This is a genomic window from Vibrio sp. 10N.286.48.F5, from assembly GCF_041469785.1.
GTDB lineage: Bacteria > Pseudomonadota > Gammaproteobacteria > Enterobacterales > Vibrionaceae > Vibrio > Vibrio crassostreae_C.
In genome coordinates this window covers 16,230-73,900 of sequence record NZ_JBFRLG010000029.1, presented here as the reverse complement: position 1 = coordinate 73,900, position 57,671 = coordinate 16,230, and the positions used below count along the sequence as shown (strand labels likewise).

Below are 57,671 nucleotides of genomic sequence, written 5' to 3'. Positions count from 1 at the left end.
CTACGATAATCGCAAACCCAAATCCTGAATAGCCTCGAACTACTCCTGCAAACAGAATCAATGTCATCGCTAATCCTAATTCCACTCTTGCTCACCTCTTTGCTTTTGATATTGCTGCTGCGTTAATTAGCGTTCGATGAGACCTGTCTCGTCTGCCTTTCAATCTATTCACACCTAAGAGTTTTGAATAGAGCCAGATCGACGATTGGATTGGGTCAGGCTGTTTGTTGGATCGGGGATGAGACTTGGGCTGATGTACTGGCCCAATGTTTTGTTGAAACTGACACTATGACCTCCGCCCTGTTTGGGATGAAGATTATTCCATCCGATAGCGCAGCCTTTTCAATGTCGTGTTTTGTGTCTTTCATTCTCGAAGACGAGCCAAGCACGAGCGGCTGTGAATCTAGTGTTGTTAATGGAGACGATGAAATGGAAGTATCAACAGAACAGCTTGTGAACCAAGATATTATCGACCTCGACAAGAGCGTATTTCATTCTTGGTCGATTCAAGAAGCAGCGGAGCCTATCGCCATTGCGGGTGGGCAAGGATGCAAAATGTGGGACTACGAAGGTAAAGAATACCTTGATTTTAGTAGCCAACTGGTTAACACCAACATTGGTCATCAGCATCCACAAGTGATCAAAGCGATTAAAGATCAGGCTGATTCATTAGTGACCGTTGCCCCTGCGACCGCCAACCTCACTCGTGGTTTGGCGGCTAAGCGTATCTTGTCGAAAGCGCCAAGCTCGTTTAAGAAGGTGTTCTTTACCAATGCAGGGGCAGATGCCAACGAAAATGCGATTCGCATGGCGCGACAATTCACAGGGCGCGACAAGGTGCTATCTGCTTACCGTTCTTACCATGGCAATACAGGTACTGCTATTGCTGCGACGGGGGATTTTCGTCGAATTCCAAACGAGTATAGCCGTGGGCACGTTCACTTCTTCAATCCATTTCTCTATCGAAGCGAATTCAACGCGGCGACTGAGGCAGAAGAGAGTGAGCGTGCCCTGCAGCATTTAGAGCGAGTGATTGAATGCGAAGGACCAACGGCGATTGCGGCGATTATCCTAGAGACGATTCCGGGAACGGCTGGTTTTCTCATTCCGCCCAAAGATTACCTTATCGGCGTGCGTGAGCTGGCAACCAAACATGGCATTCAGTTGATATTCGATGAAGTCATGGTCGGCTTTGGTCGCACGGGTAAGTGGTTTGCGTTTGAGCACTTTAATGTCGTGCCAGATCTGATTACTTTCGCGAAAGGGGTGAACTCGGGTTATGTGCCGGCTGGTGGCGTGGTGGTCAGCGAACCGATCGTTGAGCACTTTAAGTCAAACTTCTTTATGGGCGGCTTAACGTACTCTGGTCACCCTTTGGCGATGGCTTCTATCGTTGCAACGCTCGATGTGATGGAGCAAGAGGGCATTGTCACACATGCTGATAACGTCGGTAACAGCGTTCTAGGGCCGCTCCTACTGAGCCTTCAAGAGTTGCACCCTATGATTGGTGATGTGCGCGGTAAAGGGATGTTCTGGGCGGTTGAGCTGGTGGAAGATCGTGAAAGTAAAACACCTTTAAGCAATGAAAAAATGGGGCAATTGAAAGCGCAATTGACCAAGCGAGGCCTGTTGACCTTCATTGTGAATAACCGCATTCACGTTGCGCCACCTTTGGTTATTCAGCCAAGCGATATAAAGAAAGGCGTTAAGATCATTGATGAAGTGTTGTTTGAACTCGCTTCTTAAGTCTCCAATAAGATAGCCAGCACAGCAACCAAGGCACTTTGACAAAGAAGTCCCCGTTCTTTTCAACGTGCCAAACCTAACCTTCAGAAACGACAAAAGAGCATCGATTGATGCTCTTTTTACGTTTATTCACTAAATCACTTTGCTCAAACCGCTCTTAAGTGATGCTAGATCTTCATCGCCTCAGACAGCTCTTTGATACCGGGTGCGATCAGATCTTTGTCGATGGCGTGAAAGCCCAATCGAAAATAGGAATTGGGGTCATATTCTGACAATGCTTCACAACCCGATTCCGTTTCGGTATTCGTCATAAAGTGTGAATAGCCTGTCTCAATCAAAATCCCTTTTTGTGCGGCTCGTGACGCTAAGCGTTGGCTATTGATGTGACTGGGCGTTTGTAGCCACAGAGAGTTGGCCTGCTCGCTTTGAGCCAGTCGCTTGCAGTCAGGTAGGTACTTCAAGACCGCATCGTTGATCAGCTTCCAGCGCTGGCGTGTGTTTTCCCTAAAGCGCCTCACAAAGCTGTCGTAGTAGCCTTGTTCAATAAAGTGCGCCACTTCCATCTGAACGCGGCTTGGTGCGTGTCGATACATCAAGCGACGCAGTATTCTAAGATCGTAGATCAACTCTTCAGGTGCCACGATGTAGCCTAATCTCAAGCCGGGTGCTAATAGCTTAGAGAAGCTGCTGACGTAGATGACACGTCCTTCTTTGTCACTGGCTTTTAGCGCGGGTTTAGGGTTCCACTCCACGTTACACTCGGCGTCATAGTCATCTTCGATAATTACCGCATCATTGGTTTTGGCCATTTCCAGTAACTGAGTTCGACGCTCGTCACTCATGGTGACGCCGGTTGGAGCTTGATGGCTAGGCGTGACATAGAAGTGATCACACAGTGAAGAGTGCTCATTGAATCTCAATCCTTGTTCATCCACTTGATGCGGGTGTAACTGCGCGCCAGAGAGATTGAAGATGTGATTCGCTTCTTTGTAGCCGGGGTTCTCGACTCCGACTCGACTCTGATGGTTCATGAGCAAAGTCGAAATCAAATACAGCGCATTCTGCGAACCTAAGGTTATGAGGATCTCATCACTTTGGGCATGAATACCGCGCTGTGGGAGCACCCTTGTGCGTATCTGTTCGACCAGCATGTCGACGTCTTTATCGACCTTGTCGCAAAGCCAGCGGTGATCATGTGGGTCTGAGGTGACCTTTCTTGTCGCTTCTCGCCATTGAGCTAATGGGAAGTCATTGATAGAGGGTTGGCCAAAAATAAATGGGTATTGGTAACAACTCCAATGCGAGGGTTTGACGATGCGTGGGTATTGGCCCAATTGCAGCTTAACGCGTTTGCTCCAATCCGGTGCATTGTCGCTGTCGGCTGATTCAAAATGATCCAAACTCGCGTCGATAGTATCACTCGGGTTTTCATACTTTTCTGAAAGGTAATAACCACTGCGAGGCTTACTGATGAGGTAGCCATCGTCGAGCAAACTGTCGTACACCAACGAGACAGTATTGCGTGAAACACCCAATTGGCTAGACAGCTTACGACAAGACGGAAGCGCTTGTTCAGCCGGAAAAATACCATTCAATATCGCCGTCACCAAATAGCTACGTACTTGTTCTTGCAGGCTTCTTTTGGAATCAAACTCGATGAAACAATTGTGATTTATCGCCATGAGATACAGTCCTTATTCTCAGTGAACCTCAGTCCAATTTGTATAAAAGAGCAAGAAATGCGCCAGAGTTCATATTGATGTTTTAAGAGTGTGTTTTGCTCTCTCTCAACCCCGAAAATTACGTTGTCCCAAACTAGAAAATCGTTCTGTCCCAACCTGAAAATTAAATTGGCTCTACGTCTCCGATGCATTCCGTTCATAAAGTAAAGGCAGGCAAATAATCTCGATAAGGAAAGCGTATGAAACAGGGAATGACGATGAAGGCATGGGTTTCAACAGCGGCAGCGACAGTTGTACTGGGTTGTTTTGGAGTCGCACAAGCATCGGAGCTTGCAGCCATCGAAAAGCAAGGCTTCATGAAAGTGGCGACAGAAGACAACTACTCTCCATTCAACTATATCGACCGCGGTAAGCCTGCGGGGATTAACAAAGATTTGCTTGATGAGTTACGTGAATATTCGAAGTTCGATATCGAACAAGAGATCTTACCTTGGACAGGGCTACTCGCTTCGGTATCTGCGGGTCAATATGATGTGGCGTTAACTGGCGCGATCATTACCGATGCTCGCTTGAAGGCCTTTGATTTCACTCCACCTATCGCTTCAGCGCAGCATTACTTCTTAACCAGAGCTGACGCGGAAGATATTAATACGGTAGCCGATTTAGATGGAAAAACAGTGGGCTTACAAGCGGGCAGTGCTTTGCTAGAAAGGCTTCCAGAGCTCGAAGTGATGCTCGAAGCACAAGGCAAATCTTTGGGTAAAGTGGTGCAGTATCAATCCTACCCAGAAGCGTATTCCGACTTGGCAATCGGCCGAATAGACTATGTGATCAACAGTGTGGTTTCAGTTAACGAGGTAGTGAAGTCGAAGTCAAAGGTATTCAAAAAAGGCGAAGCAGTCTCTGGCCCAGGTTTCGTTAGCTGGCCAGTTCCTAAAGATAATCCTGAGCTTTTGGCTTACCTAACGGAATTCTTCCTACACCTTGAGCAAACAGGAAAAATGGCAGAGTTGCAGAAGAAGTGGTTCGGTGAATCGTTCGACCAACTCCCTTCAGAAGCCATCACTTCGGTTGAGCAGTATCACAAGCTAACAGCCGTTCAATAGATGAATAAGCATGCGCCGACACAAACAGTTAGCGGCTGTTTGTGTCCATGCCAATGGGTTCAAAGCGGTTTAACCCATGAGTCTTTGGCGCACAATCTATCGAAAGAAGTCGCTGATCAAAGAGGTCGTTTATGGATTATTACGCTTGGGAACAGTTACTACAGGGCGCGTGGGCAACGGCATGGATATCGGCAGTATCGATTGTATTAGGTGTCGTCATCGGCTTAATGATTGCCTTGGTTAGAATGATGAAAATCCCGTTTGTGGATCAAATGTTGGGCATTTATGTTAGTTGGGCACGAGCAACGCCTTTGGTTACGTTGGCTCTGTTTATTTTCCTTTCTTTTCCGTCATTTGGCATCAATTTAGATAAACACGTTTCTGCCATTTTAGCTCTCACACTCAATACATCGGCATTCAATGCAGAGATTTGGCGCAACGCCTTTCTTAACTTTTCAAAAGGGCAAATGGAAGCGGCTGAAGCCATTGGTATGAGACGCATCACTTACTTTCGCCGCATCATGTTCCCGCAAATGGTGATTATGAGCCTACCAGCGCTAGTCAATGAGATGTCGTTCTTAATCAAAGGCAGCCCAGCGATTGCGGTGATCGGCATCGTCGACCTAACTCGTGTCACCAATCGAATCTCTGCGGTTACCTATGAACCACTTGGGCCGATTCTATGTGCCGGTGCCATTTACATGTTGATTATTGGCGTGTTGGTGAAGTTGCAAGCTGTGGCTGAAAACCGAGCCACTTATCTGCAGCAATAAGTGCATACATCTGTTTACAGTAGCAGCAACAGTTTGGCCGTCATCACTACTTGGTCAGCTACACCATTTACCTGCTTGTGATGCGTTATTGAGCGGGTAAGTTTAAGGAGTAAATATGGAAGAATGGAATATTATCTGGCAACAAAAAGAGCTGTTTGCTTCAGGGTTTGTGACCACATTTTATCTTTTTGTTTCGTCTTCAATCTTGAGTTTCGTCATCGGTATTGGTTTGTTGTATTGCCTCGAAAACTCAAAACTTGGTGTGAAGTACACCATCAATAGTTTGATAGGCATGATGCGCACCTTGCCGTTTCTTATCTTAGCGTACCTGCTCTATTACGGGTTGCCGCAGGTTGGTATTCGACTCGATGCGATTACAGCGGGAATCATCGCGCTAAGTCTCTATCACGGTACCTATTTTTGTGAGATTTTCCGAGGTGTTCGTAAAGGATTAGAGCCAGGTTACATCGAAGCGGCGCACGCTTATGGCTTCTCTAAATTCAAAACATTTACCCGAGTTATTACCCCAAATGTGTTGTTTAAGTCGGTTCCACTGATCACGAACCAACTCATCATCTGCTTAAAAGACACTGCGTTTCTTAGCATCATCACCGTCGCAGAAATTACCGCGGCCGCCAACAGCATTCAATCAACGTACTTCATCCCATTGAATGCGTTCATCATTGCTATCGCGCTCTACTGGGCCGTGAGTATTGCACTTGAAACCATCACCAAACGAATCCAAACCAAAGTTGAACTTAGAGGACTTAGCCATGCTTAAACAATCAGAGATTATTGAAACGGAAGCACCGATTAACCCTTCTTTGGGCGTGAATTTGGAAGTGATTGAGTGCGAGCCACTATTGGAAGAACGAGAGACGATCATCAAGGTTGAAAACCTGTCGAAACAGTTTGATGGCATCGAAGTACTGCGAGACATCAACCTCAACATCAACAAAGGCGATGTGGTGAGTATTCTCGGCTCGTCAGGTTCGGGGAAATCGACGCTACTGCGTTGCATGAACTGGTTAGAGCAGCCAGAGCGCGGCACGATTTTTATGGGTGATGAGCGTATTGGTATCAACTCTGAAACGGGTAAGCCACTCAAATACAAAGAGTTGGCGAAACTTCGAGAGCGTCTTGGAATGGTTTTCCAAAGCTTCAACTTATGGCCGCATCTCACCGTGTTGCAAAACGTCATGGAAGCGCTGGTTCACGTTAAGAAGATAGCGAAATCAGACGCCGAAGAGATGGCACGTAAGCAACTCGATAAGGTTGGGATGTCGCACAAACTAGAGAACTACCCAAGCATGTTATCGGGTGGGCAAAAGCAACGTGTCGCTATTGCCAGAGCTCTCGCGATGGAGCCGGATGTGTTGCTGTTTGATGAACCAACGTCAGCACTCGATCCTGAATTGGTCGAAGAGGTGTTGTTGGTGATGAAGAAACTGTCGCAAGAGGGCTACACCATGGTGGTTGTGACACATGAGATGGAATTCGCGCGTCAGGTGTCGGATCAAGTGGTATTCCTTGAGAAGGGCATCTTGATTGAGAAGTCCAACCCAGAGAAGTTCTTCACTAACCCAGACTCACCAAGGGTAAGGCAGTTCCTCAAGCTTGATTCGTGAACTAGATGATCCACATCACCTTAATGTTTGATCGCTAAATCCAAAACTCCGACCTAATCAGTCGGAGTTTTTGTCTGTGCTCGTTTTTTCTTCCCAAACCCAAACTTAAACCTAAAACTAGGCAAATGGTTATGTGATGCTAACCAATACTGTCAATATGAATGACCACAGAATCGGGTCGCCAGTATTCCAACTCGCAATCCATTAGTTCACCGTCCTGTTTGTAGTTCACCCGGCAGATCTTTAGAACGGGCTGCCCTTCTGCCAAATTTAATGCCTTGGCGACATGCGCAGGGGCAGAGGTGGGTATCACATCAAAACGCGAGCGTTGGGTCTCGTAGCCGTATTTTTCTCGGTAGATGCCTGTTAGTGACATGGTGAGGTTTTCCGACAAGACACCATCAAATAAGGGCGCTTTCAGTACATTTTCAACAAACAGCACTGCTCTACCATCAATAAAACGCAAGCGCTCAATCACGTGTATTGGCGTTATCTGCTCTATCTCTAATGCTTTGGCGTAATCGCCTGTCGCCATCTCTGTACGGGTGCTGAGCAGTCTGGTTTCTGCTATGCGGTGTTGTTCGCGAATCATTTGATGAAAGTGAGAACGTGACAATGGGTTATAGCGAACACGTTCGGGTGACACATACCAGCCACGGCGCTCTTCTCGGTATATCAAACCTTCGGTTTCCAGAGACACCAACGCATCTTTGAGCGTGATTCGTGTGGTGGAAAACAGTTCGCTAAGGTTTCTTTCTGATGGCAGTTTTTGCCCTTCAATGAAGATACCTGATTGAAGCTGCTCTCGAATACTCGCCTTAATTCTTCCTAACTGTGTCCCTGATTGCCCGGTGCCCAATGTTCTCATTACTGATCTAGTCCATAAGTTCGTGTGCTTAATAAGGTAAACCATGGAGTTAACAGGAATGTGACAGTAAACAATGGCTTATTGTCATATGAGTGAAATATAACTGCCACGTAAATGCACTCGAACTGTCAAATAACTTACGGCAAACCGTCACATTCCGGCTATAGCATACAAAACGAACTTACTGACCTAGTCCAGAAGGATAGAGACAATGAAAACTTTGCTTAGCCGTTCAACTGTATCGCCAGCTAAATTAATCGGTTCACCTGCAAAATTGATAGGCACAACCGCTAAATTGATTGGTGTAACAGGACTTACGGCAACACTTTCAATGCCAGCGATGGCGAAGGATGCTGATCTTGAGTCACTGATTGAAGCCGCTCAAAAAGAGGGTGCAGTTTACAGTGTGGGTATGCCAGACAGTTGGGCAAACTGGAAAGGCACATGGACTGACCTGAAAGCAAACTACGGTTTGAAGCATCAGGATACCGATATGAGCTCGGCGCAAGAGATCTCGAAATTTGAAGCAGAGAAGAAAAACGCAACCGCTGATATTGGTGATGTGGGTTTCGCATTCGCACGTGTGGCCGTAAAGAAAAACGTCACTCAGCCATACAAACCAACCACTTGGAATGACATTCCAGACTGGGCAAAAGACAAAGATGGTCACTGGGCTCTGGCTTACACAGGTACTATCTCGTTCATTTCAAACAACAACCTTGTTGAAGATGCGCCGAAAACTTGGAGTGACCTACTAGAAGGCGACTACAAAGTCACAGTGGGCGATGTCGGCGTAGCCGCGCAAGCAAACAACGCGATTTTAGCGGCAGCATTTGCTAACGGTGGTGACGAGTCGAACCTGAAACCAGCGATTAAATTCTTTGGTGAACTAGCGAAGCAAGGCCGTCTATCTTACACAGATCCAAGCATTGCGAACCTTGAAAAAGGCGAAGTGGAAGTAGCAATCATGTGGGACTTCAACGCACTGAACTACCGCGACAAGATTGACCGTGAGCGCTTTACCGTAAGCATCCCGCAAGATGGCTCAGTGATCTCTGGTTACACCACCATCATCAACAAATACGCGAAAAACCCGAATGCGGCGAAGTTGGCTCGTGAATACATCTTCAGTGACCAAGGCCAAATCAACTTAGCAGAAGGTTACGCGCGCCCAATCCGTAGCAGCGTTACGCTACCTCAATCAGTACAAGACAAGCTGATCTCAAACGATGAATACAGCAATGTTCACCCAGTGACTGACTTCTCAGCATGGGAAAAATCAGCACGTCGCCTGCCACGTCAATGGCAAGAAAGCGTATTGATTCACCAGCAATAACCCCGCTTAACACACCACCTTCAATAGGTGGCTTATAGAAACAAGCAATAGAGAATAGACCATGAGCAATAAGGTTATCCTTGTTGTTCTAGATGGACTGAACTATCAGGTAGCCCGTGATTGCATGGGCTACCTGAACGGTCTTCTAGAGCAAAGTGATATGTATGAGAAACAGGGCGATTTGCAGACAAAACAGGGCGATTCGTACAATAACCAAGGCGATTTGCGTAATAAACAGAGCACTTCGCAGAGCACGCAAAAAAAACAAGCTGCGCGCCACGCTTTACCCTGTGCAGTGTGAGCTGCCATCTATGTCACGTCCACTGTATGAGTGCATCCTGACCGGTGTTCGCCCTGTTGAGAGTGGCATCGTCAACAACCAAATCGTGCGTTTGTCGAATCACGAGTCGGTATTTAGCTTGGCGAAGTCGCAGAACAAAGTGACGGCAGCTGCGGCTTACCATTGGGTGAGCGAGTTATATAACCGAGCGCCATTTGATGCAGTACGTGACCGTTTCACCAACGATGAAACCATGAACATCCAACACGGTTGTTTCTACCACTGGGACCACTACCCAGATGAAGCCTTGTTCTTGGATGCTGAGCACCTGCGCGTCACTCATCAGCCTGATTTTTTGCTGATTCACCCAATGAACATTGACGACATGGGACATAAGCATGGGCTGGACTCTCGCCAGTATCGCAATAGTGCACGTGGCGCGGATATCTACCTGTCGAACTACCTTGAGAAATGGGTAGACGATGGTTATCAAGTGATCATCACCAGTGACCATGGCATGAACAATGACCTGTCTCATGGTGGCATTTTTCCTGAAGAGCGCGAAGTACCTTTCTTTGTGATTGGTGATAAGTTCACACACCAAGAATGTTCAGTGAAACAGACCGACATCTGCGGCAGCGTCTGTCAGTTACTCAATCTAGAACACGATAAATCTTACACTCAGGAATTGTTGGCCTTATGAGCAGTTCTGTAATCATGCAGAGCGATGGCTCTGCGCTTAAACCCAAAACCAAATCTTTGTTTCAACGCTTCAAGCCCGCTTTGTGGCTTGCGCCTTTCGCGCTGTTCTTCTACCTGTTCCAACTGGCACCTATGGTTTGGGTGCTGATCAACAGCTTCTTCTATGACGATGAGCTCTCTCTCGAAAACTATTCTGAAATATTCGATTCTGCTTTCATGATGCAGGCTTTTGGCAACAGTTTATGGTTGTCGATTTGGTCGAGCATTGTTGGCTTGGCGATTGCAACTCTGTTGGTCTCTTCATTGCGCCGTGTTGATTCTAAAATCCGCGATGCGGTGATCGCGTTTACCAATATGAGCAGCAACTTCTCTGGTGTGCCTCTGTCGTTCGCATTCATCATCATCTTGGGCACCAATGGTGCGATTACCTTATTGCTCAAGCAGTATGGATTGCTGGGTGATTTCGACCTTTACGGCAAGTGGGGCTTGCTGGCGATTTACATCTACTTCCAGATCCCATTGGCGGTGTTGTTGCTGTATCCAGCGTTTGATGCTCTGAGTGACGACTGGCAAGCCGCTTCGGCACTGCTTGGCGCGAAAACTTGGCAATACTGGACCAAAATAGCACTGCCTGTGTTGTCGCCTGCCTTGTTCGGCACCTTCATCATCTTGATTGCTAATGCGATTGGCGCCTATGCGAGTGTGTATGCGTTGACCTCGGGCAACTACAACGTGATTACGATTCGTATCGCGAGCTTGGTATCGGGCGACTTGTTCTTAGAACCAAACCTAGCTGCGGCAATTTCAGTGATTCTGATGGCGATGCTGGCCTTCATCACCGTGATTAACCAATGGCTGATCAGCAAAAGCTACGCAGGGAAGAGAAAGTAATGAACACCGTCAATACTCGTTTTCATAAAACGGTTGTCTATTCGATTGTCGGCATCATGATGATCCCGATCTTAGCGACCTTTATTTACTCGATCTCCTCGCGTTGGGGCGCCACTATCCTGCCGGATGGCTTCACGTTAGATTGGTACATCAACCTGCTGACGGATCCTCGCTTCTTGCAAGCCTTTGGTCGCTCACTGTTTATCTGTGTGGCAGCGCTGTCATTGAGTGTGGTGTTGGTTCTGCCTGCGATTTTCGTGGTGTTTTACTATTTCCCGAAACTCGACAAGGTGATGAATATCCTGATTTTATTGCCGTTCGCAGTACCGCCAGTAGTTTCGTCAGTCGGCTTACTTCAGTTGTATGCCGATAGTGAGATTTCTTTGATAGGCACACCGTGGATCTTGATTGGTACTTACTTCACCATCGCGTTGCCATTCATGTATCGCGCGATTGCCAACAGCTTTGAAGCGATTAACTTGCATGACTTGATGGACGCGGCACATCTGCTTGGCGCAAGTACCACCAAGGCGTTCTTATTGATTATTCTGCCAAACCTTAAGAAAGGCTTAATGGCGTCACTGTTCTTGTCGTTCTCGTTCCTATTGGGCGAGTTCGTGTTCGCCAACATCTTGGTAGGAACACGCTACGAGACACTGCAAATCTACCTATACAACATGCGTCAAACCAGCGGCCACTTCACATCAGCCCTTGTGATGACGTACTTCCTGTTTATTTTCTTACTGACTTGGTTGGCAAGTCGTTTCAGCCAGGGAACAAAATAATGAGCTATGTAAATGCGAAAAACCTCACTAAGCGTTTTGGTGACAACACGGTATTTGAAGACATTGAATTCTCAATCGAGAAGGGCGAATTCATTACTCTGCTTGGCCCAAGTGGCTGTGGTAAATCGACTCTACTGCGCAGCTTGGCTGGCCTGAATCCTGTCGATGGTGGCGAGATCTGGGTCAACGGCGAAGAGATCACCCACCAAGTGCCGCAACAACGTGGCATCGGCATGGTGTTTCAATCTTATGCCCTGTTCCCTAACATGACGGTTGAAGGAAATATTGCGTTTGGCCTGAAAATGAAAAAGCTTGCTGCTGACGAGATTAAGCACGAAGTCGCGAAAGTGATTGGGTTGGTGGACTTAACGGGCAAAGAGAAGTTCTACCCGCATCAGTTATCGGGCGGTCAACGCCAGCGTGTGGCCTTGGCAAGAGCTTTGGTGGTCAAGCCGCGTATTTTGTTATTAGATGAGCCGCTTTCGGCGTTGGATGCGAAGATCCGAAAGCACCTGCGACAACAGATCCGAGATATTCAAAAAGAGATGAATCTGACCACGATCTTCGTGACTCATGATCAGGAAGAAGCGATGATCATGTCTGACCGTATCTTCTTGATGAACAAAGGCGAGATCGTACAAGCGGGGACACCCGAAGAGATCTACACTCAACCTGCCAATGAATTTGTGGCTGGGTTCATGGGGCACTACAATTTGGTGCAAGCGAACAAGGCTAAACAGCTGTTCAACATTGAAACAGAATGGAAAGTGGCGATTCGACCTGAATCTATCTACGTGAAAGAGCAAGGCCGACAATATGGCGAACATATCTCTGCGCCGAAAACGGGCACGATTCGTAACCACCAGCTTTTGGGCAACGTGATTCGCTACCAAGTGGACGTTGATGAGTGTGAATTAACGGTCGACCTACTTAACCGTTCTTCTGAACGACTGTTGGCAAACGGCAGCCAACTTGAACTCCTGTTTAACCTTAACGAAATTCAACCTGTGAGAGCCTAAGATGTTCAAACCTTTGTATGTATTTGATATGGACGAAACGCTGATCAATGCCGATGCAGCGATGCTCTGGAATGAGTTCTTGGTTGAAAAGGGCATTGCCACTGCGCCCAACTTTATTGAAGAAGATAAGCGCTTAATGGGCCTGTATTCGAAAGGCAAACTGAACATGAAAGATTACCTAACATTTTCCATGCAGCCATTAGCCGACATGCCAACTGAGCAAGTGACGGCATTAGTGGAAGAGTGTGTTGAACAGCATATTTTGCCTAAACAGTTCAAGCAGTCGAAACCTTTGATTGAGCAGCTTGATCGCGACAACATCGATATGTTGATCATCTCTGCTAGCGTGACTTTCTTAGTAGAAGCCGTGGGTCGTAAGGTGGGTATCGAGAATGCGCTCGGTATCGACTTAGTAGAAAACCAAGGTCGTTTCACGTCTCAGATCTCAGGCGTACCAAGCTACCGAGAAGGTAAAGTCACCCGTTTGAAAGAGTGGTTAGACAATCAAGAAACTAATTACTCAGATATCCATTTTTATACGGATTCAATCAATGACTTACCTTTGTGTGAGCATGCTGATTTTGCCTATCTGGTGAATCCATGCCCGCGTTTGAAAGCACTGGCTGATCAACCGAATTGGTCGATTCTTAACTGGGATTAATGCTGATCCCATCTTTGAATTATGTTCGCTTTAGAACGAAAAAAGCCGCTGATGAAAGCGGCTTTTTGATTCGTATTATTCTATTTCTAGTTTGTAACCTATCCCGTAAATGGATTTGATGTAGTCACATTTTTCATTTATCGAGACCATTTTTTTGCGTAAGTTTTTAATATGGCTATCGATAGTGCGATCACAGACCACTCTTCTATCGTCGTAGATTTTATCAATCAATTGATCGCGACTATAAATGCGGCCAACATTTTGATAGAGAAGGTGTAAAAGCCGAAACTCAGCTGGCGTTAAACTTAGCTTAATACCACATAGGACGGCGGTCATACTCAATTCATCAATATCAATGGCGTTCGTTGTTGACGTGGCTTGGGGCTTGTTGGAACGGCGCAAAATATTTTTCACCCTCACAACCACTTCTCTCGGGCTGTACGGCTTACATATATAATCATCTGCACCCAGTTCAAGCCCAACGAGTCGATCAATCTCTTCGACCTTGGCTGTCGCCATAACCACTGGGATGTCACTGAACGTTCTCAGCTCTCGATAAATATCCAACCCGTCTCGATTGGGTAGCATGAGGTCGAGAATAATGAGTTTAGGCGATGCTTGCTTTACCCAGTCAATGACAAGGTTACCATCGATAATATGATGACTTTCAAGGCCAGAGTGCTCTAAGTACTCACACAGTACACTTGCTAATGCAGGCTCATCTTCGACGACTAAAATCACGATTTTATTTCCTTTGGTAACGCTATGATGATTCGTAGTCCACCCAATTCTGAGTGGTCGGCAGTAATGTGTCCTTGGTGCGCTTCAACGATATTTTTACAGATAGATAAGCCAAGCCCAGAACCGCCACTTGATCGACTGCGCGATTTATCAACGCGGTAAAGCCTCTCAAACAAACGCGGAAGTGATGCATCAGGTACACCTGGATCACTGTCTTCAACGTTGATAATAATACTATCACTAATGTCGGTAACATCTATCGATACATGCCCATTATCGCTAGTGTATCGTGCGCTATTTTCCAACAGATTCACAAACAGTTGTGTCAGTAATCTCTCATCACACGAGGTAAACAGTGGGGCTGAATGGTCATAGTGCTTTGTTAATGTGATGTTTTTTTGTTCTAAACGGATCGAGTTTTGAACGATCACAGAATCAATCAGTTTATGTATATCAACGTTGTTTTTAACATTGAGGTTAAATCCGATGTCATACAGGGAGAGTTGGTGAAGATCCTCAACGAGTTGACCCAGTGTGATGATTTGTTGATGTAACGAGTCGATGTATTTTGGTTCAGGTGATCGAATACCGTCTTGTAGCGCCTCTAGTTCACTTCTAAGCACGGTGATAGGCGTTCTAAGTTCATGTGAAATATCTGATAACCACTGTTCTCTAAGTGTTTTCTGTTTTCTTAGTGTCTCGACAACACCGTTGAATATTCCGATGAGATCAGACAATTCATCATTGCCGCTTTTTTTAATGTAGAAATCGAGATCGCCATTTTCGATAGATTTGGCACCTTTCGACAAAGCACGCAATGGTTTCAAAAATCGCCTAACAAGAAACAAAGAGATAAGGAATGAAAGTAACACGGTAATCGATGCGATAGTGCTTACATGCGTCGTTTGTTGTTTGAAAAAGCTTTCTGCTAAAGGCCCTGATATTTCATCCATCTGGACGATAGAGATATACCCAATAACTTGATCATCCCGTGTTATTTCGACTAGTGCTTGATGCTGACCATCTTCAAGGTGATGTAGGTTTTCAGGCGGTCCAATTATGGCTCGCCCGTCTTGATCTAAAATGTTGAGTCGTTGCCAAATAGGTTGAAGGCCTGGCGCTTCCGGCTCTCTTAATGGTGGTGGCGATGGGTGTCTGTCACGAGGATGTGGTCGTGAGGGGCCGCTAATGCTACTGGCGATTAAATGTGGTTCACGCTCTAGCCGCCTCCACTTTTCGGAAGGTGAGTAATATTGCTTTAAGTTATTGGCGAGTTCTTGAGCTAGGGCAATCTCATTATTATTTGTGAAATCTTGGAGCCCTCTTTGAAAACTGGAGTTAATAAAATAGGTCAGTACAAAGAGCATGGTCACGCACACCATTAGTATTGAAACAAACAGTTTGGTGAAAATTGATATGCGCACGTTCTCTCCAGAAATTAAAGTGAATTAAGACGATAGAGTGAGTTAAGACAATAAAATGAGATAAACCAATATTAGCCCTCGATCGTGTGGGAAATATGGACATTGATTTCTTTATTCATCTTAGGCCATGTATAAGCACTCTTTTGTTAGAAATGAATAGCGAGCTGACAGGGTGCTATACCCCATCAGCTCGCATTGAATTATCACTATTTTAGGATAACCCTCTAACCATTATTGACGTCTTGGTGGTGGTGGCGGAACTTCCTCTTCCGATAGACCACCGCTTCCATCTGCGTCTAGTTTATCAAAGTCATCGGCGAGTGGACCTCTGAGCTCTTCTAATTGTAACTCGCCATCACCGTTTGCATCCATTTCTTCAAAACTTGGCATTTCTCTTGGACCTTCACGGCTTTCAGCACACGCTTGAAGCGCGAATGTCGATGTCAGTAAAAGTAATGCTGTCGTGATTTTTTTCATAATTTAATTCCTATTCGTAACCAAATATAAGTGTATTTCTTTGACGCAAATAGGTTAGCGATCAAATTAGCAGAGAAAATGGATAAATCTAGGAGATGAAAGTTAGCGTTTAACTTTAATAGGGCATCAGTTCATCAGTTCATCAGCCCATCAAGTCAGGTTGTTTAAACCTCCATTGTTTCTACATAGTTTCCACATTTTCTATTTTTATCCTAGTCCATTATTGAACTCATGAATTTAATGCCTTTAGCAATAAAGGCAGAAAGCTATCGTTGGTATTGAAATGGATTATTTTTTAGGAGCCTTAGAATGAAGGCAATGGTAAAAAAATCAGTCGTTGTCTCTTCTACGTTGTTGGTTGCTTCTTATAGTAACGCTGCTCTTTATAGGGTGGTTTTGGAGGAATCACCAGTAGAAACGGAATCGGTGTATGGGGTTGCAGTTGAACCAGAGCTTGGTACAACGGATTGCTTTAGTACCAGTTGTGGTGACACCGATTACGCATTCGCAGGGGAAGCTCAAAATGCAGAACCAGGTTTTTCCTTTAAAGAGGAGGTCCCTTTTGGTATCGATAACACGTTCTACTATTTGGATTATGACGATATCTATAGCTACTGCACAAGTGAACTTGGCTACGCGACTTGTGAAGCTTGGAGTTCTTTATTGTGGTATGGCGATGATGATGCGGGCATTGGAGGCTTGAAAAATGAGCGTGATGCGTATTACGGGCTGAGCTATCAGACCAATTCCACGGCTTTTTATGATTCTTCTTCGCTAAGCGAGATCCCAGATGTTGGCAGCAACCCACCTGATGTGAGCAGTTATAGTTATTCCTTTGTTGATGGAACAGAGGAGAAGGTCATCACTAAAGTTGACGAGAATGGTTTTGTTCTTGGTAACACCAGCAGTGGTTACTACAGTTATAACAACCAATATATTCAGTTGTATAGGCAGCGTGGTTACTACGATACAGGCACTGAATTTACGGTTCTCCAACCTGAAGCCGATACCAGCATTACGATCAGCGATGCTGACGGCGAAGCGAATATAATCTCCCAAATGGGAAGAACGATGGCTTTTGACTCTTTCAGTTATGGAGGGGAAAGCTATGTGGTCGGAAGCGCGTCCGTTGCGACTTTTTATTACAGTGATGGATACAAAGATTATGACTCTCCGTACACATCCGACAGTGATGCTGAGGATCTAGATAATTGTATCGATGAAGATATTGAGCCTGCTTTATATCCAGAGTGTCAGAACTTTGCTTTTGCTAATCGAGCTTTTGTCTGGAATATAACCGATGCGAATGGTCCCAATGATGATGGAAACCGTTTTGCAGTATCCGATTGGGAAACCAGTTCGACCTATTACTCTTACAACGATGATGAAGCTTCAGCACAAGCGAGTGTGAGGGCTGCAACGATTTCGTCTAGAGGGACATATAGCTCTTATCCTGTTTTAGTTGGTTACAATACGGAACTAGATGATTCAGATAACTTTCTTATGCAGGCTGCTGTGTTTAGGCCAAGCAGTACGTCAAATTTCAGCGTTTCGGAAAATGCTTGGACGACTACATTTATCGCTAATGCGACGGTAGAAGTGAGTGATTCATACATTCACAGTAATTCTGTCGCAACAGACATTAATGAAAACATGATGGTTATTGGTTATGCAAAAAGAGATGGTGATTATCCGTCGGATCGTGTGTCTGATAATCGTATGTTCGTCGCTGATGCGAATGACACAACGCCAACAGCCACATTCTTCGCAAGTTTAGGTGAAGACATTTTCTTTGACAGTGCAGAGGGAAAAGCAAGTGAGATCAACAGCTACAATGAAATCGTTGGCTATGTTGACGCCGAAACTCACGCTGAAGTAGACGGACATGAAAGAAGGCATCGCGGCTTCATTTTCCCTTATAACGACACTGGTACCGATGCTGATAGACGTGCAAGATATAATGATCAAGCTTGGTGGTTAGACGACCTAACTAACGGTGGTGACGACAGTGATGCCAACAACCACTTTAGAATATTGGACGCAACCGACATTAATGACGCGGGTGTTATCTCAGGGACGGCAATACAATGTTTTGCGAGTGAAAGTAGCTCCTCTTCTATGGCTTATGATTCAACCGCACACTTTGCTTATTGTAATGATGGAGTAGGTGACGAGAGGGTGGTGGCTGTAAAACTTATCCCGATATCTGGAGCAACAAGTGAAGACATTGCTGAAAGAAGTGATGATAGCGCTGAAGATGTTGAACGTAGTGGTGCCGGTACCGGGCTATTGGTGCTTATCAGTTTAATGTCCGTGCTTTCAGTTCGCTTGAAAAAGTCTCGTTCTGTGATTGCCTAAATTGATGACGTGCTCACGAGAGAAACAACCTCTATTTGACCGTCAACCATTAAAGTAATGGGTTAGGTTTGATACTTCGTCCCATAAGAATACCGCTGGGATATGAAGCTTTTTAAAAGAGCATCACCTGTTTTGTGATGCTCTTTTTACGTTCAACATACACTTATCTCTTTCTGCTTTAGCCAAAAAAATCACTTGTAACAATTAAGTAACATCTCTTGCTTTGCTGTAAATCAAACCACCACTCTTCAATCCCTTGATAGCACTCACTTTCCTGTTGTGAGGGTTTGTGTGTAACAATTATTTTACAATTTGACGGGTTTTTAGCGTTATTGCCCATTTCCTTCGATGCATTCCAATCTTTCCGCTTGTGGGCCAAATTTAATTAAGGACAAAAAACACGTAATACAAAACCAATAGGTACAAGGAGAAAGTTCATGGTGGATACATACAACCCGCTTGGTACGGATGGATTCGAGTTTGTTGAATACACAGCTGTCGACCACAAGGGAATCGAGCAACTTAAAGCGCTGTTTGTGTCACTTGGTTTTGCCGAGATCGCTAAGCACCGTTCAAAAGAGGCTTGGCTGTATCGACAAGGTGACATCAACTTTATCGTCAATGAGCAGCCACACAGCCAAGCGGAAGCGTTCGCTAAAGTTCACGGCCCATCGGTGTGTGGCATGGCTTTTCGTGTTAACGATGCAACTGCGGCAATGACACAAGCTTTCAGCGGCGGTGGCGAAGAGTATAAAACAGAAATTGGACCGATGGAGCTGAGCATTCCTGCCATTTACGGCATCGGTGAAAGCCTGCTCTATTTTGTGGATCGCTACGGCAAGCAGAGCATCTACGACGTTGATTTCCGATTCTATGATGACGCGCAAGAGCGCATGGCGAAAGCCGACGTAGGCCTTTATGAGATCGATCACCTCACGCACAACGTGAAACAAGGCAATATGGATCTGTGGTCTGGTTTTTATGAGCGTATCGGTAACTTTCGTGAGATTCGCTACTTCGACATTGAAGGTAAGCTGACAGGCCTTGTGAGCCGTGCCATGACCTCACCATGTGGCAAGATCCGTATTCCAATCAATGAGTCTTCAGATGACAAATCACAAATTGAAGAGTTCATTCGTGAATACAACGGCGAAGGTATCCAACACATCGCGCTTGCTACGGATGACATCTACAAAACGGTGAAAACCCTGCGTGATCGCGGCATGGACTTTATGCCAACCCCAGATACCTACTATGAGAAAGTTGACGATCGTGTAAAAGGCCACCGGGAAGATACCGATCTGTTGCGTGACCTACGCGTTCTGATTGATGGTGCGCCGACCAAAGACGGCATCTTGCTGCAAATTTTCACACAGACGGTAATCGGGCCTGTGTTCTTTGAAATCATTCAGCGTAAAGGCAACGAAGGTTTTGGCGAAGGCAACTTCAAGGCGCTGTTTGAATCGATTGAAGAGGACCAGATTCGTCGAGGAGTATTAGACGATGCATAAATGGATCTCGTTTCCTCATCGGGAGGGGGTGTGTTCTAAACAAGCGCATGCCGACTTCCCTGAAGAGGCAATCTATGAGCGAGAGGCGGGTCGAAGTGGTTTCTTCGGCCCTGCCGCTCACTTCCATCACCAACATGCCCCAACAGGTTGGTCGGAATGGGAAGGTGATTTACGCCCTCGCGCTTTTGATTTTACGCTGGTGGAAAAAGCCAGCCAGATAACCCCTTGGGCGGTGCCTCATCTTTTGCACAACGCTGACTGCAAAATCCGAGTGTGGCGCATGGACGAGAAGATGGATTTCTTGGTGCGTAATTCCGATGGCGATGAGCTGCTGTTCATTCACCAAGGCAGCGCCGACCTCTATTGTGACTATGGTCATCTAGCGGTGAGTGAAGGGGATTACGTGATGATCCCGCGCTCGACCAACTGGCGTTTAGAGCCAAGCGAGCCGATGTTTATCTTGATGATTGAGAATACAGACGCGGCTTACTCTCTGCCAGAGAAAGGCATGGTCGGCAATCATGCGGTGTTTGATCCTGCTGTGCTCGACATCCCTTCTATCAATGATCAATTCCGCGCTCAGTATTCAGAAAACCAGACTCAGGTTCAGGTGAAGCGCCACGACAAAGTCAGCGTGATCACCTATCCGTTCAATCCATTGGATGCAATTGGTTGGCATGGTGATTTGGCTGTGGTGAAAGTGAATTGGCGCGATATCAGACCGCTGATGTCACATCGCTACCACTTGCCACCTTCTGCGCACACGACGTTTGTTGGCGCAGGCTTTGTAGTGTGCACCTTTGTACCACGCCCGATTGAGAGCGACCCAGGTGCATTGAAAGTGCCGTTCTACCACAACAATGATGACTACGACGAAGTGTTGTTCTATCACGCTGGTGACTTTTTTAGCCGCGACAACATTGAAGCGGGCATGGTGACCTTTCACCCGGCGGGGTTTACGCACGGGCCTCATCCAAAGGCTTTTAAAACGGGTCAGGCGCATAAGAAGAAATTCACCGACGAAGTGGCGGTGATGATTGATACTCGCCACGCGCTGCAGTTCTCTGACGAACTCGATAACGTTGAGAACAAAGAATATGTCTACAGTTGGCAAGAGAAGTAAGGGGCAAGGATGAAATTAGCAACCAAGAAAAATGGCACTCGCGACGGTCTATTGATGGTCGTAAGTAAAGATCTTAAACAATGTGTAGCTGCCACCGAAATTTTCCATGCGATGCATCTAGCGCCAACCATGCAGGTAGCATTGGATAACTGGGACAGCGTTGCACCTCAGTTAGAAGAGTTATACACCTCGTTAAACAACGGACATGTCACAGGCAGTGAAGTGTTTGCACCTCAGTATTGTGAATCGCCTCTTCCACGCGCTTATCAATGGGCAGACGGCAGCGCTTATGTAAACCACGTTGAACTGGTGCGTAAGGCTCGTGGTGCTGAAATGCCAGAAAGCTTCTGGGTTGATCCACTCATGTACCAAGGCGGCTCAGATGCGTTTATCGGGCCGCGTGACAATATTGAGTTTGCCAGCGACGAATGGGGTATTGATTTCGAGGGTGAAGTTGCGGTTGTTACCGGAGATGTGCCAATGGGAGCCAGCGCCAAGCAAGCGCATGATTCGATTCGTTTACTGATGTTGGTGAACGATGTGTCACTGCGTGGCTTGATTCCAGCAGAGCTCGCGAAAGGCTTTGGCTTTTTCCAGTCTAAGCCTTCTTCGGCGTTCTCCCCGGTCGCAGTCACACCTGACGAGCTTGGCGAACAGTGGAAAGGCAGCAAGGTACATTTACCGCTGATATCGACCTACAACGACCAGCCTTTTGGTTGTCCGAATGCCGGTATAGATATGACTTTCAATTTTGCAGAGTTGGTTGTGCATGCAGCTAAAACTCGACCATTATCGGCGGGCGCGATCATAGGTTCAGGCACGGTTTCTAATAAACAAGGCACTGACCATGGCACCTCGATTTCTGAAGGTGGTGTGGGATATTCATGTATTGCTGAAGTACGCATGATAGAGACGATTCGTGATGGTAAACCGTCGACTCAATTCATGTCGTTTGGTGACTCGATCAAGCTTGAGATGCTTGATGCGGCGGGTGATTCCATTTTTGGCGCGATAGACCAAAAAGTGAGCCAGTATCGAGCGCTATAATCCACGTAATAGGGTTTCAGTATGAGCGAGAGCATCGTGAACAAGAACATTATACTTTACGGTTACTGGCGCTCTTCGGCTGCCTATCGGGTGCGTATTGGATTAAACCTAAAGCAACTCAACTATGAGTCTAAATCGGTCCATTTGGTGCGTAATGGCGGCGAGCAGCATGATCCACAATATCGCGAACTCAATGCCAGTGAATTAGTGCCGGTGCTGGTGGATGGTGAAGTTAAACTCAATCAGTCGCTGACTATTTTGCAATACTTGGATGAAAGATATTTATGTGAGAGCAGCCCAGACTCCTTGTTGATTCCCGAGCAAACACCATTGCGCTATCAAGCGTTGGCAATGGCTCAGGATATTGCGATAGAAATTCACCCTCTGAACAACCTGCGCGTGTTGCAGTATTTGGAGCGGGAATTGTCGTGCGAGCAAGAGGCGAGAATGGACTGGCTTCATCATTGGATGAACCAAGGTTTCCGTGCTCTAGAAGAGAAACTGGCAAAGCACAGAAAAGCACACGGTGATTCGGTGTATAGCCTCACCGATTCACCATGCATTGTCGATATTTGCTTGGTGCCACAGGTGTATAATGCGCTGCGCTTTGGCGTTGATATGTCGCCTTATCCGCTGATTAACTCAATTGTCGAAGCGTGTAATCAGTTACCCGCTTTTATCGACGCGATGCCAGAGAACCAAGCGGATGCGAATGAGTCCATGTAGATTCACTGATGTAAATGCAAATACTCTTCCCTTGCGCTGCCAAAACCGCTTCTTGAAAGAAGCGGTTTCCAACATTAAATATATTAAATACAGTTAGTGTGTGAATATTTATCTCGTTTAGAACTAATATGGATTTAATAAAAAGCCTTGTTATTAATTAAAAGGCTTTACCCCAAGGTTTTATATTAGTGGTTTTTATCACTCGATAATATTAGTAATAAACAACACCTTCGCCTTTCGTTATCAGAGTGCCAGCTTCATTGGTGATTATTTTATCTAAATCAAATAATGAACCAATCGCCGCATTACCCAAGCCAGCTTCAACGAATTTACAAACGGCATCAATTTTTGGCCCCATAGAACCAGCAGGGAATGAAAACTCTGCTAAACCAGCAGGCGTTGCTTGCTTCATTTCTGCTTGGTCTTCTTTACCATAGTTACGGAAAATCGAACCATCGGTTAAGATAATAAACAAGTCGGCATGGATTTTTTCAGCCAGTAATTCAGCCGTAAGATCTTTGTCAATTACGCACTCTACGCCAGTACTCTTACCCTGTTCAATACTCACGGGAACGCCGCCGCCACAAGCAATAACAAGGTTTTCTGTATCTAGAAGAGTTTCAATTTGCTGAATTTCAACAATGCTTTTTGGCATAGGAGAAGGCACAACGCGACGGTAATACTCGCCATCAGCTTTAAACTGCATTGTGCTTTGAGCCATTAACTCTTTAGCTCGTTGCTCTGTATATACAGGGCCAACAAATTTAGTTGGGTTAGCAAACGCAGGGTCTTTTTTGCATACTTCAGTTTGCGTGACTAGCGTCGCTACGTCTAATTCAGGGTCAATGTTTCTTAGCTCTTGTTGTAACATGTAGCCCACCATGCCACAGGTTTGAGAGCCGAGTACATCCATTGGGTATGGGGTAGTCTCTGGCGAATATTCGCTATAAGCCGCGTTTTGTTCCATCAACAAACCTACTTGTGGGCCATTACCATGAACGATAACAATCTCATGCTCGCGTGCGATTGCAGCAATACTCGCCGCTGATTTGATTATATTTTCACGTTGGTTCTCAGCCGTTAATGCTTGGCCTCTTGCTAAAAGAGCGTTACCGCCTAAAGCTAATACTATGCGCATGATAATGTCTCCGATCATTTAATAATGATTTTATTTATTTTACGTAGGGATTAACCGCTTGTTTCTAATTAAATTCAAGATTATTAATAACAATGACTAGGTTTTTTAATTACTCTTAAGTAATTAACATGCCGAGATAGTATGGGAAAATAACTGTTCTAAATGTGATAGCTATCAAATTATCATTTCACTAGAAATAGAGCTGTGGGAGCGGGAATTATTATAATTCGATTAAATATCCATAAGCTGGGATACAATCCAGTGGTGGACTCTTTTTTTGTATAAATGATTCGTCTTTAGTGAATATTATCTCAGCCCAAAAAATGAATAATTTAACATTTTTGTTTTAAATATGACGTTCAGATCTCATTAAGAACTTTAGAAAAGATACGGAGCCAAATTGAAGCGGGGAGGACACTAGCTTAAATAGTGGCTTTGATTCGGTTTTCAGTCGGCTGCCTTTACTCCAGATGTTATCTGACAGCCAAGTGAAAAGTGGAGATAGCTTGCTACGTTCTAGGCCTAATCGCTAAAGCGAAACAACGCGCTTTATCTCTTCCAAAACCTCGGCGTTAGCGATGGCCCCGAGGTTTTCTACACTCTTGCCATTAATCACCTGTTTTACTGCCAACTCCACCAATTTGCCAGAGCGCGTTTTTGGCACATCGCTGATCGCAAATATCTGGCTTGGCACATGCCTTGGTGAACAAGAAGATTTGAGTTTGCTTTTGATGGCTGCCAGTAGCCCATCATCTAGATCCACACCTTGTTGTAGTTGAACAAACAGCCATATCTGCTCATTTCGGTCGACATCTTTACCGACGGCGATGGAATCGATGATGCCGTCAATGGTGTTCACTTGCTGGTAGATCTCGGCAGTCCCAATTCTTACCCCACCGGGGTTGAGGGTGGTGTCGCCTCGACCGTAGAACAGGTAGCCACCATGCACGCTCTGTGCGACTTCATCACCGTGATGCCACACATTATCGAACCTATCCCAATAGGTGCTGTGATAGCGCTCTCCGGTGTCATTCCAAAAGCCAGCGGGGAAGTTGGGTAGGGAGTTGGTGCATACTAATTCGCCACGTTCGTGATCGACCTTTTGACCAGACGAATTGAACACCTTGATGTCGACGCCGAGCCCGGCCTGTTGGCACTCACCGCGATACACAGGCGAGATTGGGTTACCCAAAACAAAGCAGCCACAAATATCCGTGCCGCCAGAAATCGACGCTAAATGCAGGTCTTGCTTGATGTGCTTGTAAACGTAATCGAACTGCTCTGGGTAAAGCACAGAACCCGTCGAGCACAGTGTTCTTAATTGAGGCAGAGAGTGGCTGTCGATTGGTGAGAGTTCGGCTTTCTCAATCGCTTCTATGTACTTGGCTGAGGTGCCAAATGTCGATACGTCAGCACGCTGCGCTAAATCCCATAGAACGTTAGGTTGCGGGTAAACCGGGCTACCATCAAAGATAACCAAACAAGCACCGCTGGCGAGCGCAGATACGTGCCAGTTCCACATCATCCAACCACAAGTGGTGTAGTAGAACACGCGATCTCTTGGTTTAATATCGCAATGAAGCTGATGCTCTTTTAGGTGGTTGATGGTAGTGCCACCGACAGAATGCACTATACATTTGGGTTTGCCTGTGGTGCCGGAAGAGTAGAGTACAAACAACGGTTCATTGAAGCCGACACGAGTAAATCGAAGAGGTTTTGTCTGATAGTGATTAATGATGCTGTGCCAGCTTAGAATCGACACATCATGTTCAACTTTTTTCTTCTCTAAATCGCTCTTCTCTAAGTCATTACTCGGTTTCAAATAACCGATCTCACACACCTGTTTTAATTCGTTTAAGTGTTCGATGATTTCACGGTTCTTGCCCGCCATATCGAACATTTTGCCATTGAAGGTGTAACCGTCACAGGTGAACAGCACCTTAGGTTTCACCTGTCCGAATCGCTCAATCACACTCTCTACTCCAAAATCAGGCGAGGTCGATGTCCAAATCGCGCCTAAGCTGGTGGCGGCTAGCATGGCTATCACGGTTTGTGGCAGATAGGGAGTATACGCAGCAACTATATCACCTTGTTTCACTCCGCTATCGACAAGCCATTGCTGAACACTAGAGACAGCTTCACACAGGGTTTCCCATGTATAACTCTGTTGTTCGCCACGTTCATTCTCAAACCAAATCGCAAGCTCATCAGGCATGGTGTGTGCCAAACGCAGCAAGTTCTCGGCGTAGTTTACTTGTGCATTGGGAAACCAAACCGCATCACGGTTCGATTTAGGCTGCTGCCAGCGGCTCCCACCTTGAGCTTTGATGGTCTCGCTTTCTGCCTTGTTAATAGAGTCTTGTGAGCCGACTACTCCACAAAACTGCCACACGTTTTGCCAAAACGATTCCGGCTGAACTACAGACCATTGGTGGAGTTCGGCATAGTTTTTTACGTCCCTATCTAGGTTTAACCAAGACTGTTCAAGGCTATCGATGAATCGGGTTAAGTTGGCATTGGCGATACGCTGCTCGCTTGGCTGCCAAATGGGCTTATTGCTTTCGTGCATTCCTTTACCTTTAACAAAAAGTTAACGTTTTCAGTCTGGTATTTAGGTTTTACAAAGTCAAAAGTTCAGCAAAATAAGCGCTTGGTGGAATTGTGTAAATAAAATGTTACACGATCGCTTGTTTCGAAAAATCGCGCAAATTGGCGCTTATAAGGAGTGGAGATAGGCTTAAAGTGAGACATTCGAAAGGAGGTGTGTAATGACTCAATATCATTCTAAGCCCGTGAGCCAAGAGGGATGGGTTGAGTGGAGCCTCGAAGAAGACGCTATTTGGCACGACTTAGTGAAAAGGCAACTGGACGTGATTAATGACCGCGCATGCGATGCTTATTTGCACGGTTTGACCTTGCTGGATCTACCATTAGACAGAGTTCCCCAGCTGCCAGAGATAAATAAAGTGCTAATGGAAACAACCGGTTGGCAAGTTCAGCCTGTGCCTGCATTGATCGATTTCGACCGATTCTTTGATTTGCTCGCCAATAAGAAATTCCCAGTTGCGACATTTCTGAGAACGCGAGACGAGTTCGATTACTTACAAGAACCTGATTTCTTTCATGAAATTTTCGGCCATTGTGCCATGCTCACTAATGCCGATTTCGCGGCTTTCACTGAGCATTATGGAAAACTAGGCCAAGCCGCCACATCTAAACAGCGCGCTTATCTTGCCCGTTTGTATTGGTTTACGGTTGAGTTCGGTTTAGTAAAAGAAGGCCAACAACTGAAAATCTATGGCGGTGGCATTCTTTCGTCTCCAGCGGAAACTATGTATGCGTTGGGAGGGGATTTGGCCGTTCGCGAGCGGTTCGATCTGCAAACGGTTTTAAGAACGCCTTATCGTATCGACATCATGCAGCCGAAATATTACGTGATCGACGAGCTATCTGAGCTCTTTAAAATCAGTCAGGAAAACCTATTACAGCAAGCTGATCTCGCCATCGATGCGGGGTTACTACCACCACTTTTTGAACCCAAGGAACCAACACATGTTGAATGAACAAAAATGCGAAGCCTGCAGTATCGACGCGATTGCCCTAAGTGAAGATGAACAACAATCTTTACTGTTGGAGTTGTCAGACTGGCAGATCATCGAAAGAGACGGCATCCCGCAGCTTGAGAAGGTGTTCAAGTTTAAGAACTACAAGCAAGCATGGGCATTCAGCAACATAGTGTCAGAACTGGCAGAAGAAGAGTTCCACCATCCTTCGATCTTATTGGAGTGGGGCAAAGTCACCGTCACTTGGTGGAGCCACTCAATCAAAGGCCTGCACAAAAATGACTTCATCTGCGCCTCACGCTGCGATGTGTTCGCGGTGAGTGAATAGTTTTGTAGGTTAGGAGTTACTCTTGCAACCTCTGTGATGCGATTAACTCATTATTCGGCTCATAATGTGAGTTGAATAATTGCCTTAAACAGCTCATAGTATGAGTTGAATAAGTGATACTTTCGCATCATGGGGTGTAATATGTGGATTTGGCAGCAAGATAATTGGCCAAACTTTGTTTGGGATAATCAGAAAATAGGCGTGAGGTTAAGAGAAGTACGGCTTAATCAGGGCATTCTATTGGGCAAGATTACCTCACAGTCGGCAGATCAATCCCAAACCATGCTCGACACCTTATTAGCGAACATAGTCCATTCCAGTGCGATTGAGGGAGAAAAGCTTAATGCTTTCTCGGTCCGGTCTTCTTTAGCCAATAAACTCGGTGTCAGTGAAGATCGACCTTTTCCAACGACAGAACAAACCGATGGCCTAGCTGAAATTATGTTGGATGCGGTGCAGAACCTAACAGAGCCACTAGCGCTTGATAGGATCTTACATTGGCACGATAGACTGTTTCCTCAAGGCTACACCATGTTTAATCCTGTAGTCGGAGGTCAGCTACGAGGTGAAGCTCCGATGCAAGTGGTATCAGGAAGAATTGATCGTCCAACCGTGCACTTTGAAGCACCTAGCCGATACATTCTTGATGCTGAGCTAGATACATTTATCACATGGTTTAATGATTCACTTACCGACGCCACACTCGATCCTCTATTGCGAGCCGCAATCACTCACCTTTGGTTTATCACCTTACACCCGTTAGATGATGGTAATGGTCGTATTACTCGATTGTTGACCGACTTGGCATTAGCACAGGCCGAGCAGCAGTCGGTACGCTTCTATGCGATGTCGGTGGGAATTCTCGCTAACCGCAAGCATTACTACGAGATATTGGAGCGAACCCAGAAAGGGGGACTCGATATTAGCGAATGGTTGATGTGGTTCTTAGATACGTTAGACGAGACGTTTACAGGGGTTTTCGCTGAGGTCGACCAAACTGTATATAAGACCAACTATTGGCGCAGCATCGACCAAACCAAGCTTACAGCAGAGCAAGTAAAAGTGCTGAATAGGATGCTCGATGGTGATTTTTCAGAAGGTATCAATGCCAGCCAATATCAGAAAGTAGCAAAGGTGAGTAGTGCCACAGCAACACGTCATTTGAACGCTTTGATTGAGCATGGCTGCTTAGTTAAATCTGGTTCTGGTGGTAGAAGCACGCGCTATCTGTTGCCGGAATAGGGTTCACTTCAATTTATATACTTAAAGGTGCTGAGAATGTTGGCAGTTCTTTAGCCACAGAAGGTTGTTAAACGAGCCAACTTATAGGTTAAATCTCGCTCCTTCTTTCTACTACTATTAAAATGTGCAAATACAATGACAAATGAAGAAATACAATTATATAACGATATAGTTAAGTCTGGGTTTCCTGTATTAGGGACATTATGTGGTGGTTTAGTTGGTGCAGCATCAACTTATCTTTTAACAAAGTTGAATAACGACAATGACGAAAAGAAAGACGCTCAAAAGCTGCGGAATGATCTGTTAATGAAAACTGCAAATGATGTAGCAGAATTTGAGCATTTAATGGCGATTTATACGACTACATTAGCGAATTATCTAAGAGATCAAGTCGATGACGGCTCTTTGAAAACAGCTTACCTAAATTCATTCAATAGTAATCTAACTTTGCGTAAGGCTAGAATGAATCTCCATATTCTCGGAATGGAAGCATCGTTAGAGTTATTAGAAGGGTATGTTGAGGCTACAAGAGAAGTGCTAGCTTATGGAAAGCGGTTAGATATAAAAAGAGCTATTGAACTAAATCAGAAGATATCTAAGGGTCCAATTTTATTCTATCAATCATTATCGATCGATCCTTAACGCCTTTTTGTTGTTTAGTAAGCTAACTTTCAAAACTCTGCTTTTCACTTTTTAGTTGCTCTTCACCAAACGCACTTTCCCAAACTAGCTTGACCTACATCAGCACTTGCTTGGTTTCTTGTCTCATAAATCCTTTCTACTACTCATAGTATTGGTTTTATGAGGCTGCTCTATGATATATTTCTCGGCCAAGTGTATTACAGACGAAGGCTAGCAATGTCTATCAACCTTTCACTCCTTCCACCCAGCGAGAAAAATAAAATCGAACTGGATAAGCAAGCATCGTTTCTTGTATGGAAACTGAAGCAAGCGAAATGTGGCCCTGAAGCCATTGTTGAAGAAGCAATGAAGCTAGGTGACCCAGAAGAAAAGGCTTGGTTTGATCAGTCTGTAGAAAAATACAAACGGGTAATGGGTGTCGCATAAACGCAGACAAACCTTGCCCAGCAGTGCTGTAGAATTGAAATGACACAGTAATTTGCTAGAATTTGCACCGTTAATTGAATCAGAGAGAAGATCCCGATGGGAAGAAGTTTTGAAGTGCGCAAGGCCTCAATGGCGAAAACTGCAGGCGCAAAAATTAAAGTTTATTCTAAATACGGTAAAGAGATTTACGTACTGGCTAAGAACGGCAGCTCTGACCCAGACATGAACCTACCTCTTAAGCACCTGATTGCTAAAGCGAAGAAAGACCAAGTACCAGCACACGTTATCGAAAAAGCGATCGATAAAGCGAACGGCGGCGGCGGTGAAGACTTCCAACCAGCTCGCTACGAAGGTTTTGGCCCAGGTGGCACAAGCGTAATCGTTGACTGTCTAACTGACAACGGCAACCGTACTTTCCAAGACGTTCGCCAATGTTTCGTTAAGACTGGCGCGAAAATCGGTGTTGAAGGTACTGTTTCTCACATGTTCGCTCACCAAGCTGTATTCCAGTTCAAAGGCGAAGATGACGAGATCATCCTAGAAACGCTTATGATGGAAGACGTAGACGTGACTGACGTTGAGCTAGAAGACGGTGTAATCACTGTATTCGCTCCAACGACTGAGTTCTTCAAAACGAAGACTGCACTAAACACTGCGTTCCCAGAGCTAACGCTAGACGTTGAGGAAATCACTTTCGTTCCTCAAACAACTACGCCAGTAGCTGAAGAAGATTCTGAGAAATTCCAGAAGTTCTTAGACATGCTTGACGACTGTGATGACGTTCAGCAGGTTTACCACAACGCTGAGCTGTAATATCAATCTATAATTGATAGCTTTGCTCTTGTGAGTAAATGTAGAATACAAAAAACCGAGCCTAGTGCTCGGTTTTTTTATGAACGTTATACCTGATTTTCCTTGATCATCGTTCCATAATGTACGGCTGACAAAGCGTTCTCTGGTCGCGATTTATCGCTGAACTTCATTATATTGTTCGTCTTATCCCGACATGAATCTGATTTAAGTACTCCCTGAGTATCATCGGGGTGATCGCCAAGCGTATTTAGTGTACAAAGAAAGAAAATATCAGCCAAAGGCTTTGACCCTGCTTATTGATGCATTGATTGAGAGTGTTCGATCTTTTCATAGCGATGGTTTGGTCAAATAAAAGGAGAAAGAAATGAAAGTAAGTTTTATCGGGCTAGGCGTTATGGGTTTCCCAATGGCAGGCCATCTAGTCAAAGCCGGTTTTGAAGTAACGGTATTTAACCGCACTCACAGCAAAGCGCTAGGCTGGGCTGATAAACACCAAGGTAAAGCGGCTGAATCTGTGGCTGAGTGTGTAGCGGAAGCTGACGTGGTATTGGTTTGTGTGGGTAACGATGACGACGTACGCAGCATGACAACCAGCGAAACAGGCGCATTGGCAGCGATGAAGCCAAACGCGATTCTTGTCGATCACACTACAACGTCTGCAGTTCTGTCTGAAGAGCTTGAAGTGGCAGCGAAGCAAGCCGGTATTCGCTTTATGGATGCACCTGTATCTGGTGGCCAAGCGGGCGCAGAAAATGGCGTGCTAACCATCATGTGTGGTGGCGAACAAGCGCTTTTCAACGACCTTCAACCTGTGTTCGAAGCTTACGGTAAGTCGTCAGTTCTTATGGGTAAAGTCGGCCAAGGCCAACGCGCGAAAATGGTTAACCAGATCTGCATTGCAGGAGTGTTGAATGGCTTATCTGAAGGCTTAGTGCTTGCTGAAAAATCAGGTTTGGATATCCCAACTCTGGTTGATTGCCTTAAAAACGGCGCTGCTGGCTCATGGCAGATGGAAAACCGTGCTACCACAATGGCACAAGACAAGTTCGATTTTGGCTTTGCAATTGATTGGATGATCAAAGACTTAGGTTTCTGTCTAGATGAAGCTGAGCGCCAAGGCATCCAGCTTCCACTGACTGAAAAGACCAACAACGCCTACAAGGCACTGTCTGCCGAAGGACGAGGCCGCATGGATACATCAGTATTGATGAAAGCCGTGGTTGAAGAGACAAAGAAGTAGAAAGATCGAAGTAATAGGAACTTCGTTTAGATAACTAAAAATAGCCGCGGATTAGCGGCTATTTTTTTGGTTTGAGCTCTGCCGAGTGCGTTAATCCAAAATAAATCCCCTCCTAGCCTCCCCTTGATTCATATGTAGATCCCTTGCTGATCGTGGAGAGGGGAGGAATAGAACATCGATCGTTAAAAGTGTCGATGTATGTTCAGTGCTAAAGAAAGTTCTCCCCCTCTGCTAAAGATCTAGAGATATTGATGAACCCAGATTGAGGGGGAGTTAGAGGGGGAGGTAACTATGGCTAATTATGCGAATAGTGTTCGTCTAGTTCCTATAAGGTTGAGACCCCACTCACACCGCCTCTCAACCATTCACTCCTTATAATTACCATTCGTCGCATTGGTAAAACTGCACGACAAATTCTAGTTAACCTTTCAACGTCAACATTTGAAAGGGATTAGAAATCATGACTACTTCACACTCATTTAATTCAGGCTCTACAACTTCTGTGCTTAAGCGTTCATTGCTGATTGCTCTTGTTTCGTTTGCACCGTCGTTAGCTTTAGCGAACCCGAGTTCAGACGTGCTCGATATCTACAACCAAGCGGCGCAAGGCAATGAAGACTTGGTTGAGGTGGCTTATGAACGCCTTAACGACACGCTACAACAAGAAGGTGCGACACCACTGACTTTGGTTTACCTAGGTAGCACAGAAACCCTGATGGGGCGTGATGCGTTCTTGCCTTGGAATAAGATGAAGTATGTGGAGAAAGGCTTAGCAACCATTGATAAATCACTGGTGCTGCTTAAAGGCGAAGACCAACCCATTCATGAGCAACCTCGTGTTCAAGGGCTGCCAGATTCTTACCTAACTCGCGCAATGGCTGCGGTGACTTACACCTCTCTGCCAGACATGTTTAACCACTTTGACCGTGGTTACGACCTGTTCCTCTCGTTACTCGCGGAAGATGATTTCCAACAACAACATTTCGCTGCGACCTCGTGGATTTACCGTTACGCCATTACCGCATCGATTCGTGCTGAAGACTTCGAGCAAGCACAGGTGTGGCTTGAAAAAATGGAAAACACCGATGCTGGCAACATCGAGACCATGACGGCGAAAGCCCTAATAGCGAAAGCCAAATAGCGGTTTACTAAAGCTCATTAACAACTGCGAACGCTTAAGAATGATGGGTCAGTGGAGGACAAAGGAATGATTGAATTTAAAGATATCGGCAAAGCGTATGTCACGGGCGGTCAACGTGTTGATGCATTAAGCGGGGTCGATGGCCATATCCAGCGCGGTGAAATGGTAGCGTTATGTGGCCCGTCGGGTTCTGGGAAAAGCACACTTTTGAATATTCTTGGTTTGTTGGATATGGATTACCGAGGCGAGATCAATATTGATGGCCAACCGTATCCGACAGAGCAAATCGCCGCTGCACGCTTTCGTCGTCAGTCGTTGGGTTTTGTGTTTCAGCGCTTCAATCTGGTTCCTGTAATGACAGCGTTAGAAAACGTCGCTTACCCATTGATGTTGAACCAATACTCTAAGCAAGAACAGCAGAGCAGAGCGCAAGACATGTTAGAGCGTGTTGGGCTAGGGGATTACGTTCATCATCGACCAGACAACCTTTCAGGTGGCCAGCAGCAACGTGTCGCGATAGCCAGAGCGCTGATCCACAACCCAAGCTTAGTGATTGCCGATGAGCCGACCGCAAGCCTAGATAGTCACACCGCCAACCTTGTGATCGACATTATGAAAGAGCTCGGCCATGAAATGGGCACCACCTTTATCGTCGCAACGCATGACCCAAGAATGGCGCAGCGTTGTGACCGAGTCATTGAACTTATCGATGGTCAACTGGCACTACAAGCCACAGCAATGGAGGCAATCTCATGGGCAAGTTAACACAAAGAATGAGCACTTTTTTGCTTCCTACCTCGGTGCGTTTGGCGTGGCTTAATTTATTGAGAAACGGTCGCCGTAGTCTGCTTTCGGTATTGATCATCGCAATTGCCGTATTTGCGCTGACCTCGGCTGGAGGTTATGGGCTTTATACCTATGAATCTCTGCGTGAATCGACCGCGCGCGATACTGGTCATCTTACTTTGAGTACGCCGGGATATTTTGAGCAAGATGAAGACATGCCGCTGAGCAATGGTCTAGACAATGTTCAAGCCCTAACCAAGAGCATTATTGGCGACAGCAATGTGCGTGGGGTGCAGCCGCGAGTCTATTTTAGTGGTTTGGTGTCTAACGGAAGCAAGTCGAGCATCTTTATGGGAACAGGCGTTAATGAGCGCGAGTTCGACATGAAAGGACCTTTCCTTGACGTGCGCAGCGGTCAAACTCTCTCAGATGTGAAATCTCCCAGATACGACAGCCAAGAGCCACAAGTGATGCTGGGAACTGACCTTGCTCGCAACCTCAAAGTTGCGGTTGGTGATTGGGTGACACTGCTCGCGACTACCAGTGACGGCGCATTGAACGCTTTTGATTTTAAGGTGCAGGGTATTTACTCGACAGGAGTGCCTGAGCTGGATAAGCGTCAGCTTTACGTTCATATCACGACCGCTCAAGAGCTTTTGGCTTCAGACAAAGTCAGTACCTTGTCGGTGTTCTTATTTGAGACAAGCAAGACCTCGACCGTTCAACAGCGTATCCAAACAGCTTTAGATCGAAATAGTGCGAGCCAAAGCGATCAAGGCACAGAGATCGAGATCACCCCGTGGCAAGATCGCGCGTTCTTCTACACCAAGGTGAAAGATCTTTACGACCGTATCTTCGGCATCATGGGCGCGGTGATGGCATTGGTAGTGTTTGTGTCGTTGTTTAACACCATGACCATGTCGGTGACCGAGCGTACTCGTGAAATTGGCACCTTGTCGGCACTAGGCAGTTACCCGTCTGAAATCGTCGCAGGTTTCTTAAAAGAGGCGGGATTGTTGGCTGTGATTGGCAGCGCGATCGGCGCGTTAGTGAGTGGCTTCGTGTCGGTGTTATTGCTGGTGGTGGATATCCAAATGCCACCACCTCCCGGCAGAACCGAAGGTTACCCACTCAATATTTACTTCTCATTGGAATTGGTTGGTTACGCCACCTTGGGTGTACTGACGATCTGTTTGCTAGCCGCTTATTTCTCTGCTCGCAAAGGCGTAAATAAGCCAATCACGGAGGCGCTGGTTTATGTATAAATTTACTCGTTCACTCACTATTTTTGGTTCTGCGTTGGCTCTAGCATCGGCACCAAGCTGGGCTATCGATTCACAGCAAGTTACCGAGATGATTGCTAAGGCAGACAGCTACCGTTTGAACAGCGAACAGGCATCAAAAGTGGTATCTCTGGTCGCGCTATATCAAGACGAGCAACTAGACAAAACCCGCGAATACAACGTCTACACAAGACCAAACCGAGAGTCGCTGGTCGTGTTCAAGTCGGCGGTCGAGGCGGGTCAAAAGATGCTGATGATAGAGGACAACTATTGGTTACTGATGCCGAAATCGCGCCGACCTATCCGAATCACACCAATGCAGAAACTCTTGGGTGAAGCTTCGGTAGGGGACATTTCGACGCTCACTTGGAGCGAAGATTACCAAGGTAAGTGGGTTGCCGAGCAACAGGTTGAGAGGTCGACTGGCGAGACACTCGATACTTATCATCTAAAGCTAACGGCGAAAACCAAGGGTGCCAGCTATCAATCGATTGATCTGTGGTTAACGGCAGACCGAGCGTTTCCTGTTAAAGCGGATCTGTATCTGCGTTCAGGTAAGTTAGCCAAGCAAGCTTGGTTTACTGAAGGCGTGCGAGATGGCTTGCCAAGTGTAGTTTCGATGACTTTGCTCGATAAGATTCAACCAAGTAAGAAAACCGTGATTGAGTACCGCGAGGTAAGCGAACAAGCTTTAGCGGACAAATACTACAACCCTGCTTACTTATCACGTAATAGCGTGTCTGGGCTTTAGGTGGGTGCCATGAAAGCTTCTAGTCGTCGATTCCACATCAAGCCTTTAATCGTTACTTTCCTTGTGCTGCCTTGTATGAGTAATACGACTCAAGCGGACGATCTGAACCTAGCCTGGGACTGGCAACTCAGCGCTGAGTCGGTTGAATCACGAGAGTCGCCATTCAGCCCTTTAGCATCTGATAATCGTCAGTCATTCAATGGCTTGCTGGATCTTGAGGTTGGATATGATAATTGGCTTGGTCTGTTCGCAGTGAAAGCCAACGATATTCTAAGCAACAACCCTCAAGAACAGGACGCGAGCTTTGAGTCTGAATTTATTGTGCGTGAGTTGTTTTGGCAAGGTGGTGTTGAGCTGTCGAATTCCGTAATCGGTGACCATTATTTTGATGTCACGCTTGGCAAGGTTCTTTTGGATTGGGGCGTGGGTTATGGCTACCGACCGTTAGACATCATCAAGCCGTATCGTCAGAACCCAGTAGGTATTGTCGCAGAGGAGGGCGCGGGTGTGGCATCGGTGTCACTGTTCGATATGACGGGCGAATGGACACTGCTTTACAGCGATTCATCATGGGCTTCGCAAGATGTGAATGAATTCGAAAAGCAGAATCAGCAACAAGGCTTTGGCTTACGTCGTTACAATCTTGTAGGTGATCACGAGTATCAATGGGTCGCTTATTATGACGATGTACGCCACGGCTTGCTTGGGGCGAGTTTAGTGTCGGTGTTGAACCTCGCTTGGGAGTTTCATGGTTCGATGGTTTATCAGCGACAAAGCCTTGGCTACAGCCAGCCTGATTCAATACTTAAACCTGTTTACCTCGAAGAGCAGGGCGAGGCCTATCAAGCGTTAGCAGGACTCACATGGGCCAATGACACTGGCCACAATGTGGTGTTGGAATACTGGTTTGATAGCCGAGCGTGGAGTGATTCTGAGTGGCAAAGCGCAATAGAAAGTGCCGAGTCTTTGTCAGTTAATCCGATGACAGCATCACTGGCTAGTTCTTACGCTCAAGGGTACCAACACGCCAATTTGGTTCAGCACAACATCATGTTTCACTGGTCTCTGGATTCGACACATGGCTGGCTTGAAGATATCACGCCAACGTTTGATATCATGTTGTCTCCACAAGATGGCGGTTTTATTGCAACCCAGTGGCTCAACTATCAGGCTTTAGATAATGGCAATTCATCGTTGGATTTGGAACTTGCTGCACGCTTTCTAGGTGGTAAAAGTGATTCTGCTTACGCCAACTTACCCGATAGTCATATGATTCTTTTAAATATCAAAGGACGATTTTAATGAACACTTCTCCAAACCGTCAGGCTTCATGGATCAAAAGCTTTACGCTGACCACTCTGTTTTGTTTCGTTATTGCCGTCACTACACAAACGATTTGGGGCGGCGACTTTGTGGTCAATCTCGCGATAAGTTTTGGTTTTGGTTATAGCGCAGTAGGTTCCTCTTTTATTCTGGTTAAGTTGTTTAAAACAGAATCCAGGGTATTTGAGGTGGGTATCTCAATGGTGACCGCGATGACCTTTGGTACCTTGAATGCGCACTACTGGTTAAACGGATATTTCGGAACCAATATTTCTGACCTTAAATCCGTAGTCTTGCTCGGTGTGATCTTCTGTTCGGTTTGTTATTACTATTTCTATACCCGAGAGCAACAACTGCGCGCTGATAACGAATTGGAAGTGGCCAAGCGTCGTCAGGCCGATCAAGAAAAGGTGGTGGTGCTGAGTCAGCTTAAGCAACTGCAAAGCCAAATTGAACCGCACTTCTTGTTCAACACACTTGCGACCATCAATGTGTTGATAGAGAGTGATAGCGCGAAAGCCAAGTTGATGCTCGAAAAACTCACCGACTTGTTGCGTGTGACTTTGAAAAACAGCCGCACTGAGCAATCGACCATCGCACAAGAGGTCGACTTGTTAGACGCTTATCTTAATATCCAAAAGATACGTTTGGGTGAGCGCTTAGCGTTCTCGATTGAAACACACGAGATTAGGGATTTGCAGGTGATTCCCCCGTTCTTGATTCAACCCTTGGTCGAGAATGCACTCACGCACGGTATCGAACCCAAAGCGGCGGGTGGCCAAGTGAATATCCGTATTACTCAACAAGCCGAGCAGTTGAAGATTGAAGTGTCAGACAGTGGTGCAGGGTTGAAAACACCTTCTGCGAATACGGGGCATGGTGTTGGGTTGAGCAATATTCGTCAAAGAATCGAAACCCTGTATGGTGATCAGGCAAGCCTAACGATTACTGAACACGCTGAAGGCGGGGTAGTCTCTACGATCTTGTTACCGCTGACTGACGCAGTCGCCTAGAATTACAGATCAGAAAGCACAGAACAGTGATGAAAAGTAGACGATTTACAGTGTGAATTTAAAGGACTAACCATGAGCAACCCAGCAATACAGCCGAGCGTAACGGCGATTATCGCAGACGATGAAGCACTGTTAAGGCACCACCTAGACAAGAGTTTGGCTGAGGTTTGGCCGGAGTTAGAGATCGTCGGTAAGGCACAAAACGGTTTGGAGGCGATGCAGAGTATTCAGCAGCTTAAGCCCGACGTGGCTTTTCTCGATATTCGTATGCCTGAGCTGGATGGAATATCACTAGCGAAACAACTCAACAAGCTAGATTCGCCGCCATTGATTGTGTTTATTACGGCATATGACGAATACGCAGTTAAAGCCTTTGAACACAATGCGATGGATTACCTGCTGAAGCCAATCAACGAAGAGCGTCTACTCGCTACCTGTCAGAAGGTGCAAGCACGTCTGTCGAGCAATCAAACACAATCCGGTATTACGCCTGAGCAGCCTGATATTGCGGCGCTAATGAACCAGCTTCAACAGTTATCCCAGTCAACCTCGCAGCAACCTCAATATCTCACATGGCTCAAAGCCAGTATCGGGGAAGATATCCACCTGATTGCCGTCGATGATGTCGCTTACTTCAAAGCAGAAGACAAGTACGTCTCGATATTCAAAAAAGGCCAAGGCAGTTCTCTAGAGGAGTTTATTCTTCGTGTGTCACTAAAAGAGTTGATAGCGCAGCTCAATCCTGATGAATTTTGGCAGATCCACCGCTCGGTGGTGGTGAAAGTCTCGGCCATTGATAAGGTGAAGAAAGGGCTCTCAGGCCAGATGTCGGCGTATGTGTCAGGGGAAAAGCTACCGATCAGCCGTGCCTCGCAAGCGTTGTTTAAGGGTATGTAGCGTACGAGCAAAAGGCGCGACATATCACCTTTATAATTGATTCGTGTAATTTATAAATTAAACACTTTCATATTTATATCGAGTGACTCTAAAATTTTAGTCGTTTGATTTAATGGCGAATTATTACACTTTGGCGATCGGATATATTGAAGCAAAGCCCTTCAAAGAGATCGTTATGAAAGCATACTATTTAGTCGTCGTATTGAGCTCCACATTGCTAGGTTGCAGTTCTACTCCTCATCAACAAACGTTATTGAAATCCGATCCATATTGGGTCACAGGTGAATTAGATAACGGTTTAACCTACCACGTTTACCCTGACCGAGAACAACCAGTATCGGTACGCTTACTTGTGCATGCCGGCTCTTTTCAAGAGAGCGATCAACAAAAAGGTTATGCCCATTTTGTTGAGCACATGGCGTTTAATGGCAGCAACAATTTTTCAGGGAATGATGTAGTAGAGTTATTTGAGCAATCTGGTGCTAGCTTTGGCGCTGACTTAAATGCTTATACCTCTTATCAAGAAACCCTCTATAAGTTAGATCTACCCGACAACAAGAATCTAGATAAAGCGTTGGCATGGTTTAGAGATATTGGCGATGGTTTACTGCTGTCCGGCGCTGAGATCGAAAAAGAGAAAGGGGTGATATTAGGAGAATTTCGACACACACGAGTTGAAAATAAGCCTCTCTCATTTAAATTCTACGATCATATGGTTGAAGGCACGAATTACCAAACCAACGATCCCATTGGCAATAAAGAATCCGTTTCTAATGCGAATGTTCAAGAGTTAAATAACTATTACCAAACCTGGTATCAACCTCAGTTAGCCGAGGTGATTGTCTCTGGTGATATCACTCTGGCAGAAGTGATCCCTTTGATTGAAGAAACTTTCTCTGATTGGCAAAGAGGCACAACACCGGTTCCCGTGAAGAACACGTCAGCGGATTACAATACTCAAGATTTTGTGGCGTATGGAGCTGGGAGCGAGCCACCGAGCATCGGGATAGTGATTGAGCGTGGGCAAAGAGTGACACAGAGCCATGAGCAACAACATCAGCTTTGGCTAGATGATATTGCTCAACAACTCATCCAACAAAGGTTGAATTCAGATTTTGTTGACGCTGCATTGCCAGTGCAATGGGTTGCTTCGACTCCCTATTTCTTAGAGTACCAAAGGTATTCCATTACTACGGTTGGCTTTCCTATCGATAGTCGAGAGCAAAGCCAGCAGCAGTTTATTTCTACTCTCGCCTCATTGCGTGATTATGGTGTGAGCGAATATGAATTCACGAGTGTGATACAGCAATACCAAGCTAACCTTGATGACATTCAAGCTAACTGGGAGAGAATGGACGCAGTAGCTCATGCTGACGGTAAGTCGACGGCGCTGGTGATTAACCAAACGGTTCAATCACAGCTTGATTATAAGTCGAGCTTGAAAGAGTTTCTTTCGAGTACGGATCTAGAAGCCGTAAATGATAATTTAGATGATTTACTTTCTAGTCCATATATTTTGGGATTAGGTTTATCGTCTAAAGAAGACTTGCAGGCAATGAATAACGAGCTAAAAGATGTCAGAAAAGCCTATAAAAAGACAGGTAACAGACCATTGCTCGTTACTGCAAGCTCGGCGTTTAGTGTACCAGCGTCTCAAGGTGAAATTGTAAAACAAGTTCAGGTGAGTGACGATCCTAATTTGAAGCAATGGACACTAAGCAACGGCATTGAAGTTTTGTATCTCCGTAACTCTGAGGCTGGTAATAGTGTTGGGGTTTACTATGCAAGTGAGGGGGGAAAAGCGGCGCTGAGTCCTTCGCTGTTTCCTGCTGTAGAGATTGCTCTGCCAGCTTCGATTCGTAGTGGTGTTGGTAAATTTAGTGGTTCGGAGTTCACCGCTCACTTGAGACGCGAAGACATTGAAATCTACCCCTTTATCAACTTTACTCATCATGGTTTAGAAATAAGCGCCAAGAAAAAGACGCTTGCAGAGGGTTTAGCTGCGCTCCATACCATTGTAACCGAACCTAAAATAGACAGTGCCCAGCTTGAGGCTGTGAAGTCTGAATTTGCTCAAGATCGTACAGCATATTTAGAAACACCAGTTGGTCAGTTTATTCAGATGGTTAATCGCAATAGCTATCAAACAAGCAGCCGTCACATGATGCTTGAAAGTGACGATATTAAAGCTGTCACGTCGCAAGATATACTAGACGTACAGCATCAACTCTTTCAAAAATTAAGAGACAATACATTGGTTATTGTTGCTGATATTAACCCCGCTGAAATTAAGCCTCTTGTGCGTCAATACGTTGCATCGTTGCCATTAGAAGCCGCTGTGTCTCCTGATTATCAGGTGGCTTATAGTCCTGATTCGAAAGAACGAATGGATATATCCGTCAATAATGAAGACAGCAGTCAGTATTTATTGCGTGTGATTTCCCAGCAAGCTCGGGATCAAACCGCAAAAGATGTGTTTATGGACGATATGCTTCAGCGCGTGTTGTCGAGCCGTTTAACGGCTTATGTTCGTGAAGAGTTAGGTTTGGATTATGCGCCTTATGTGTACTCGGTTGCACAAGACAGTGAGCCGAGTCATGACTGGTTAATCGGCTCTTTAACGGCTCCAGAAAACTCAGATAAAATTGAACAGGCGATTGATAAGGTCATTGCTGAAGCGGCAAAAGGGATTTCTGAAGATGAGACTCGGACGGCCGCTAAGCAGCTTGTAGCGGACCTTACTCCACTTAAATATAAGCCTACCGAACAAGCTTGGTTTATTTCTCGTTATTTGATTCATGACTATGGTTTTGAGGTGTTGTTCGACCTGCAGGGGACGGCAGACTCAATTTCTAGTCAAGACATGACAGAGTATGCGAAAGAAATTTTTGGTGATAACAGCTATCAGCTGAAGAATTTGTTAAGCCCACAAGGTTAGGTCTAGTTAGGTGAGTGGTTTTCTTGAAAGCCGCTTCTACTTTTTATATGTGGATTCACTTACAAGCCAAATGTTCAAGCATTTGGCTTTTTTTTATTGCACTGACAAGCGAGTCTAAAATCGATGTATTAGGCTCTTATCAAAACACCACTTTAAATGAGCACAGCGATCTTACATAACGATTTATGATTTATAAAATAAAGATCTAGATCACAAAGATACTCATCAGGTTCAATATTAAATAATAATCGTTAGCTCAATCTGTATATTGTCGATGAATGACATTAAGAGGTTGTTATGAAAACATATTATTTAGCGATGGCTCTATGCCTCACCTTAGTTGGCTGTAGCTCAACATCAAAAACTACCGAAACGCCAATCCAGCCGGATCCGGCATGGACTTCAGGCCAACTAGAAAATGGCCTTACTTATCATGTTTATCCAGATCATGAAGAATCCGTATCTGTTCGTTTAGTCGTGCACGCCGGTTCGATTCAAGAGACTTCTCAACAAGAAGGCTACGCGCACTTCTTGGAACACATGGCATTCAATGGCAGTAAAAACTTCTCTCAGAACGATGTGATTCGTCTATTCGAAGACGCAGGCGCTAGCTTTGGTGCTGATATTAATGCCTACACCTCTTATGAAGAGACGGTCTACCAGTTAGATTTGCCAGATAACATCCAATTGCAGTCTGCTTTGACGTGGATGCGTGACATTGGTGATGGCCTGGATCTATCAAGTTCAGAAGTCGAAAAAGAAAAAGGCGTGGTTCTTGGCGAGTTTCGTATGGCTCGCCTCGATGATAAGTCATTCGGAGATATATATTATGATCACTTCATTGAAGGCGGCCCTTACGAATCGCAAGATGCACTAGGGACTAAATCGTCTATTGTGAATGCCACTCCTCAAGGTATCACCAACTTTTATCAGACTTGGTATCAACCTCAAATAGTTGAGCTGGTCGTTTCTGGTGATGTGGACATCAAAACCGTGATTCCACTCATTGAAGAAAAGTTTTCTAGCTGGGAACGTGGCGACACGCCGAGACCAGAGAAACAGAAAGTGACCTCATTCAATGAAGATGATTATGTTGAGTACGCAGGAAGAGAAGCGCCAAGTATCACTCTGACGTTTAACCGAGGTTTAAATAGAGTTGAAAATCATGCTCAGCAGAACCAACGCAGGTTAGATGAAACCTCTCAACAATTGATTCGACAGCGATTAGAAGCGGTGTTCAATGATGCCGCGCTGCCGACTCAATGGATAGCGTCTGATAGCTATCGAATGGGTTCTCTGTACTATTCGTCAATAAGTGTTGGGTTTCCGACTGGAGGCCGCGAAGTTATCCAAAAAGATCTGCTTTCTACATTGGCATCACTGCGTGATTTTGGTGTTTCGGAAACGGATATTGTTGGTGAACTGCACTACTACCAAGACTTGCTGGATAACATTGAGCATGACTGGGATAAAATGGACAGCGTTGAACACGCGAATTACAAAGTGAGCAGGTTAGTCACTGATCGAATTGTCCAATCACAGAAAGACTATCAAGTCAGCTTGGAAGCTTTCATTGATAACTTGAGCCTTGAAGTGATTAACGACAACATCAAGAATCTACTTTCTGATGATTACTTTATTGTTATTGGGATGGATGACTCCGAAGACAGAACCGCGATCATCAACTCTCTCGATAGTTTAAAAGCCACGTATAGCGAGGCGGGAGTTGCGCCGCTTGCGATTGGAACAGCCAGCGCTTTTGCTGTACCTAGCTCGCAAGGCGAGGTTGTACTTGCTGAACAAATGTCTATTGACCCATACATCCAAAAGTGGACGTTAAGCAATGGCATCGACATGTGGTACCTGCGTGATTATGAGGCAGGTGATGATGTTGGGGTGATGTACATGAGCCTCGGCGGAAAAGCCGCTTTGGATCCGAGCTTGTACCCAGCTGTTGAGGTTGCGTTACCTACCTTCGCTCGAAGTGGTGTCGGTGAGTTTACGGGCTCTGAGCTTTTAGCGTACTTTGATCGTGAAAATATTAGCGCCGATTCTTTCATTGGTAATACTCGTCATGGTATTGAATTTAATATCAATAAAGACGGACTTAAAGATACGTTTGCTGCGCTTTATACCTTCATAACTGCGCCTAAAATTGTTCCCGAGCAGTTAGAGGCAGTGAAACAGGAGTTTGTACAAGGTCAAGAATCTTTCTTGAGCAGCCCTGTCGGTCAGTTTGAGCGCGCAAGAAACCAGAATATCTATCGTCAAGACAGTGGCCACCTCTTTGTTGATAAAGAACGTGTTGAAGCGGTTTCTGTGGAAGACGTCGCTAATCTTCATCAGCAATTGTTTGGTCAAATGAGGCATAACCAATTGGTGATCGTGGGTGACATCGACCCAAGTGAATTAAAGCCTTTGGTTGAGCAATACTTGGCTTCGATTCCATTAGAAAAAGCTGAGGTTCCTGAATTTAAGGTGGCTTACAAGCAGCCATCTGAATCACGCATTGATTTAGCGATCAACAATGTGAATAGTGCAGAGTACATCCTACGAGTTATCTCTGAGCCTAGCGTTGAAGTTAAAATGTCGGCAAAAGATGTTTTCATGGAAGACTTGCTGCAGCGCTTGCTGGCGACTCGTTTAGATACCTATATTCGTGAAGAGTTGAGCTTAGATTACTCGCCATATGCGTATTCAGCATCCGCAGATAGTGAGCTGAGTGGTGAGTGGGTTATCGGGGCGATGGTAGCGCCGGAGAACGTTGACCAAGTTGAAGTGGCGATCGATAAAGTGATTGCAGACCTTTTACAAGGCGTCTCTGAAAAGGAAATGCACGCAGTCGTGAAACAGTTTGAAGCGGACTTCACGCCTCTCGAGACGAGCTCTATTGACCAAGCATGGTATCTGTCTCGTTATTTACTTCATGGTTACGATATCGAAGCTTTGTCTCAAGTTGAGCGAGTGGCGAGGTCGATTACTGCGGAAGACATGAATCAACTTGTCCAACGCATCTTTGGTGAAGATAGCCGTAAGGTTAAGAACATCATGCGTCCTAAAGCCTAAAGCCTAAAGCCTAAAGCTTGAAACCAACAGAAAGAGACAACTCAAAGCCAAGCGAGCACCGCTTGGCTTTCTTGTTTTCCCACCATTCATAACGTCTATGCCTCACCTGTTGTTAAGCCGTTTTAGATCTATGTAAATCTAAATTTTGAGATCGCTTAATCGGTTGCATCGTATCATTTTCTAAAAAAATGTTTTAAATCAAGACAGCGTTTCATTTGTATTGTAGATTGACGATCTACGAGAATGTTGTTTGGATATTAGATTGCTTAAACTGGGTACCCGATTAGTCTTAATGTTGTTTTTACTGAGCTTTGGCTTAGTGAATTCTAACGGCTATTCGTTTCCTTCTAAGCCATTTCAAATATACTCGGCTCAAGAGCAATCTTCACAGAATGATCTTTGTAAACAAGCTGATACGGATAATCCGTCGAGCTACTTAGAGTGCGATAAGGCTCAGTTTGGCACCGTGCCTTCTGGTGACAGTTCTAACTATCACGACACCGAATCAAGCCTTCAAGCAGCAAACTTCAGACGTATGCTCAGTAACGAGCAAGAAAGCGTGGCCGATCTTGAGCCTGCTTATCATCTACTGATTGACTTCTCTCCCCCCTCAATACTGGCTTCCCTGCTCTTCAACACGCCGTTGTTGGATTCCAAGCTGCACTGGACCAGTATTGTGAGTTCTCCGTCTTCCCGGCTTTCGGGGTGGAAAGAGGGCAACATCCAATACTCGCATTTCCGAGAACTTCTTAGCTAATCGTTTGACCCTAAATTGGTCGTATCGATGGTCGCCTAGTGCCCATTGAACTCGCCAGTTAACCAAGACAAACATAGCGACATCAGCTTTAGCATCACTATCTTTCAATCAGCTTGTTCTGGTCGTGATTAGCCATCGCTCGTGTTCGCAAAATATTAGACATACCAATCGTAGTAAATAACTGGTCACCCTAGCTGGTTAAAATGCTCGATCACTGCTTTTTTCTGGTGCTATTTTTGAGCACGTATTTACGGTGATTGGTAGAAAGAAGAGATCTTGACTGTGAAAAAACGCATTCAAAGAAAACAAATTAACCACTACTCAAAGTGGAAATACGCGGTGCTTATCGCCACCATTATCATCATGGTTCTGAGTGCTTTACCTTCTTGGTATGGCGAGAATGCGTCGGTTCAAATTAACAACCGTTCTGAACAGACCATCGATGCTAGCCAAATTACCCAATACCTTGCGAGCGAAGGCATTCAAGCCAAATCGGCATTTCAAAAAGACCAACGTTTAGTCGTAATCTTGGAAGACGCAGAACAACAAGCGAAGGCTAAAGAGGTGCTGAATGAGCGCCTATTGGACAACGCGACGGTTGCGCTAGCGATGGAGCCAGCAGCTCCGAAATGGCTGACTGACATGGGCTTCGCACCGATTCAGCTAGGCCTTGATTTACGTGGTGGTGTGCAGTTCCTGTTAGAAGTAGACATGGAACCGGTTTACCACGCACAAGCGCAATCTGTAGTCGATGAAATCACCAGCCAAGTGCGTTATGCACGCGGTAAAGTGGTGAACAACCAAGTTGAGTTTAACTTCCGTACTGATGCCGATTTCGAGAAAGCACAGAAACTGATTCGCGAAGAGTTCCCACAATGGCAACGTGACCGTTCAGATAAATCGCTAACGTTAACTCAGTCTGAAGAAGAGCAAAGAACGCTACGTAATCTAACGGTTCAACAAAACCTGCAGATCATGCGCAGCCGTATTGAAGAGCTAGGCATCACTGAGGCATCGATTCAACGCCAAGGTGAAAGCCGTATCCGTATCGAATTACCGGGTGTACAAGACCCTGCAGCTGCGAAAGACGTGATTGGTGCTACGGCTTCATTAGCGTTCTACTCTGTGTACGACAACGCAACGCGCAATACTCAAACTCTGAAAGATTCAGATGGTAATCGCGTAGTGGTTGCTCGCAAAGCAGTGCTGAGCGGTGAATACATTATCGATGCACGCAGTGGCATTGGTGAAATGGGCAGTGCAGAAGTAAACATCACGCTTGATTCTTCTGGTGGTAAGAAAATGTCTGAGTTTTCTCGCCATAACATCGGCAAGCCAATGGCGACCGTTTACAGCGAATACAGCCGTGACAGAGCCGGTAACAGCGAAAAAACCAGCGAAGTAATCAGTGTGGCGAACATCCAATCTCAACTGGGTAGCCGCTTCAGAATCACTGGTGCAGGCAGCATGGCAGAAGCACAAGAGCTTGCTCTATTGCTACGTGCCGGTTCATTAACAGCGCCTGTTACCATCATTGAAGAGCGTACTATTGGCCCATCTCTGGGTGCTGAAAACGTAACGAATGGCTTTGCTGCTTTGGCACTTGGTCTTGGCCTTACGCTAACGTTTATGGCGCTATGGTACCGCCGCCTTGGTTGGGTCGCGAACTGTGCATTGGTGGTTAACATGACCACATTATTTGGTTTGATTGCGCTGCTACCGGGTGCGGTGTTAACTCTGCCGGGTATTGCGGGTCTAGTACTGACCGTCGGTATGGCGGTAGACACTAACGTGCTGATCTTCGAGCGTATTCGAGACAAGATGAAAGAAGGGCGCAGCTTTGCTAGCTCTATCGACCGTGGTTTCGATAGCGCATTCTCGTCAATTTTCGATGCTAACGTCACTACCATGATCGTTGCTGTGGCTCTATATACCATTGGTAATGGACCGATTCAGGGCTTCGCTCTGACACTGGGCTTAGGTCTTCTAACCAGTATGTTTACGGGCATTTTTGCTTCACGAGCGATCATCAATTTGGTTTGGGGGCGTGACCAACGCCACGATGTAAGGATTTAAGCATGAGTACTTCAAAAATGACTATTTCAGACCGCTATTTTTCAAATAGCTATATTTCGGATAAGAATATGACTCGCCTTCGTAAGGTGATGTCTGCGATATCTATTGTGCTGTTCATGAGCTCTGTGATGCTGGTGGCGGTGAAAGGTTTTAACTGGGGCTTGGACTTCACAGGTGGTGTGGTTGCCGAGGTTCAGCTCTCTGATCAAGTCACCAAAGATGCGTTAAAAACAAAACTTGATACAGCTTTCCAACAAGACGTGCAAGTGGTTGGTATGGCAGAACAGGATCGCTGGACAATCCGTTATAGCCAACTGACAGATGCTCCACAGCCAAACTTAGTGGATGCTTTGTCTTCTGTCAGCGACCAAGTAAAAGTGCTTAACAGCAGCGTGGTTGGCCCTCAAGTTGGTCAAGACATGGTTGACCAAGGTGGCTTAGCGGTATTGGTGTGTTTCCTAATGATCATGCTGTACCTGAGTGTACGTTTTGAATGGCGTTTAGCACTCGGCGCCCTTGCCGCGATCATCTATGACGTGACGCTTATCTTGGGTCTGTTCGCTTTTACTCAGTTCGAGTTCAACCTGACTGTGTTAGCGGCTGTGTTGGCGATTTTGGGTTATTCATTGAATGACTCGATCATCATTGCCGACCGTGTCCGTGAGATGCTGCGTGGTAATCCAAATGGTGACACTGACAACCTGCTTAACGAATCGGTTAAAGCGACCTTCTCACGCACCATGGTGACCTCAGGTACAACGCTAATCACCGTATCTGCACTTTGGCTACTTGGTGGCGCTGCGCTGCAAGGTTTCGCGATTGCACTGGTTGTAGGTATTGTCAGTGGTACGTGGTCTTCAGTTTCAGTAGGTATCACACTGCCTAAGTTACTTGGTCTACAGCCTTGTCACTACCAAGTGAAAGCGCCGGTAGAAGTTGAGGGTGAGTACCCTTAGGTTATCTATTGGTTAACAGTACAACTTAGTCAGTAACGTCAACAAAGCCCTTCGTTTATAGTAAAACGAGGGGCTTTATTTTTTATAAGAGTCAAACAGTTACAGAAAAGAGAGCCTATTTCAAAAAACGATGGATTGAGCAGGCAAGCCCTCATGATATGAAGTATGTTTAGATGACGTTCGTAGAAATGAGGCAAGGGAATGGAATATCGACATCAATGTCATGTAGGCGACCATGGTGATGCGCTAAAGCATCCAGTATTGAGTGCACTTGTTCGGTCATTAATGCAGCAACATTCACGCCTCAATGTTATCGACACGCACTCTGGTACAGGGTGTTATGACCTCAACACTGCACCAAGTAATCATGCTGGTGAGTTTGCTGAAGGGGTTGGGTACTTGTGGCGCAATAAGGCTTATCTTCCTCCGGCATTCGCTTCTTTTATGTCGGTGCTGGAATACTACAATCCGAATCAACTTATCTCTCTCTATCCGGGCTCAGCAGCCATCACTTACCAACAAGGTCGCAGCCAAGATAGCTTCTATTTTTCAGACATTCAGCAAGATGAAGCTGATTTACTGCAAACCAATATTGAGAAGTTACAGTGTGACTTGGGTATTTCAAGCAAGCTTACGATTAGCGCAGGTGATGGGCTTAAAGCGTTACCTGATGACGTAGCTAAACATGACAATCATCATCTGATTGTTATCGACCCACCCTATGAAACCGATTCAGAATATCTCGCGGTGATTGATGCCTTGGTTAAGGCGTATCAGCAATCTGAGAAGGTATCTGCACTAATTTGGTACCCGCTCTACACGGATGATAAGAGCTCACTGATTCTGAATCACTGTATAACTGCAGTGAAAGATGGTTTGCTGCCAAGCCCGATTAAGTCGGAACTTCGCCTTCGTGATCCTAAGGGGGATGATCGCCTGATCGGCAGTGGTTTACTGTTGTTCAATCCTCCACAAGGCATTGCGGGAACGGTCGCGGATACGCTTGATTATTTACACAGCCAACTCGCCACTAATGGTGAAGGCTACTGGCAAATGAGAAGCTTATAGATCTGATTTTTATGGGTTTTATGATGGTTTTCTAGACATCACTCACTAAACCACTGTTATCTATGTGGTTTAAATTGACCAAACGCTAACTTTTATCGATTGATTAATTGCAGTGAATCATTTAAAAATAGAATATCAATGCGCACAAGTGCATAATGGCTCATAAGTTAAATAATTACCCCTAATTAATATCAGATTGTGGTTTACCCCCTAAACTGCATAAGGCTCGCACTAGTCACGCGAGCCTTTCTTTTGCCTGAAGGAAAATCTAAGGCAGTTCTATCAATTTAAGATTCACTACAACACTGGATAATCGATGTAGCCTTTTTCGTTGCCGCCGAACAGAGTGGCGCCATCAAGTTCTGATAGTTCGCTGCCGTTTTGTAGGCGTGAAACTAGATCTGGGTTAGCAACGAATGGGCGACCAAATGCGACGAGATCGGCGTAGCCTTTGCTTAGTACTTCTTCGGCGCGTTGTGGTGTGTAGCTGCCGGCAACGATGATGGTGTTAGAGAACAAGGCTCTTAGTTCGACACGGAAGCTTTCAGGGATAACTGGAGCATCATCCCAGTCGGCTTCTGATAGGTGCAGGTAAGCGATGTCTCGATCTTGAAGTGCCTTCGATGCCTCTAAAATCGTTGGTACGATATCTGGGCAGTTCATGTCTTTGAAGGTGATGAACGGCGCCAAGCGCACACCTACTTTATCGGCACCTATCTCTTCAATCACAGCATCAACCACTTCGATTAGGAAGCGAAGTCGGTTCTCGCGGCTACCGCCGTAGTTGTCGGTGCGTTTGTTTGAGTTGGTTCTTAGGAACTGATCAATCAGGTAGCCATTGCCACCGTGTATTTCCACGCCATTGAACCCTGCCTCGACTGCTTTTTTCGCTGAGTTAGCAAAATCTTGAACAACACGATCGATATCGGCTTGGGTCATCTCTCTTGGTTGGATGCAATCCACCATGTTGCCGTTACCATTCTCATCAGAGATCCAAACCTGCGTTTCTATTGGAGCTAATGCAGAAGGTGCGATTGGTAGTTCACCTTTTTGGAAGGTTGGATGAGACACGCGACCCACATGCCATAGTTGGCAGAATATCGCAGCACCTTGTTCTTTAGCAGCAGAGGTGACACCTTGCCAGCCTGTTACTTGTTCACTTGTGTAAACGCCGGGTGTGAATGAGTACCCTTGAGAGTCGTCTGAGATTTGTGTCGCTTCAGTGATGATTAGCCCAGCACTGGCACGTTGTTGGTAGTAAGTTGCCATCATTTCATTTGGCACGTTTCCAGGTTGGCTTGTACGAGCGCGTGTCATGGGGGCCATAACCACACGGTTTTGTAGTTCTAGGCCTTTCAGTTCTGCTGTTTCGAATAATTTGCTCATGGTATTTACCTTGTTTTAATGCTGTGATCTTTCGTTTTTTATTGGGGCGATAAGTCGCGTTATTTGCTTTCTGCTGGGCTGAAAATAGAGTTGCTCTGTGGCTTTTCAGATCGGTTGGCTTTTGCAATAAGCAACAAACCAATCACTGGGACAACAACGGCTGCGAACGGAATCATTCCTGCGCCTAGTTGGCTGTCGAGTACCATGCCGCCAAGGAATCCACCAAAGGCATTGGCTAAGTTAAACGCTGAGATATTCGCAGTTGCTGCTAGCTCTTGCCCTTCGCCACCGTGGTTCATTACTCGAAGTTGCATGGCAGGGACGTTCGCAAATGATGCAATACCAAAGACAAATGCAGCTGCAACGAAGAGGATTTTGTTGTCTACCACAAGGCCAACCACCACCAATGACACGATCATTGCGACAGCCCAAAACATTGAAGCTTTGCCTAGGTTTTTATCTGAAGAGCGTCCGCCCAAGGTGTTACCGATGATTAAGCCAACACCTACAATCACTAAGATCCAAGTCACTGATTCTTGACTGTAACCCGTGATGTGCATGGCGATTGGCGCAAGGTAACCGTAAAGCGTCATGAAGCCAGACCAAGCAAAAGCGGTGATCGCCAAGCTGATGAGAAGCATTGGATTTTTGAATGCCAACAGCTGAGTTTTGATGTCTTTCGCTTCGCTGTGACCTGAAGATTTTATTGACGTTAAGATTGAAATCATGGCGATGGTGCCAAGTGCTGCCACGGTAAAGAAAGTGGTGTGCCAACCGAATTGCAAGCTCACCCAAGTTCCTGCGGGAACCCCAAGAACGTTAGCGAGCGTTAAGCCAGCGAACATCTGACCAACAGCACGACCTGCCATTTTCTCAGACACTAAATTGGTCGCGACAACTGCACCTATGCCATAGAAAGGACCTTGCACTAAACCTGCGATAACGCGGCTTGCAAGTAGAAGTGGGTAGCTAGGAGCTAAGGCTGACAAGATATTGCCGATGATGAACAAAGCCATTAAGCCAATCAGTACCATCTTCTTGTTAAAACGTGCGAGGTAGATGGTTAAGATCGGGCCACCAATAACGATAGCCAATGCGTAAGCACTAATTAGGTAGCCGGCTTGACCTTCGGTGATCGAAAGGGATGTGGCAATTTGTGGAAGGATGCCTGCGATAACAAACTCAGCGGTGCCGATGGCAAAAGCTGCGAGTGTCAGTATCCAAACTTGGAATGGGATCTTTTCTTTATGGATCGCTTCTGATTTCATAGTGAAGTACCTGTGTTAATTCTTGTTTGTTAGGACGTGAGATACACGCCCTAACGATTGTTCTTTATGTCTTTGCTTCTTTGCGGAGTGTTAGCCGAGTAGAGCGCCGCCATCGATATCGATGATTGACCCAGTGACGTATGGGTTATTAATTGCGAACAGGTAACCCATGGCTATCTCTGAAGGCTCGCCAACCTTACCTGCGGGTAGGTTGTTTTTGGCGTTGTCGTACATGTTTGCACGAGCGGAATCGTCCATGTTTTTGTAGGCTTCCGTCATGGTTAAACCCGGGCTAACGGCATTGACTCGAATGGGTGATAGCTCTTTCGCCAGTATTTTGGTTACGCTTTCTAGTGCGGCGTTGATGGCGGTTTTTACGTAAGTACCAGCAACAACTTTGCGTGACAACATACCAGTTGTGAAGGTGATAGAGCCGTTTGGCGTCATGTAGCGTGCGGCATGTTTGGCTACGTTTAAGCTGCCCCAAAACTTAGTGTCAAAAGCTGTCTTAGCGTTTGCGGTTGCTACGTCTGTTACTTTTCCTGCGGGAGCGGATGAGCCAGCCGTTACGATTAAGTGGTCAAACACGCCAATCGATTCGAAGTATTCACAAATCGACTTTTCATCGGTGATATCAACGCCTGTGTGTCGGCTGGCAATATGTACCGTGTTGTTCTCGTTTCTTAGTTGCATCGCTAGTGCTTTGCCGATACCTGATGTGCCACCAATGATGACGAAAGTGCGTTGCTCTTGTTTAGTCGATTCGTTAGTCATTCTCTGAATTCCTGCGTTGTTCTGTTGATGTTTGCCATTATATTTATTCGACTAAATTTGATAATTGGTTAAAATATAAATTCATTATTCGGTTAAGCTGAATAGTGTGACTGAGTATTCAAATCGAGCATTAAGATCGAGAAGTAAGACGAAGAGGTGGAAGCGAGAATCGTATGGATAAGTTTTCAGATATGGCGATGTTCGTCAGTATTGTTAAGCATCACGGGTTAGCGGCGGCGGGGCGCGAACTGGGTTTATCGCCTGCGACCATGACAGCAAGGCTGCAGGCGCTTGAAGAACGATATGGTGTGAAGTTGTTGAATCGAAGTACGCGTCATGTGTCTTTGACCGACTCTGGAGATCTGTATCACAAGGCATGTTTGGAGATTTTAGACAACGTCAGTGAGGCCGAAAACCTGATTCAAAATGGCGTAAAAGAAGTCAAAGGCTCGCTAAAAATCGCCGCGCCAAAAGACATCGGAAAGCAGTACATTCTTCCTATTTTGTCGGAGTTTTGCCAGCAGTATCCGGACGTTATTCCTTACCTGTATTTGAACGATAACCTCTCGAACATTGCTGAATCTGGCATGGATATCGTGGTCCGTTATGGTGAACTGGTCGACAGCAGTTTGATATCCAGACGCTTATCGCCAAGCCGACGTGTGTTGTGCGCTTCTCCTGAATACCTCGCTAAACACGGGACGCCGTTGACGCCGCAAGACTTGGTTGAACACGACTGTTTGGCGATGCTGCGGAGTAATGAAGAGCTCAAGACATGGCACTTCCAAGATCATGATATGAAGAAGGCTGTGACGGTTGTGCCGAAGCGATTTTCAGATGATGGTGAAGTGATTCGGTACTGGGCATTAAAAGGTGAGGGCATTGCGCTTAAATCGGTGCTGGATGTGCAAGACGACATCAATAACCAACGCCTTGTGACTCTGCTTAATGGCTACATGAAAAACTTCAATACCGCGATGTCGGTGTCGAGCGCCGATTTGAATGTGGTGTACATCAGCAAGAAATATCAGCCCAAGCGTATCCGGTTGTTTCTTGATTTCTTGTTTGAGCGGTTTGGCGATTTGGTTGAAAAGTCTAGTTAGATTAGCCGAGAAGCAGCGCATGACAGATCTCTCGAACTCAACACCCGGGTACGGACAGAGAACATTGAACTGGTTATGATACGACCAACATAAGGATGTGATTGGAGAGAAAAATGAAAGTCGTCGGAGATACGGTTATCCAACCTTTTCACAAGGCAACCTGCCATTGCGGTGCGGTTGAACTAGAGTTCAGCTTACCTAACGGGATAGAAAAACCACGTCGCTGCGATTGCTCTATCTGTCGTCGAAAAGGCGCGATTGTTGGTTCTGTTGCGTTGGATGGTATCAAGATCCTCAAAGGTGCCGAGCATCTCAAGTTATATCAATTCAATACCAACACCGCGAAGCACTACTTTTGCTCAAACTGCGGTATCTATACCCACCATCAACGTCGCTCTAGCCCAAATGAATACGGGTTCAATATTGGTTGTTTGGAAGGGGTGAACCCTTTTGATATTGGTGATGTGGTGACCAACGATGGTGTCAATCATCCAGCTGATCGTTAATTTATTGAGCATAAAAAAGGAAGGAATTATGTCTGAATACGGAGCGATCATTCGCTGGAAAAAAGCAGAAGATGAAGTCTTTAGCGACAATCAATACAGTCGAGGTCATACGTGGGAGTTCGATGGTGGTGTCACTGTGCCTGCTTCGTCCTCTCCACATGTTGTGCCACTGCCGTTTTCGGTGGAAGCGAATGTTGATCCAGAAGAAGCGTTTATCGCGGCACTTTCTAGCTGCCATATGCTGACGTTTTTGGGCATTGCCGCAAAGCAGAAGTACGTGATCGACTCCTATGTCGATGATGCGATTGGTGTGCTGGAAGAAGATGAATCTGGCCGCTCATCGGTCACTAAGGTGACTCTGCGCCCTAAAATTGTGTTTTTAGGTACCAAAAAGCCCACCGCCAAGCAGCTCGACAAACTGCACCACTTGGCGCACAAAAACTGCTTTATCGCGAACTCGGTAAAAACGGACATTGTGGTAGAAACTAAAGCGTAAACCACACACGTTAACATCCAAAAACCGCGAGGTTGCTTAGTGCATCACTGGCGGTTTTTTTGTGTCTGTGTAATCCTACGTACGGTTTTAATTGAGTGACAGTTAGAAAGTTTTGAGAGATAGGTAGAGAGCTCTTGAATGGTAGGAATAGATTGATTAGCAGAGAGTTATGTTTAGCGTCCCATTGAATAGTTTTGTACATCGTGTGAGTGATAAAAGCCAAGTGATGGTGAATGCTGCGGAATGTGGATGTCAGTTGAAACGAGTTCGTCGTTCGCGTAATTGGCTGTTGGTCGCTCAAGAGTATCAACTCGTTGAATTTAAAACGATGTTAACCCATGAAAAAGACGGTTGGATAGCAATTGCAATCGACAAAGTGCTGCCTAAACCCGTGGTGTGTTTGGCATCTCTGTTGACCGCTACACCTTCAATGACTGTGGCTCAGCTGGTGATGGAATCTGGATGTTCAATGGCCGAAGCAAGACGTGCTATTGATGAACATGAAGGTCTGTAGGCGTATTCAAATCGTGTGAAAAGAGAATTGCGAGCAGCAAAAAGCCCGTAACGATATTGCGCTGGAAAACGTCATATCGTTACGGGCTTTATCATCTGTGCTGCTGTTAAGCTAAGCCATGCGGCTTATGAAGCATTGAATCGATTAAGAGTTCGCTACTTTTACACGAATCGTGTTTTTGCCAAGCTTTGACAAGTTCAGCTTGTTTAGTGCCGCTTTAGCTTCTTCTTGCTCTGGCATTTCAACAAAAGCGAAGCCTTTTGAGTCGCCAGTTTCTTGGTCTAAAACTAGGCTGCACTCTTTTACTGAGCCAAACTCAGAAAATAGCACACGGATGTCTTGCTCAGAGGTAGAGCGCGATAGGTTACGAACTAGAAGTTTCATAATAAACCTTGAATATGAATTTACGCCGAGCATTGTCGCACACTTTCATGCTCACCCTCACAAATAATTACTCTAATCATTTCTTTGGTAATGTGTCGCTCTATTTACCGATTAAGCGAGCTGTTTACCTGCTAGCCGCGGTTTATCGTGATATCTGACACGAATCCATGCTCTGTGCTGGTCAACGCCTGTTGTAGCATCTGAGCGGCTTCTTGCGCGGTCATAAAGCTCGAGGTATCCATGCCTTTACCGCTTGTATTCCAAAACTCGGTCGCCATTCCTCCAGGGTAAACCGCCACGATTTTCATCGGGTGACCTTTTAGCTCCAACCTCACCGATTCGATAAAGCCTTTCACGGCCCATTTTGCCGCGCAGTAGGTGGACTCTTCCGCTTTAGCACCTTGTGCCGCCGTCGACATCACCACAGCGATGGTGACCGATTGATCTTTGTAGCGCTGTACAAGCTCGCGAATCAAAAAGATCGAAGACTCAATATTGTTCTTCAGCATGTCGCTGATGATGGTTGGATCTTGCTGTTCTATCTTACCGAAGTACCCACTGCCAGCGCTGTGGATCACCAGCTTCGGCATTTCAGGTAACGCATCCAATAACTCGCTCACTGAGTGCGGGTCACAGAGATCACACGCTTGGCTAATGGTATTCGCAGGTAGGCCTTGCGCCACTTCTGCTAAACGTTGTGCATTGCGACCTGTAATGGCTACGCGCTGAGCGTCGGCGTTAGCATATTGTTTCGCGAGAGCTGCGCCTAAACCGCTGCTTGATCCGGTAATTAAAATCATACTGTCTTCAATTTGTAGAGTTGATTCGAGATAGTAAGGGGCTAGGCTAAGATTTTCTGAGATCTATGGCTAAAGTTGATCGATAGCCTGGTTGATAGGTTGATAGGTT

Annotated in this window: 52 protein-coding genes and 2 pseudogenes (1 of these 54 only partly in view); 41 read left to right on the top strand and 13 right to left on the bottom strand. The window is 45.7% G+C overall.

Annotation, left to right across the window (positions count from 1 at the left end; translation table 11 throughout):
* Positions 1–67, bottom strand: partial view of a sulfite exporter TauE/SafE family protein gene (locus AB4185_RS15915; RefSeq protein ID WP_017061223.1) — the 5' portion only. Its footprint begins 629 nt before the window's first position; the window shows 67 of its 696 coding nt (coding positions 1–67); the start codon lies at positions 65–67; its stop codon lies off the left edge, out of view.
* 362 nt (positions 68–429) lie between these two features.
* On the opposite strand from AB4185_RS15915, the gene AB4185_RS15910 reads away from it, so the two are divergent.
* Entirely contained in the window at positions 430–1,746 is a 1,317-nt protein-coding gene (locus AB4185_RS15910) for an aspartate aminotransferase family protein (RefSeq protein ID WP_017066353.1), read from the top strand.
* A gap of 167 nt (positions 1,747–1,913) precedes the next feature.
* On the opposite strand, the gene AB4185_RS15905 is transcribed toward AB4185_RS15910, so the two are convergent.
* Entirely contained in the window at positions 1,914–3,428 is a 1,515-nt protein-coding gene (locus tag AB4185_RS15905; RefSeq protein WP_372135650.1) for a PLP-dependent aminotransferase family protein, read from the bottom strand.
* A 239-nt stretch (positions 3,429–3,667) separates the two neighbouring features.
* Here AB4185_RS15905 and AB4185_RS15900 point away from each other — a divergent pair, with 239 nt between their 5' ends.
* From AB4185_RS15900 to AB4185_RS15885, 4 genes are all read left to right on the top strand, one after another.
* A complete protein-coding gene (locus AB4185_RS15900) occupies positions 3,668–4,534 on the top strand; it encodes a transporter substrate-binding domain-containing protein (RefSeq protein ID WP_065584482.1) in 867 nt (288 codons plus the stop codon).
* A 131-nt stretch (positions 4,535–4,665) separates the two neighbouring features.
* Positions 4,666–5,307 (top strand): amino acid ABC transporter permease, encoded by a 642-nt coding sequence (locus tag AB4185_RS15895; RefSeq protein ID WP_017066356.1) that lies wholly within the window; start codon positions 4,666–4,668, stop codon positions 5,305–5,307.
* 115 nt (positions 5,308–5,422) lie between these two features.
* On the top strand, positions 5,423–6,088 hold the full coding sequence (locus AB4185_RS15890) for an amino acid ABC transporter permease (RefSeq protein ID WP_372135649.1): 666 nt from the start codon (positions 5,423–5,425) through the stop codon (positions 6,086–6,088).
* Positions 6,081–6,935 carry an amino acid ABC transporter ATP-binding protein gene (locus AB4185_RS15885; protein WP_065584483.1) on the top strand — a complete coding sequence of 285 codons (855 nt, stop codon included), beginning with the start codon at positions 6,081–6,083 and terminating at the stop codon, positions 6,933–6,935. The genes AB4185_RS15890 and AB4185_RS15885 overlap by 8 nt, the downstream gene beginning before the upstream one ends.
* 139 nt (positions 6,936–7,074) lie before the next feature.
* Here the strand turns inward: AB4185_RS15885 and AB4185_RS15880 are convergent, their stop codons facing one another.
* Positions 7,075–7,803, bottom strand: coding sequence for a UTRA domain-containing protein (locus AB4185_RS15880; RefSeq protein ID WP_372135648.1), 729 nt, complete (start codon positions 7,801–7,803; stop codon positions 7,075–7,077).
* A gap of 211 nt (positions 7,804–8,014) precedes the next feature.
* Here AB4185_RS15880 and AB4185_RS15875 point away from each other — a divergent pair, with 211 nt between their 5' ends.
* From AB4185_RS15875 to AB4185_RS15850, 6 genes and pseudogenes are all read left to right on the top strand, one after another.
* Positions 8,015–9,139, top strand: a complete 1,125-nt coding sequence (locus AB4185_RS15875; RefSeq protein ID WP_137001616.1) for an ABC transporter substrate-binding protein — start codon at positions 8,015–8,017, stop codon at positions 9,137–9,139.
* Between the two features lie 61 nt (positions 9,140–9,200).
* Positions 9,201–10,122, top strand: a pseudogene (locus AB4185_RS15870) (alkaline phosphatase family protein).
* On the top strand, positions 10,119–11,012 hold the full coding sequence (locus AB4185_RS15865) for an ABC transporter permease (protein WP_372102643.1): 894 nt from the start codon (positions 10,119–10,121) through the stop codon (positions 11,010–11,012). The pseudogene AB4185_RS15870 and the gene AB4185_RS15865 overlap by 4 nt, the downstream one beginning before the upstream one ends.
* Complete coding sequence (locus tag AB4185_RS15860; RefSeq protein ID WP_004732591.1) at positions 11,012–11,797, top strand: ABC transporter permease; 786 nt, start codon at positions 11,012–11,014, stop codon at positions 11,795–11,797. Before AB4185_RS15865 ends, AB4185_RS15860 begins: the two co-directional genes overlap by 1 nt.
* Complete coding sequence (locus tag AB4185_RS15855; protein WP_017091955.1) at positions 11,797–12,816, top strand: ABC transporter ATP-binding protein; 1,020 nt, start codon at positions 11,797–11,799, stop codon at positions 12,814–12,816. Before AB4185_RS15860 ends, AB4185_RS15855 begins: the two co-directional genes overlap by 1 nt.
* Position 12,817: 1 nt before the next feature.
* Positions 12,818–13,477: an HAD family hydrolase gene (locus AB4185_RS15850; RefSeq protein ID WP_372135647.1), complete on the top strand. Its 660-nt coding sequence runs from the start codon at positions 12,818–12,820 to the stop codon at positions 13,475–13,477.
* 75 nt (positions 13,478–13,552) lie between these two features.
* Here AB4185_RS15850 and AB4185_RS15845 read toward each other — a convergent pair whose 3' ends face one another.
* The 3 genes from AB4185_RS15845 to AB4185_RS15835 form a co-directional block, all read right to left on the bottom strand.
* Positions 13,553–14,218: a response regulator gene (locus tag AB4185_RS15845; protein WP_372135646.1), complete on the bottom strand. Its 666-nt coding sequence runs from the start codon at positions 14,216–14,218 to the stop codon at positions 13,553–13,555.
* Complete coding sequence (locus AB4185_RS15840) at positions 14,215–15,585, bottom strand: ATP-binding protein (RefSeq protein ID WP_372135657.1); 1,371 nt, start codon at positions 15,583–15,585, stop codon at positions 14,215–14,217. The genes AB4185_RS15845 and AB4185_RS15840 overlap by 4 nt, the downstream gene beginning before the upstream one ends.
* A gap of 288 nt (positions 15,586–15,873) precedes the next feature.
* The gene (locus AB4185_RS15835; protein WP_010432281.1) at positions 15,874–16,119 is read right to left on the bottom strand and encodes a hypothetical protein; all 246 of its coding nucleotides are present in this window, start codon (positions 16,117–16,119) and stop codon (positions 15,874–15,876) included.
* Between the two features lie 309 nt (positions 16,120–16,428).
* Between AB4185_RS15835 and AB4185_RS15830 the strand changes: the two genes are divergently transcribed.
* The 5 genes from AB4185_RS15830 to maiA all read left to right on the top strand — a co-directional run bounded on the left by AB4185_RS15830 (position 16,429) and on the right by maiA (position 22,884).
* Entirely contained in the window at positions 16,429–18,477 is a 2,049-nt protein-coding gene (locus AB4185_RS15830; RefSeq protein ID WP_065584491.1) for a DUF3466 family protein, read from the top strand.
* Positions 18,478–18,914: 437 nt separating this feature from the next.
* Positions 18,915–19,988, top strand: a complete 1,074-nt coding sequence (gene hppD / locus AB4185_RS15825; protein WP_372135645.1) for a 4-hydroxyphenylpyruvate dioxygenase — start codon at positions 18,915–18,917, stop codon at positions 19,986–19,988.
* The gene (locus AB4185_RS15820; protein WP_372135644.1) at positions 19,981–21,111 is read left to right on the top strand and encodes a homogentisate 1,2-dioxygenase; all 1,131 of its coding nucleotides are present in this window, start codon (positions 19,981–19,983) and stop codon (positions 21,109–21,111) included. Before hppD ends, AB4185_RS15820 begins: the two co-directional genes overlap by 8 nt.
* A gap of 9 nt (positions 21,112–21,120) precedes the next feature.
* On the top strand, positions 21,121–22,158 hold the full coding sequence (locus AB4185_RS15815; RefSeq protein ID WP_102332322.1) for a fumarylacetoacetate hydrolase family protein: 1,038 nt from the start codon (positions 21,121–21,123) through the stop codon (positions 22,156–22,158).
* 21 nt (positions 22,159–22,179) lie between these two features.
* Entirely contained in the window at positions 22,180–22,884 is a 705-nt protein-coding gene (maiA, locus tag AB4185_RS15810) for a maleylacetoacetate isomerase (RefSeq protein WP_102332321.1), read from the top strand.
* A 211-nt stretch (positions 22,885–23,095) separates the two neighbouring features.
* On the opposite strand, the gene AB4185_RS15805 is transcribed toward maiA, so the two are convergent.
* Together AB4185_RS15805 and AB4185_RS15800 are read right to left on the bottom strand one after the other, a co-directional pair.
* The gene (locus tag AB4185_RS15805; protein ID WP_372106695.1) at positions 23,096–24,022 is read right to left on the bottom strand and encodes a carbamate kinase; all 927 of its coding nucleotides are present in this window, start codon (positions 24,020–24,022) and stop codon (positions 23,096–23,098) included.
* Positions 24,023–24,551: 529 nt separating this feature from the next.
* Positions 24,552–26,591 carry an acetoacetate--CoA ligase gene (locus AB4185_RS15800; protein ID WP_372135643.1) on the bottom strand — a complete coding sequence of 680 codons (2,040 nt, stop codon included), beginning with the start codon at positions 26,589–26,591 and terminating at the stop codon, positions 24,552–24,554.
* A 199-nt stretch (positions 26,592–26,790) separates the two neighbouring features.
* On the opposite strand from AB4185_RS15800, the gene phhA reads away from it, so the two are divergent.
* The 21 genes and pseudogenes from phhA to rlmJ all read left to right on the top strand — a co-directional run bounded on the left by phhA (position 26,791) and on the right by rlmJ (position 50,331).
* On the top strand, positions 26,791–27,585 hold the full coding sequence (gene phhA, locus AB4185_RS15795; RefSeq protein WP_017065113.1) for a phenylalanine 4-monooxygenase: 795 nt from the start codon (positions 26,791–26,793) through the stop codon (positions 27,583–27,585).
* Positions 27,575–27,913, top strand: coding sequence for a 4a-hydroxytetrahydrobiopterin dehydratase (locus AB4185_RS15790; RefSeq protein ID WP_017065112.1), 339 nt, complete (start codon positions 27,575–27,577; stop codon positions 27,911–27,913). The genes phhA and AB4185_RS15790 overlap by 11 nt, the downstream gene beginning before the upstream one ends.
* Positions 27,914–28,054: 141 nt before the next feature.
* A complete protein-coding gene (locus AB4185_RS15785) occupies positions 28,055–29,155 on the top strand; it encodes a Fic family protein (protein ID WP_372116801.1) in 1,101 nt (366 codons plus the stop codon).
* A gap of 135 nt (positions 29,156–29,290) precedes the next feature.
* Positions 29,291–29,797 (top strand): hypothetical protein, encoded by a 507-nt coding sequence (locus AB4185_RS15780; RefSeq protein ID WP_017066729.1) that lies wholly within the window; start codon positions 29,291–29,293, stop codon positions 29,795–29,797.
* Positions 29,798–30,013: 216 nt separating this feature from the next.
* Positions 30,014–30,223 (top strand): DUF3283 family protein, encoded by a 210-nt coding sequence (locus tag AB4185_RS15775; RefSeq protein WP_004732615.1) that lies wholly within the window; start codon positions 30,014–30,016, stop codon positions 30,221–30,223.
* A gap of 96 nt (positions 30,224–30,319) precedes the next feature.
* Positions 30,320–31,036 carry a YebC/PmpR family DNA-binding transcriptional regulator gene (locus tag AB4185_RS15770; protein WP_010432326.1) on the top strand — a complete coding sequence of 239 codons (717 nt, stop codon included), beginning with the start codon at positions 30,320–30,322 and terminating at the stop codon, positions 31,034–31,036.
* Positions 31,037–31,223: 187 nt separating this feature from the next.
* A pseudogene (locus AB4185_RS15765) lies at positions 31,224–31,388 on the top strand (LysR family transcriptional regulator); the annotation flags it as partial.
* A 12-nt stretch (positions 31,389–31,400) separates the two neighbouring features.
* Entirely contained in the window at positions 31,401–32,276 is an 876-nt protein-coding gene (locus AB4185_RS15760; protein WP_372135642.1) for an NAD(P)-dependent oxidoreductase, read from the top strand.
* Positions 32,277–32,736: 460 nt separating this feature from the next.
* Positions 32,737–33,417 (top strand): hypothetical protein, encoded by a 681-nt coding sequence (locus AB4185_RS15755; RefSeq protein WP_372135641.1) that lies wholly within the window; start codon positions 32,737–32,739, stop codon positions 33,415–33,417.
* Between the two features lie 66 nt (positions 33,418–33,483).
* On the top strand, positions 33,484–34,182 hold the full coding sequence (locus tag AB4185_RS15750) for an ABC transporter ATP-binding protein (protein ID WP_372135640.1): 699 nt from the start codon (positions 33,484–33,486) through the stop codon (positions 34,180–34,182).
* Positions 34,170–35,468: an ABC transporter permease gene (locus AB4185_RS15745; protein WP_372106704.1), complete on the top strand. Its 1,299-nt coding sequence runs from the start codon at positions 34,170–34,172 to the stop codon at positions 35,466–35,468. The genes AB4185_RS15750 and AB4185_RS15745 overlap by 13 nt, the downstream gene beginning before the upstream one ends.
* The gene (locus AB4185_RS15740) at positions 35,461–36,237 is read left to right on the top strand and encodes an outer membrane lipoprotein-sorting protein (RefSeq protein WP_372135639.1); all 777 of its coding nucleotides are present in this window, start codon (positions 35,461–35,463) and stop codon (positions 36,235–36,237) included. The genes AB4185_RS15745 and AB4185_RS15740 overlap by 8 nt, the downstream gene beginning before the upstream one ends.
* Positions 36,238–36,246: 9 nt before the next feature.
* On the top strand, positions 36,247–37,539 hold the full coding sequence (locus AB4185_RS15735; protein ID WP_372103047.1) for a hypothetical protein: 1,293 nt from the start codon (positions 36,247–36,249) through the stop codon (positions 37,537–37,539).
* A complete protein-coding gene (locus AB4185_RS15730) occupies positions 37,539–38,573 on the top strand; it encodes a sensor histidine kinase (protein ID WP_372103045.1) in 1,035 nt (344 codons plus the stop codon). Before AB4185_RS15735 ends, AB4185_RS15730 begins: the two co-directional genes overlap by 1 nt.
* A gap of 72 nt (positions 38,574–38,645) precedes the next feature.
* Positions 38,646–39,470: a LytR/AlgR family response regulator transcription factor gene (locus AB4185_RS15725; protein ID WP_372103043.1), complete on the top strand. Its 825-nt coding sequence runs from the start codon at positions 38,646–38,648 to the stop codon at positions 39,468–39,470.
* A gap of 175 nt (positions 39,471–39,645) precedes the next feature.
* On the top strand, positions 39,646–42,408 hold the full coding sequence (locus AB4185_RS15720) for a pitrilysin family protein (protein ID WP_017066906.1): 2,763 nt from the start codon (positions 39,646–39,648) through the stop codon (positions 42,406–42,408).
* A 297-nt stretch (positions 42,409–42,705) separates the two neighbouring features.
* Complete coding sequence (locus tag AB4185_RS15715) at positions 42,706–45,474, top strand: M16 family metallopeptidase (protein ID WP_372103041.1); 2,769 nt, start codon at positions 42,706–42,708, stop codon at positions 45,472–45,474.
* A 292-nt stretch (positions 45,475–45,766) separates the two neighbouring features.
* Positions 45,767–46,231, top strand: a complete 465-nt coding sequence (locus AB4185_RS15710; protein WP_017072340.1) for a hypothetical protein — start codon at positions 45,767–45,769, stop codon at positions 46,229–46,231.
* A 276-nt stretch (positions 46,232–46,507) separates the two neighbouring features.
* Complete coding sequence (gene secD, locus AB4185_RS15705) at positions 46,508–48,307, top strand: protein translocase subunit SecD (protein ID WP_372103039.1); 1,800 nt, start codon at positions 46,508–46,510, stop codon at positions 48,305–48,307.
* A gap of 2 nt (positions 48,308–48,309) precedes the next feature.
* Positions 48,310–49,263 (top strand): protein translocase subunit SecF, encoded by a 954-nt coding sequence (gene secF, locus AB4185_RS15700; RefSeq protein WP_017061264.1) that lies wholly within the window; start codon positions 48,310–48,312, stop codon positions 49,261–49,263.
* Between the two features lie 201 nt (positions 49,264–49,464).
* Positions 49,465–50,331, top strand: coding sequence for a 23S rRNA (adenine(2030)-N(6))-methyltransferase RlmJ (rlmJ, locus tag AB4185_RS15695; protein WP_372135638.1), 867 nt, complete (start codon positions 49,465–49,467; stop codon positions 50,329–50,331).
* 297 nt (positions 50,332–50,628) lie between these two features.
* Here rlmJ and AB4185_RS15690 read toward each other — a convergent pair whose 3' ends face one another.
* The 3 genes from AB4185_RS15690 to AB4185_RS15680 all read right to left on the bottom strand — a co-directional run bounded on the left by AB4185_RS15690 (position 50,629) and on the right by AB4185_RS15680 (position 53,759).
* Positions 50,629–51,717, bottom strand: a complete 1,089-nt coding sequence (locus tag AB4185_RS15690) for an alkene reductase (RefSeq protein ID WP_372135637.1) — start codon at positions 51,715–51,717, stop codon at positions 50,629–50,631.
* Between the two features lie 59 nt (positions 51,718–51,776).
* Positions 51,777–52,985: an MFS transporter gene (locus tag AB4185_RS15685; protein ID WP_372135636.1), complete on the bottom strand. Its 1,209-nt coding sequence runs from the start codon at positions 52,983–52,985 to the stop codon at positions 51,777–51,779.
* A 90-nt stretch (positions 52,986–53,075) separates the two neighbouring features.
* On the bottom strand, positions 53,076–53,759 hold the full coding sequence (locus AB4185_RS15680; protein WP_065583949.1) for an SDR family oxidoreductase: 684 nt from the start codon (positions 53,757–53,759) through the stop codon (positions 53,076–53,078).
* 173 nt (positions 53,760–53,932) lie between these two features.
* Here AB4185_RS15680 and AB4185_RS15675 point away from each other — a divergent pair, with 173 nt between their 5' ends.
* The 4 genes from AB4185_RS15675 to AB4185_RS15660 all read left to right on the top strand — a co-directional run bounded on the left by AB4185_RS15675 (position 53,933) and on the right by AB4185_RS15660 (position 56,378).
* Positions 53,933–54,862 carry a LysR family transcriptional regulator gene (locus AB4185_RS15675; RefSeq protein WP_372103032.1) on the top strand — a complete coding sequence of 310 codons (930 nt, stop codon included), beginning with the start codon at positions 53,933–53,935 and terminating at the stop codon, positions 54,860–54,862.
* Positions 54,863–54,975: 113 nt separating this feature from the next.
* The gene (locus tag AB4185_RS15670) at positions 54,976–55,368 is read left to right on the top strand and encodes a GFA family protein (RefSeq protein ID WP_102320400.1); all 393 of its coding nucleotides are present in this window, start codon (positions 54,976–54,978) and stop codon (positions 55,366–55,368) included.
* 28 nt (positions 55,369–55,396) lie between these two features.
* A complete protein-coding gene (locus AB4185_RS15665; protein ID WP_017065091.1) occupies positions 55,397–55,864 on the top strand; it encodes an OsmC family protein in 468 nt (155 codons plus the stop codon).
* A 169-nt stretch (positions 55,865–56,033) separates the two neighbouring features.
* A complete protein-coding gene (locus AB4185_RS15660; RefSeq protein WP_372135635.1) occupies positions 56,034–56,378 on the top strand; it encodes a ribosome recycling factor family protein in 345 nt (114 codons plus the stop codon).
* 144 nt (positions 56,379–56,522) lie between these two features.
* On the opposite strand, the gene AB4185_RS15655 is transcribed toward AB4185_RS15660, so the two are convergent.
* Together AB4185_RS15655 and AB4185_RS15650 are read right to left on the bottom strand one after the other, a co-directional pair.
* The gene (locus tag AB4185_RS15655) at positions 56,523–56,762 is read right to left on the bottom strand and encodes an RNA-binding protein (RefSeq protein WP_017061273.1); all 240 of its coding nucleotides are present in this window, start codon (positions 56,760–56,762) and stop codon (positions 56,523–56,525) included.
* Positions 56,763–56,893: 131 nt separating this feature from the next.
* Complete coding sequence (locus AB4185_RS15650) at positions 56,894–57,562, bottom strand: SDR family NAD(P)-dependent oxidoreductase (RefSeq protein ID WP_017065090.1); 669 nt, start codon at positions 57,560–57,562, stop codon at positions 56,894–56,896.
* Positions 57,563–57,671: the final 109 nt, after the last annotated feature.

Bases quoted from the DNA above. Each gene is read 5' to 3' on its own strand.
- AB4185_RS15780 (WP_017066729.1), top strand. From the start codon at position 29,291: ATGACAAATGAAGAAATACAATTATATAACGATATAGTTAAGTCTGGG.
- AB4185_RS15720 (WP_017066906.1), top strand. From the start codon at position 39,646: ATGAAAGCATACTATTTAGTCGTCGTATTGAGCTCCACATTGCTAGGT.
- AB4185_RS15900 (WP_065584482.1), top strand. From the start codon at position 3,668: ATGAAACAGGGAATGACGATGAAGGCATGGGTTTCAACAGCGGCAGCG.
- rlmJ (WP_372135638.1), top strand. From the start codon at position 49,465: ATGGAATATCGACATCAATGTCATGTAGGCGACCATGGTGATGCGCTA.
- AB4185_RS15890 (WP_372135649.1), top strand. From the start codon at position 5,423: ATGGAAGAATGGAATATTATCTGGCAACAAAAAGAGCTGTTTGCTTCA.
- AB4185_RS15865 (WP_372102643.1), top strand. From the start codon at position 10,119: ATGAGCAGTTCTGTAATCATGCAGAGCGATGGCTCTGCGCTTAAACCC.
- AB4185_RS15760 (WP_372135642.1), top strand. From the start codon at position 31,401: ATGAAAGTAAGTTTTATCGGGCTAGGCGTTATGGGTTTCCCAATGGCA.
- AB4185_RS15855 (WP_017091955.1), top strand. From the start codon at position 11,797: ATGAGCTATGTAAATGCGAAAAACCTCACTAAGCGTTTTGGTGACAAC.
- AB4185_RS15660 (WP_372135635.1), top strand. From the start codon at position 56,034: ATGTTTAGCGTCCCATTGAATAGTTTTGTACATCGTGTGAGTGATAAA.
- AB4185_RS15730 (WP_372103045.1), top strand. From the start codon at position 37,539: ATGAACACTTCTCCAAACCGTCAGGCTTCATGGATCAAAAGCTTTACG.
- AB4185_RS15905 (WP_372135650.1), bottom strand. From the start codon at position 3,428: ATGGCGATAAATCACAATTGTTTCATCGAGTTTGATTCCAAAAGAAGC.
- AB4185_RS15770 (WP_010432326.1), top strand. From the start codon at position 30,320: ATGGGAAGAAGTTTTGAAGTGCGCAAGGCCTCAATGGCGAAAACTGCA.
- AB4185_RS15670 (WP_102320400.1), top strand. From the start codon at position 54,976: ATGAAAGTCGTCGGAGATACGGTTATCCAACCTTTTCACAAGGCAACC.
- AB4185_RS15815 (WP_102332322.1), top strand. From the start codon at position 21,121: ATGAAATTAGCAACCAAGAAAAATGGCACTCGCGACGGTCTATTGATG.
- AB4185_RS15715 (WP_372103041.1), top strand. From the start codon at position 42,706: ATGAAAACATATTATTTAGCGATGGCTCTATGCCTCACCTTAGTTGGC.
- AB4185_RS15880 (WP_372135648.1), bottom strand. From the start codon at position 7,803: ATGAGAACATTGGGCACCGGGCAATCAGGGACACAGTTAGGAAGAATT.
- AB4185_RS15835 (WP_010432281.1), bottom strand. From the start codon at position 16,119: ATGAAAAAAATCACGACAGCATTACTTTTACTGACATCGACATTCGCG.
- maiA (WP_102332321.1), top strand. From the start codon at position 22,180: ATGAGCGAGAGCATCGTGAACAAGAACATTATACTTTACGGTTACTGG.
- secF (WP_017061264.1), top strand. From the start codon at position 48,310: ATGAGTACTTCAAAAATGACTATTTCAGACCGCTATTTTTCAAATAGC.
- AB4185_RS15805 (WP_372106695.1), bottom strand. From the start codon at position 24,022: ATGCGCATAGTATTAGCTTTAGGCGGTAACGCTCTTTTAGCAAGAGGC.
- hppD (WP_372135645.1), top strand. From the start codon at position 18,915: ATGGTGGATACATACAACCCGCTTGGTACGGATGGATTCGAGTTTGTT.
- AB4185_RS15800 (WP_372135643.1), bottom strand. From the start codon at position 26,591: ATGCACGAAAGCAATAAGCCCATTTGGCAGCCAAGCGAGCAGCGTATC.
- AB4185_RS15840 (WP_372135657.1), bottom strand. From the start codon at position 15,585: ATGCTCTTTGTACTGACCTATTTTATTAACTCCAGTTTTCAAAGAGGG.
- AB4185_RS15735 (WP_372103047.1), top strand. From the start codon at position 36,247: ATGAAAGCTTCTAGTCGTCGATTCCACATCAAGCCTTTAATCGTTACT.
- AB4185_RS15850 (WP_372135647.1), top strand. From the start codon at position 12,818: ATGTTCAAACCTTTGTATGTATTTGATATGGACGAAACGCTGATCAAT.
- AB4185_RS15675 (WP_372103032.1), top strand. From the start codon at position 53,933: ATGGATAAGTTTTCAGATATGGCGATGTTCGTCAGTATTGTTAAGCAT.
- AB4185_RS15885 (WP_065584483.1), top strand. From the start codon at position 6,081: ATGCTTAAACAATCAGAGATTATTGAAACGGAAGCACCGATTAACCCT.
- AB4185_RS15895 (WP_017066356.1), top strand. From the start codon at position 4,666: ATGGATTATTACGCTTGGGAACAGTTACTACAGGGCGCGTGGGCAACG.
- AB4185_RS15785 (WP_372116801.1), top strand. From the start codon at position 28,055: ATGTGGATTTGGCAGCAAGATAATTGGCCAAACTTTGTTTGGGATAAT.
- AB4185_RS15775 (WP_004732615.1), top strand. From the start codon at position 30,014: ATGTCTATCAACCTTTCACTCCTTCCACCCAGCGAGAAAAATAAAATC.
- phhA (WP_017065113.1), top strand. From the start codon at position 26,791: ATGACTCAATATCATTCTAAGCCCGTGAGCCAAGAGGGATGGGTTGAG.
- AB4185_RS15860 (WP_004732591.1), top strand. From the start codon at position 11,012: ATGAACACCGTCAATACTCGTTTTCATAAAACGGTTGTCTATTCGATT.
- AB4185_RS15910 (WP_017066353.1), top strand. From the start codon at position 430: ATGGAAGTATCAACAGAACAGCTTGTGAACCAAGATATTATCGACCTC.
- AB4185_RS15710 (WP_017072340.1), top strand. From the start codon at position 45,767: ATGTTGTTTTTACTGAGCTTTGGCTTAGTGAATTCTAACGGCTATTCG.
- AB4185_RS15650 (WP_017065090.1), bottom strand. From the start codon at position 57,562: ATGATTTTAATTACCGGATCAAGCAGCGGTTTAGGCGCAGCTCTCGCG.
- AB4185_RS15725 (WP_372103043.1), top strand. From the start codon at position 38,646: ATGAGCAACCCAGCAATACAGCCGAGCGTAACGGCGATTATCGCAGAC.
- AB4185_RS15740 (WP_372135639.1), top strand. From the start codon at position 35,461: ATGTATAAATTTACTCGTTCACTCACTATTTTTGGTTCTGCGTTGGCT.
- AB4185_RS15680 (WP_065583949.1), bottom strand. From the start codon at position 53,759: ATGACTAACGAATCGACTAAACAAGAGCAACGCACTTTCGTCATCATT.
- AB4185_RS15655 (WP_017061273.1), bottom strand. From the start codon at position 56,762: ATGAAACTTCTAGTTCGTAACCTATCGCGCTCTACCTCTGAGCAAGAC.
- AB4185_RS15830 (WP_065584491.1), top strand. From the start codon at position 16,429: ATGAAGGCAATGGTAAAAAAATCAGTCGTTGTCTCTTCTACGTTGTTG.
- AB4185_RS15790 (WP_017065112.1), top strand. From the start codon at position 27,575: ATGTTGAATGAACAAAAATGCGAAGCCTGCAGTATCGACGCGATTGCC.
- AB4185_RS15745 (WP_372106704.1), top strand. From the start codon at position 34,170: ATGGGCAAGTTAACACAAAGAATGAGCACTTTTTTGCTTCCTACCTCG.
- AB4185_RS15665 (WP_017065091.1), top strand. From the start codon at position 55,397: ATGTCTGAATACGGAGCGATCATTCGCTGGAAAAAAGCAGAAGATGAA.
- AB4185_RS15755 (WP_372135641.1), top strand. From the start codon at position 32,737: ATGACTACTTCACACTCATTTAATTCAGGCTCTACAACTTCTGTGCTT.
- AB4185_RS15690 (WP_372135637.1), bottom strand. From the start codon at position 51,717: ATGAGCAAATTATTCGAAACAGCAGAACTGAAAGGCCTAGAACTACAA.
- AB4185_RS15685 (WP_372135636.1), bottom strand. From the start codon at position 52,985: ATGAAATCAGAAGCGATCCATAAAGAAAAGATCCCATTCCAAGTTTGG.
- AB4185_RS15875 (WP_137001616.1), top strand. From the start codon at position 8,015: ATGAAAACTTTGCTTAGCCGTTCAACTGTATCGCCAGCTAAATTAATC.
- AB4185_RS15820 (WP_372135644.1), top strand. From the start codon at position 19,981: ATGCATAAATGGATCTCGTTTCCTCATCGGGAGGGGGTGTGTTCTAAA.
- AB4185_RS15750 (WP_372135640.1), top strand. From the start codon at position 33,484: ATGATTGAATTTAAAGATATCGGCAAAGCGTATGTCACGGGCGGTCAA.